Origin of the sequence: Nonomuraea angiospora, from assembly GCF_014873145.1 — a bacterium.
Classification (GTDB): domain Bacteria; phylum Actinomycetota; class Actinomycetes; order Streptosporangiales; family Streptosporangiaceae; genus Nonomuraea; species Nonomuraea angiospora.
Map to the genome: position 1 here is coordinate 6,818,893 of NZ_JADBEK010000001.1, position 55,541 is coordinate 6,874,433.

The 55,541-nt window shown below is 71.5% G+C and carries 55 protein-coding genes (1 of these 55 running past the window's edge); 25 read left to right on the top strand and 30 right to left on the bottom strand.

Going from position 1 to position 55,541, the window contains the following annotated elements:
* The first annotated feature begins 11 nt into the window (after positions 1–11).
* Positions 12–578: a TMEM175 family protein gene (locus H4W80_RS30790; RefSeq protein WP_318787140.1), complete on the top strand. Its 567-nt coding sequence runs from the start codon at positions 12–14 to the stop codon at positions 576–578.
* 132 nt (positions 579–710) lie between these two features.
* Here the strand turns inward: H4W80_RS30790 and H4W80_RS30795 are convergent, their stop codons facing one another.
* The 5 genes from H4W80_RS30795 to H4W80_RS30815 form a co-directional block, all read right to left on the bottom strand.
* On the bottom strand, positions 711–926 hold the full coding sequence (locus H4W80_RS30795) for a hypothetical protein (protein WP_192788282.1): 216 nt from the start codon (positions 924–926) through the stop codon (positions 711–713).
* A gap of 37 nt (positions 927–963) precedes the next feature.
* On the bottom strand, positions 964–1,314 hold the full coding sequence (locus tag H4W80_RS30800) for a nuclear transport factor 2 family protein (RefSeq protein WP_192788283.1): 351 nt from the start codon (positions 1,312–1,314) through the stop codon (positions 964–966).
* Between the two features lie 294 nt (positions 1,315–1,608).
* A complete protein-coding gene (locus H4W80_RS30805) occupies positions 1,609–2,622 on the bottom strand; it encodes a LacI family DNA-binding transcriptional regulator (protein ID WP_192788284.1) in 1,014 nt (337 codons plus the stop codon).
* A gap of 68 nt (positions 2,623–2,690) precedes the next feature.
* Positions 2,691–2,960: a sulfurtransferase TusA family protein gene (locus tag H4W80_RS30810; protein WP_192788285.1), complete on the bottom strand. Its 270-nt coding sequence runs from the start codon at positions 2,958–2,960 to the stop codon at positions 2,691–2,693.
* 35 nt (positions 2,961–2,995) lie between these two features.
* On the bottom strand, positions 2,996–3,589 hold the full coding sequence (locus H4W80_RS30815) for a TetR family transcriptional regulator (RefSeq protein WP_318787141.1): 594 nt from the start codon (positions 3,587–3,589) through the stop codon (positions 2,996–2,998).
* Positions 3,590–3,653: 64 nt separating this feature from the next.
* Here H4W80_RS30815 and H4W80_RS30820 point away from each other — a divergent pair, with 64 nt between their 5' ends.
* The 3 genes from H4W80_RS30820 (at position 3,654) to H4W80_RS30830 (ending at position 8,836) form a co-directional block, all read left to right on the top strand.
* Entirely contained in the window at positions 3,654–4,916 is a 1,263-nt protein-coding gene (locus H4W80_RS30820) for an FAD-dependent oxidoreductase (RefSeq protein WP_225963755.1), read from the top strand.
* A gap of 44 nt (positions 4,917–4,960) precedes the next feature.
* A complete protein-coding gene (locus H4W80_RS30825) occupies positions 4,961–5,686 on the top strand; it encodes a hypothetical protein (protein WP_192788286.1) in 726 nt (241 codons plus the stop codon).
* A gap of 204 nt (positions 5,687–5,890) precedes the next feature.
* A complete protein-coding gene (locus tag H4W80_RS30830; protein ID WP_192788287.1) occupies positions 5,891–8,836 on the top strand; it encodes an AfsR/SARP family transcriptional regulator in 2,946 nt (981 codons plus the stop codon).
* On the opposite strand, the gene H4W80_RS30835 is transcribed toward H4W80_RS30830, so the two are convergent.
* Together H4W80_RS30835 and H4W80_RS30840 are read right to left on the bottom strand one after the other, a co-directional pair.
* Positions 8,758–10,074: an FAD-dependent monooxygenase gene (locus tag H4W80_RS30835; protein ID WP_192788288.1), complete on the bottom strand. Its 1,317-nt coding sequence runs from the start codon at positions 10,072–10,074 to the stop codon at positions 8,758–8,760. The genes H4W80_RS30830 and H4W80_RS30835 overlap by 79 nt on opposite strands.
* 47 nt (positions 10,075–10,121) lie before the next feature.
* Positions 10,122–11,060 carry a phosphotransferase enzyme family protein gene (locus H4W80_RS30840; protein WP_318787142.1) on the bottom strand — a complete coding sequence of 313 codons (939 nt, stop codon included), beginning with the start codon at positions 11,058–11,060 and terminating at the stop codon, positions 10,122–10,124.
* A gap of 145 nt (positions 11,061–11,205) precedes the next feature.
* On the opposite strand from H4W80_RS30840, the gene H4W80_RS30845 reads away from it, so the two are divergent.
* Positions 11,206–12,123, top strand: a complete 918-nt coding sequence (locus H4W80_RS30845) for a fatty acid desaturase family protein (protein ID WP_465263729.1) — start codon at positions 11,206–11,208, stop codon at positions 12,121–12,123.
* Here H4W80_RS30845 and H4W80_RS30850 read toward each other — a convergent pair.
* A complete protein-coding gene (locus H4W80_RS30850; protein WP_192788291.1) occupies positions 12,092–12,313 on the bottom strand; it encodes a hypothetical protein in 222 nt (73 codons plus the stop codon). The two genes, H4W80_RS30845 and H4W80_RS30850, sit on opposite strands and share 32 nt — an antisense overlap.
* A 51-nt stretch (positions 12,314–12,364) precedes the next feature.
* Here H4W80_RS30850 and H4W80_RS30855 point away from each other — a divergent pair, with 51 nt between their 5' ends.
* From H4W80_RS30855 to H4W80_RS30870, 4 genes are all read left to right on the top strand, one after another.
* Positions 12,365–13,492: a sensor histidine kinase gene (locus tag H4W80_RS30855; protein ID WP_225963757.1), complete on the top strand. Its 1,128-nt coding sequence runs from the start codon at positions 12,365–12,367 to the stop codon at positions 13,490–13,492.
* Complete coding sequence (locus H4W80_RS30860) at positions 13,489–14,157, top strand: response regulator (protein ID WP_192788292.1); 669 nt, start codon at positions 13,489–13,491, stop codon at positions 14,155–14,157. The genes H4W80_RS30855 and H4W80_RS30860 overlap by 4 nt, the downstream gene beginning before the upstream one ends.
* Positions 14,158–14,254: 97 nt before the next feature.
* A complete protein-coding gene (locus H4W80_RS30865; RefSeq protein WP_192788293.1) occupies positions 14,255–15,493 on the top strand; it encodes a cytochrome ubiquinol oxidase subunit I in 1,239 nt (412 codons plus the stop codon).
* A 9-nt stretch (positions 15,494–15,502) separates the two neighbouring features.
* Positions 15,503–16,240, top strand: coding sequence for a cytochrome d ubiquinol oxidase subunit II (locus H4W80_RS30870; RefSeq protein WP_192788294.1), 738 nt, complete (start codon positions 15,503–15,505; stop codon positions 16,238–16,240).
* 7 nt (positions 16,241–16,247) lie between these two features.
* On the opposite strand, the gene H4W80_RS30875 is transcribed toward H4W80_RS30870, so the two are convergent.
* Genes H4W80_RS30875 through H4W80_RS30885 form a run of 3 tightly spaced genes read right to left on the bottom strand, consistent with a single transcriptional unit; the run spans position 16,248 to position 19,526 of the window.
* Positions 16,248–17,996, bottom strand: a complete 1,749-nt coding sequence (locus H4W80_RS30875) for a 5'-nucleotidase C-terminal domain-containing protein (protein ID WP_192788295.1) — start codon at positions 17,994–17,996, stop codon at positions 16,248–16,250.
* Between the two features lie 24 nt (positions 17,997–18,020).
* Positions 18,021–18,788: an alpha/beta fold hydrolase gene (locus H4W80_RS30880; RefSeq protein WP_192788296.1), complete on the bottom strand. Its 768-nt coding sequence runs from the start codon at positions 18,786–18,788 to the stop codon at positions 18,021–18,023.
* Positions 18,789–18,797: 9 nt separating this feature from the next.
* On the bottom strand, positions 18,798–19,526 hold the full coding sequence (locus H4W80_RS30885) for an SDR family NAD(P)-dependent oxidoreductase (RefSeq protein ID WP_192788297.1): 729 nt from the start codon (positions 19,524–19,526) through the stop codon (positions 18,798–18,800).
* A gap of 71 nt (positions 19,527–19,597) precedes the next feature.
* Here H4W80_RS30885 and H4W80_RS30890 point away from each other — a divergent pair, with 71 nt between their 5' ends.
* Positions 19,598–20,194, top strand: coding sequence for a TetR/AcrR family transcriptional regulator (locus tag H4W80_RS30890; RefSeq protein WP_192788298.1), 597 nt, complete (start codon positions 19,598–19,600; stop codon positions 20,192–20,194).
* 98 nt (positions 20,195–20,292) lie between these two features.
* Here H4W80_RS30890 and H4W80_RS30895 read toward each other — a convergent pair whose 3' ends face one another.
* The gene (locus H4W80_RS30895) at positions 20,293–20,637 is read right to left on the bottom strand and encodes a hypothetical protein (protein WP_192788299.1); all 345 of its coding nucleotides are present in this window, start codon (positions 20,635–20,637) and stop codon (positions 20,293–20,295) included.
* Positions 20,638–20,643: 6 nt separating this feature from the next.
* Here H4W80_RS30895 and H4W80_RS30900 point away from each other — a divergent pair, with 6 nt between their 5' ends.
* A complete protein-coding gene (locus H4W80_RS30900) occupies positions 20,644–21,048 on the top strand; it encodes a hypothetical protein (RefSeq protein WP_192788300.1) in 405 nt (134 codons plus the stop codon).
* Between the two features lie 75 nt (positions 21,049–21,123).
* On the opposite strand, the gene H4W80_RS30905 is transcribed toward H4W80_RS30900, so the two are convergent.
* The 7 genes from H4W80_RS30905 to H4W80_RS30935 form a co-directional block, all read right to left on the bottom strand.
* Positions 21,124–22,200, bottom strand: a complete 1,077-nt coding sequence (locus H4W80_RS30905; RefSeq protein ID WP_192788301.1) for an SPFH domain-containing protein — start codon at positions 22,198–22,200, stop codon at positions 21,124–21,126.
* A gap of 3 nt (positions 22,201–22,203) precedes the next feature.
* Entirely contained in the window at positions 22,204–22,635 is a 432-nt protein-coding gene (locus H4W80_RS30910; RefSeq protein WP_192788302.1) for an NfeD family protein, read from the bottom strand.
* Between the two features lie 73 nt (positions 22,636–22,708).
* On the bottom strand, positions 22,709–23,881 hold the full coding sequence (locus tag H4W80_RS30915) for a L,D-transpeptidase (protein WP_192788303.1): 1,173 nt from the start codon (positions 23,879–23,881) through the stop codon (positions 22,709–22,711).
* Between the two features lie 74 nt (positions 23,882–23,955).
* Positions 23,956–25,059: a fumarylacetoacetase gene (fahA, locus tag H4W80_RS30920; RefSeq protein ID WP_192788304.1), complete on the bottom strand. Its 1,104-nt coding sequence runs from the start codon at positions 25,057–25,059 to the stop codon at positions 23,956–23,958.
* 14 nt (positions 25,060–25,073) lie between these two features.
* On the bottom strand, positions 25,074–25,847 hold the full coding sequence (locus H4W80_RS30925) for a hypothetical protein (RefSeq protein WP_318787143.1): 774 nt from the start codon (positions 25,845–25,847) through the stop codon (positions 25,074–25,076).
* Entirely contained in the window at positions 25,829–26,998 is a 1,170-nt protein-coding gene (locus H4W80_RS30930) for a homogentisate 1,2-dioxygenase (protein ID WP_192788305.1), read from the bottom strand. Before H4W80_RS30930 ends, H4W80_RS30925 begins: the two co-directional genes overlap by 19 nt.
* Before the next feature lie 79 nt (positions 26,999–27,077).
* A complete protein-coding gene (locus tag H4W80_RS30935) occupies positions 27,078–27,707 on the bottom strand; it encodes a helix-turn-helix domain-containing protein (protein ID WP_192788306.1) in 630 nt (209 codons plus the stop codon).
* 271 nt (positions 27,708–27,978) lie between these two features.
* On the opposite strand from H4W80_RS30935, the gene H4W80_RS30940 reads away from it, so the two are divergent.
* Together H4W80_RS30940 and H4W80_RS30945 are read left to right on the top strand one after the other, a co-directional pair.
* Positions 27,979–28,515 (top strand): hypothetical protein, encoded by a 537-nt coding sequence (locus H4W80_RS30940; RefSeq protein WP_192788307.1) that lies wholly within the window; start codon positions 27,979–27,981, stop codon positions 28,513–28,515.
* Between the two features lie 126 nt (positions 28,516–28,641).
* The gene (locus tag H4W80_RS30945; protein WP_192788308.1) at positions 28,642–29,109 is read left to right on the top strand and encodes a hypothetical protein; all 468 of its coding nucleotides are present in this window, start codon (positions 28,642–28,644) and stop codon (positions 29,107–29,109) included.
* On the opposite strand, the gene H4W80_RS30950 is transcribed toward H4W80_RS30945, so the two are convergent.
* Complete coding sequence (locus tag H4W80_RS30950) at positions 29,101–30,342, bottom strand: MFS transporter (RefSeq protein WP_318787144.1); 1,242 nt, start codon at positions 30,340–30,342, stop codon at positions 29,101–29,103. The genes H4W80_RS30945 and H4W80_RS30950 overlap by 9 nt on opposite strands.
* Positions 30,343–30,519: 177 nt before the next feature.
* Here H4W80_RS30950 and H4W80_RS30955 point away from each other — a divergent pair, with 177 nt between their 5' ends.
* Complete coding sequence (locus H4W80_RS30955) at positions 30,520–32,772, top strand: MMPL family transporter (RefSeq protein WP_192788310.1); 2,253 nt, start codon at positions 30,520–30,522, stop codon at positions 32,770–32,772.
* Between the two features lie 128 nt (positions 32,773–32,900).
* Positions 32,901–34,196, top strand: a complete 1,296-nt coding sequence (locus H4W80_RS30960; protein ID WP_192788311.1) for a hypothetical protein — start codon at positions 32,901–32,903, stop codon at positions 34,194–34,196.
* A 61-nt stretch (positions 34,197–34,257) separates the two neighbouring features.
* Here H4W80_RS30960 and H4W80_RS30965 read toward each other — a convergent pair whose 3' ends face one another.
* The gene (locus tag H4W80_RS30965) at positions 34,258–35,238 is read right to left on the bottom strand and encodes an aldo/keto reductase (protein ID WP_192788312.1); all 981 of its coding nucleotides are present in this window, start codon (positions 35,236–35,238) and stop codon (positions 34,258–34,260) included.
* 62 nt (positions 35,239–35,300) lie between these two features.
* On the opposite strand from H4W80_RS30965, the gene H4W80_RS30970 reads away from it, so the two are divergent.
* From H4W80_RS30970 to H4W80_RS30985, 4 genes are all read left to right on the top strand, one after another.
* The gene (locus H4W80_RS30970; protein WP_192788313.1) at positions 35,301–36,179 is read left to right on the top strand and encodes a LysR family transcriptional regulator; all 879 of its coding nucleotides are present in this window, start codon (positions 35,301–35,303) and stop codon (positions 36,177–36,179) included.
* A 33-nt stretch (positions 36,180–36,212) separates the two neighbouring features.
* Positions 36,213–36,413 carry an EF-hand domain-containing protein gene (locus H4W80_RS30975; RefSeq protein ID WP_192788314.1) on the top strand — a complete coding sequence of 67 codons (201 nt, stop codon included), beginning with the start codon at positions 36,213–36,215 and terminating at the stop codon, positions 36,411–36,413.
* Between the two features lie 63 nt (positions 36,414–36,476).
* Positions 36,477–37,643 (top strand): PucR family transcriptional regulator, encoded by a 1,167-nt coding sequence (locus H4W80_RS30980; protein WP_225963758.1) that lies wholly within the window; start codon positions 36,477–36,479, stop codon positions 37,641–37,643.
* 53 nt (positions 37,644–37,696) lie between these two features.
* Positions 37,697–39,358 carry an alpha-amylase family protein gene (locus H4W80_RS30985; RefSeq protein WP_192788316.1) on the top strand — a complete coding sequence of 554 codons (1,662 nt, stop codon included), beginning with the start codon at positions 37,697–37,699 and terminating at the stop codon, positions 39,356–39,358.
* A 15-nt stretch (positions 39,359–39,373) separates the two neighbouring features.
* Here H4W80_RS30985 and H4W80_RS30990 read toward each other — a convergent pair whose 3' ends face one another.
* Positions 39,374–40,543: a Gfo/Idh/MocA family protein gene (locus H4W80_RS30990; RefSeq protein ID WP_192788317.1), complete on the bottom strand. Its 1,170-nt coding sequence runs from the start codon at positions 40,541–40,543 to the stop codon at positions 39,374–39,376.
* 220 nt (positions 40,544–40,763) lie between these two features.
* On the opposite strand from H4W80_RS30990, the gene tdh reads away from it, so the two are divergent.
* The 5 genes from tdh (at position 40,764) to H4W80_RS31010 (ending at position 45,583) form a co-directional block, all read left to right on the top strand.
* The gene (gene tdh / locus H4W80_RS30995; protein ID WP_225963759.1) at positions 40,764–41,864 is read left to right on the top strand and encodes an L-threonine 3-dehydrogenase; all 1,101 of its coding nucleotides are present in this window, start codon (positions 40,764–40,766) and stop codon (positions 41,862–41,864) included.
* Complete coding sequence (locus H4W80_RS31000) at positions 41,864–43,033, top strand: glycine C-acetyltransferase (RefSeq protein WP_192788318.1); 1,170 nt, start codon at positions 41,864–41,866, stop codon at positions 43,031–43,033. Before tdh ends, H4W80_RS31000 begins: the two co-directional genes overlap by 1 nt.
* Before the next feature lie 192 nt (positions 43,034–43,225).
* A complete protein-coding gene (locus tag H4W80_RS31005) occupies positions 43,226–44,128 on the top strand; it encodes a LysR family transcriptional regulator (RefSeq protein WP_192788319.1) in 903 nt (300 codons plus the stop codon).
* Positions 44,129–44,259: 131 nt separating this feature from the next.
* Positions 44,260–44,394, top strand: coding sequence for a hypothetical protein (locus H4W80_RS62920; RefSeq protein WP_264086014.1), 135 nt, complete (start codon positions 44,260–44,262; stop codon positions 44,392–44,394).
* A 22-nt stretch (positions 44,395–44,416) separates the two neighbouring features.
* On the top strand, positions 44,417–45,583 hold the full coding sequence (locus H4W80_RS31010; RefSeq protein ID WP_192788320.1) for an MFS transporter: 1,167 nt from the start codon (positions 44,417–44,419) through the stop codon (positions 45,581–45,583).
* Between the two features lie 85 nt (positions 45,584–45,668).
* On the opposite strand, the gene H4W80_RS62925 is transcribed toward H4W80_RS31010, so the two are convergent.
* The 6 genes from H4W80_RS62925 to lhgO all read right to left on the bottom strand — a co-directional run bounded on the left by H4W80_RS62925 (position 45,669) and on the right by lhgO (position 53,259).
* Complete coding sequence (locus tag H4W80_RS62925) at positions 45,669–47,375, bottom strand: YfjP family GTPase (protein WP_192788321.1); 1,707 nt, start codon at positions 47,373–47,375, stop codon at positions 45,669–45,671.
* Positions 47,372–49,108, bottom strand: coding sequence for a GTPase family protein (locus tag H4W80_RS31020; RefSeq protein ID WP_225963760.1), 1,737 nt, complete (start codon positions 49,106–49,108; stop codon positions 47,372–47,374). Before H4W80_RS31020 ends, H4W80_RS62925 begins: the two co-directional genes overlap by 4 nt.
* 116 nt (positions 49,109–49,224) lie before the next feature.
* Positions 49,225–49,881, bottom strand: coding sequence for a response regulator transcription factor (locus H4W80_RS31025; RefSeq protein WP_225965453.1), 657 nt, complete (start codon positions 49,879–49,881; stop codon positions 49,225–49,227).
* A gap of 65 nt (positions 49,882–49,946) precedes the next feature.
* Positions 49,947–51,359: a sensor histidine kinase gene (locus H4W80_RS31030; RefSeq protein ID WP_192788323.1), complete on the bottom strand. Its 1,413-nt coding sequence runs from the start codon at positions 51,357–51,359 to the stop codon at positions 49,947–49,949.
* Positions 51,359–52,051: a response regulator transcription factor gene (locus H4W80_RS31035; protein WP_225963761.1), complete on the bottom strand. Its 693-nt coding sequence runs from the start codon at positions 52,049–52,051 to the stop codon at positions 51,359–51,361. Before H4W80_RS31035 ends, H4W80_RS31030 begins: the two co-directional genes overlap by 1 nt.
* A gap of 17 nt (positions 52,052–52,068) precedes the next feature.
* Positions 52,069–53,259 (bottom strand): L-2-hydroxyglutarate oxidase, encoded by a 1,191-nt coding sequence (lhgO, locus tag H4W80_RS31040; protein ID WP_318787145.1) that lies wholly within the window; start codon positions 53,257–53,259, stop codon positions 52,069–52,071.
* A 117-nt stretch (positions 53,260–53,376) separates the two neighbouring features.
* On the opposite strand from lhgO, the gene H4W80_RS31045 reads away from it, so the two are divergent.
* Positions 53,377–53,772: a hypothetical protein gene (locus H4W80_RS31045; protein ID WP_192788324.1), complete on the top strand. Its 396-nt coding sequence runs from the start codon at positions 53,377–53,379 to the stop codon at positions 53,770–53,772.
* 6 nt (positions 53,773–53,778) lie between these two features.
* On the opposite strand, the gene H4W80_RS31050 is transcribed toward H4W80_RS31045, so the two are convergent.
* Complete coding sequence (locus H4W80_RS31050) at positions 53,779–54,711, bottom strand: SMP-30/gluconolactonase/LRE family protein (protein WP_192788325.1); 933 nt, start codon at positions 54,709–54,711, stop codon at positions 53,779–53,781.
* A protein-coding gene (locus tag H4W80_RS31055; RefSeq protein WP_192788326.1) for an SDR family oxidoreductase crosses the window boundary here: on the bottom strand, positions 54,708–55,541 show its 3' portion. 54 nt of this gene lie beyond the right edge of the window; only the last 834 of its 888 coding nucleotides appear in the window; its start codon lies off the right edge, out of view; it ends in the stop codon at positions 54,708–54,710. Before H4W80_RS31055 ends, H4W80_RS31050 begins: the two co-directional genes overlap by 4 nt.

A 55,541-nucleotide genomic window follows, 5' to 3' on the forward strand; every position in this document is an offset into this window, starting at 1 on the left:
TCTCCGACGCGGTGATCGCCATCGCGATGACGTTGCTCGCACTGGAGCTGCCCGTACCGCACGGGCAGACGAACGCCGAGCTCTGGCACGCGTTCGTGCAGTTGCTCCCCGACGAGTACCTGAACTTCGTGATCAGCTTCGGGGTCATCGCCGCGTTCTGGGTCGCCCACCACCAGTACTTCCGCGAGATCCACGTGGTGGACGCCACTCTGCGGCGGTACAACCTCGGCTGGCTGTTCCTCGTCGTGGTGGTGCCGTTCGCCACCCGGGTGAGCAGCGAGGTCGGGGATCTCATCCTGGGCCCGGTCCTCTACGCCGTCGTCATCAGCGCAATCGCGCTGCTCATGGTGCAGATGGTGCGGCACGCGACCCGCGCTCACCTCATGCGTACCGACGCGCCCACGCAACGGATGCGCGGGTTGGTGGTCGGCACGGGGACGGCGGCGGCGGTGTTCCTCCTGTCGATCCCGGTGAGCTTCGCCAGCCCCTCCTGGGGCAAGTATTTCTGGCTGCTCACGGTCGTCGCATCGCGCGTCACGAACCGCGTGTTCGAGCACCGCACCGTGCCCGCCTCCTAGCCCGCCTCTTCGGCCACTCGGGCGGGTCCCTTGGCGCGCTCGCCCGGCCGCCGCCCCGCTCCCTCGTTCCCCGGGCATGCGAAAGCTCGGGCGCGGCGGTGCGGCGCCCGAGCCCCCGGTTTCAGGCGGTGGTCAGTCGGCGGTCGACAGCTGCTCGAAGAGGGCCAGGGCCGCCTCCCGGACCTCTTCCGGGGAGACCCCGTCCAGCGTCTTCCTGGCATCTGTGATGTCGCGAGTGGTGGCGAGCGTGATGGCCACGGACGAGGCTGCGGCGTGGTCGATCGATCCCGTCGGGGCGGCGTCTGCCAGTTCCTGGGCGCTCGCGGCGAGGTCGAGGTTGTCTCTCAACGGATCTCCTCGGATGAAGACGGCTCGGCCCATTGCATCATTTGGCATCATGCCTCATCCACCATTCGGTGAATTCACGACACCGACCATCGGGCACGAACCTGATCACCCATAGATTACTGTACGTTTTGTCAGGATATGTCGTGACCCCTTGGATAACACTGACGTCGTCGGCCACTGTCACCGGATGCCACTCGAACTCGGCCTCACCAGGCTTGTCCTGCCGCCCGAGCCACTGCGAGACGATGTCGACTCGCCCCTGCCACGGAGAGCTGTACGGCTCGGTGTAGTAGACGGCATCCTCGGTGAACAACGCGGCGATGTCGTCGGGATCGTTGGAATTCCAAGCACGTACGTACCCCTCGATCCATGGGCCCGGTTCGACCATTGTTACCCCCTCAGCGGGTCATATCGCCCGCCTACCCGCCCGACCAGCCGTTAAGCCCCGATCATGGGCGATACCCCTGGTCACGGTCTCGTCTCTTTTAGGTATAGGGGTACTCAGGCGCTCTTCCGCGGACTCCGTCAGGGTTGGAGCCGGGGGGAGTCATGACGGCTCCGGGATGTGCCGCGAGGAGGGGACGGCACGTGCCGCGGGTCGGGACACGGCGGTCTGCCAGCCGCCCGCCCCACCCGCGGCACGCGCCGAGACCGCCGCTACACAGAGCGAGCAAGGCCCCCGCTACACCGAGTGAGCGGGGCCGGTGCTGCCGCGCGGCGTGAGCACGGCCGCCTGGTCCTCGTACGGGGGCACGCTCTCGCCCGCGATCAGCGCGAGCAGCCGCTGGGCGGCGTGCGCCCCGTACGCGGGGATGTCGCGGGTGAGCGCGGTCAGCGGCGGCCGGACGACCTGCGACAGCGGCGAGTCGTCCCAGGCCACGATGGACAGGTCGCGTGGCACCTCGACCCGCATCTCCTGGGCCACGGACATGCCCGCCACGGCCATGATGTCGTTGTCGTAGATGATCGCCGTGGGCCGGTTGGGCGAGCTGAGCAGCCGCCTGGTGGCCCTGGCGCCCTCCTCGCCGGTGTAGTCGGTGTGCACGGTCACGTGCTCGGCCACGCCCTCACACGCCTGCTCGAACGCCTGGTCGCGGACCGTCGTGTGGACCAGCTCCGGCAGCCCGGCCACCCGTGCGACGCGGCGGTGGCCCAGCGCCACCAGGTAGCCGACGGTCTCGCGTACGGCCTCGCCGTCGTCGGACCAGACCGCCGACAGCGAGCCCGACTCGGTGGGATGCCCGATGACCACGACCGGCATCCCCAGCCGCTCCAGCTCGACCACTCTGGAGTCCGAATAGTGCAGGTCCACCAGGAACACGCCGTCGATGCGGCTCTCGCCCCACCAGCGCCGGTAGACCTCGCTCTCCTGCTCATGGCTCGTGACGACCTGGAGCAGCAGCGCGTACGAGCGGTCGGCGAGCACGCCCTCGATGCCGCTGATCAGCTCCATGAAGAACGGCTCGACGCCCAGGACGCGGGCGGGACGGCAGAGCGCGAGGCCCACGCAGTTGGCCCTGGCGCCGTTGAGCGCCCGCGCGGCGCTGTTGGGCCGCCAGCCGATCTCCTCGGCGATGGCGACGATCCTGGCCCGCGTCGCGTCGGATACGCCCGGTTGCCCGTTGAGCGCGTAGGAGACCGCCACTTTGGACACTCCCGCCCGGCTGGCGATGTCGGCGATCGTGGGTCGCTTCACGGACTCCCTCTCTGAACCGGATAACCCTCATACTCTAGGCCACCCCATTCGATAAGGGAATTAACCGCTTAAGCCACGTGCCAGGGCTTGGCGTCCTCGGTCTCCTTGGCGGCCCCGGCCACGCGCAGCGCGTACGTCGGCGGCTCCGCCCCCGGCACCGGCCCCAGGTAGGTGTGCCCGGTCAGATGACACCAGGCGGGCAGGTCGACGGGCGCGGCGGGGTCGGTGGCGATGAGGTGGATCACCGCTCCTGGACCGGCCTGGCGCACGTGACCGCGCAGTTCGATGAGCAGTTGCACGCAGAGCTTGCCTCTGCCGTCCACCACGAGATCAGGCATGACTACAAGGAAACCACCGCCCGGGCCCCGGCCCGTCACGAACCCCGCAGGTGGCCCATCAGCTTCTCGACCTCCCGCGCATAGTGCTCGGCGAACTCCGGCGACGCCGGATCCCGCCCCCAGACCGCCTGGACGAGCTGCGGGAACGCGATGCCGGCCGCCGCCATCGAGAACAGGGCCACCAGCACCGCCGCCGGGTCGAGGTCCGCGGGGAACTCCCCGTCCCGCTGGCGCTCGCGCAGGAGCTCCAGATCGCGGCGTACGTCCTCGGCGAAGGCCGGGTCGGGCGGCCCGTCGTCGGTGAGACTGCGCCAGAGCATCAGCCGGCCGTAGTCGCGGCGGGCGGCGTTGGCCCGCACGTATTCGGCGGCGAGCGCGCCGAGCGAGGCCGACCGGTCGGCGAACCGGCTCTCCTCGGCCTGCCAGCGCGCGGTCAGGGCCTGGTAGAGGCCCTCCTTTCCGCCGAAATAGTACGAGATCAGCTGCTTGTTCACCCCGGCCCTGGTGGCGATCTCGCTGACACGCGCCCCCGCGAACCCCTTCGCCGCGAACTCCTCCAGCGCCGCCTGCAGGATGCGGGCCTTCGTGCGCTCGGGGTCGCGCTGCTTCTCCTCGGGTGCTCGTCTCACGATCCGCACCCTATCATCCATCCGGATGGTTGACAGAATCATCCGAACGGATGATAGTCGAGCCATGACACGGAACATCGCGATCATCGGCGGCGGCATCGGCGGGCTCTGCCTGGCCCAGGGGCTGCGCAAGGCAGGGCTCGACGTGACCGTCTACGAGCGGGACAGGACCCCGGCCGACCGGCTGCAGGGCTACCGCGTGCACATCGACCCGAACGGCGCCCGCGCCCTGCACGACTGCCTGCCCGCGCACCTCTGGCAGGCGTTCCTGGACACGGCCGGGCATGGCGGCCAGGACTTCGGCTTCATCACCGAGCGGCTGAAGCGGCTCGCGGTGATCGAGGCGGCCGAGGTGGCCGACCCGGCCGACGGCCACCACTCGGCCAGCCGCATCACGCTCAGGCAGGTGCTGCTGTCGGGGCTGGACGACGTCGTACGGTTCGGGAAGACGTACGAGAGGTACGAGCGGCTCCCCGACGGGCGGGTCGAGCTGTTCTTCGCGGACGGCACGAGCGCGACCGCGGACATCGTGGTCGGTGCCGACGGCGGGAACTCGCGGGTGCGCAGGCAGTACCTGCCGCACGCCGAGCGGGTGGACACGGGGATCACGACGGTGGCCGGCAAGTTCCCGATCACCGCCGAGACCCGGAAGCTCGTGGCGCGGCGGCTGCTCGACGGGCCGAACACCGTCATCCCGCCCAGCGGCACGGGGTTCTTCACGGCGCCGCACGACCTGGGTGACGGGGTGGCGTGCGGCGAGTTCGGGGTGACGGAGCAGGAGGGCGCGCTGATGGACAACTCCAGCAGCTACATCCTGTGGGCGTTCGGCGCGCCCGGCAGCGGCTTCCCCACCAACATCTCCGACATGTCGGGCGAGCAGCTCAAGGCCACCGTGGCCCGGAAGATCGAATCATGGCATCCCGACCTGCGTACGGTGGTCGGCCGGTCCGACCCCGACACGGTCTCCCTGCTGCCGATCCGTACCTCCATCCCCATCGACCCCTGGCCCGCCACGAACATCACCCTGCTCGGCGACGCCATCCACAGCATGACGCCGATGCGCGGCATCGGCGCGAACACCGCCCTGCGCGACGCGCGCCTGCTCTGCGCCGCCCTCACCGGCTCTCTCACCGGCGGGGGCGACCCCGTTGACGCCATAGCGGGCTACGAGGCCCGGATGCGCGAGTACGGCTTCGCCGCCGTCCGCGACTCGCTGCGCGCGGCCGAGCAGTTCGTCGGCGGCAACAGGGTGAGCAGGACGGGGTTCAAGACCTTCCTCCGGCTGGTCGAGCGCTTCCCCTCGCTGAAGGCCAGGGTGTTCTCCTGATCCGGCCTGTTGCGCGGGAGGGGCCGGGCGAAGAGTGTGGAGGCATGCCAGGCGTCGACACGGTGGACGGCCTCCTGCTGGCGGTCGCGGAGTTCGACCCGGACGCGTACGAGCTGCCCGTCGAGGCGGCGGCGCTCGACCGGGCCAGGCGGTCGATCGACGCGTGCGGGCTGCTGCTCCTCGGCGAGGTCCACGGGGTCAGGGAGAACCCGCTCGTCATCCTCGGGCTCATGCGGCTGCTCGGGCTGACCAGCCTGGCCCTGGAATGGCCCGAGGAGCTGAAGCCGCAGCTCGACCGCTACCTCACCGACGGGACCGGGCTGGACCATCCGCTCTGGTGGTCCGGCGACGGCCGCGTCACCGCCGGCCACCTCGCGGTGCTGCGAGCCGTCCCGGGGCTGCGGGTCACGTTGTTCGACGGGTGCGCGCCCGCGGGCGACTGGTCGCAGCGCGACGCCCTGATGGCGCAGCGGCTGCTGGCGGCCCACGCCGAACCCGCCCTGGTCGTGGCCGGCAACCTCCACACCCTGACCTCCCCGACCGACCTGGGCCTGCCGATGGGCGCCTGCCTGGCCGGCTCGCGGCCGTCGCTGGAGAGCGTCCGGATCGACTACGGGAGGGGCAGCTTCTACAACCTCGAGCCCCGGCACATCCGCGGACAGCCGGCCAAGGCGGGGCTGGGGGTCGGGGAGGACGGGCTGGTGGTGGGCCTCCCCGAGTTCACCGAAGCCACCGTCCCCCACCTCCCCCACTCCCGCCTCACTCCCTGACCCCACCTGCCCCGAACCCCGACCGGCGGACGCCCCGTTCCCTCAGGCCCTCCGTTCAGGACGCGGGGGCGCGACTCGGAGCGGGCGGCGACAGCCGGCCACTCCACCTCTTCCCCTTCAAGGACCCCAGCCGAAGTGCGGAGGGGATGGAACTGCGGTGGGAGGGTGTGGGGTGCGTACTGTGGAGTCCGGGCGGGAGGGGCGATGCGGGTCGGGATTCTGGGGCCGCTTCAGGTGGCGGGGTGCGCGGTCGGCGGTGCTCGGGTGCGGGCGCTGTTGGTGCGGCTGGCGCTCGACCCCGGACGCGTCGTGACCACGGACCGGCTGATCGACGACCTGTGGCCGGGTGAGGCGCCGGCGCATCCGATGGCGGCGCTGCAGTCGCTGGTGTCCCGGGCGCGCAGGGAGGCGCCGGGCGTGATCTCGTCCCATCCCGCCGGATATGCGCTGGATGTGCCGCCGGGTGAGGTGGACGCGTGGGCGTTCGAGCGGCTCGTACGGGCCGGCGACGTCCGCCGGGCACTGGCGTTGTGGCGGGGCCCGGCGCTGGCGGACGCGGCCGATCTGCCCTTCGCCACGGCCCCGGCGGCCCGCCTGGAGGAGCTGCGCCTGACCGCCCTGGCCACGAGGATCGCCGCCGACCTGAGCACGACGGTCACCACCGACCCCGACGCCGACCCCGACGCCGACCTGACGGTCACCACCGGCCCCGCCGCCGCCCCGAGCGCCACGACCGCCGACGGCCCCGATGATCCCGCTGCCCGGGGAGCTGGGCTGGTGGCGGAGTTGGAGGGGTTGGTGGCCGCGTACCCCTTACGGGAGCCGTTCCACGCCCTGCTCATGCGCGCCCTCATCACCCAGGCCCGGCGGGCCGAAGCGCTCGCGCTCTTCGAACGGATCAAGGCGGCCCTGGCCGAGGAGCTGGGCGTGGACCCGGTCCCCGAGCTGCGGGAAGCCCATCTGGAGGCGCTGCGGGACGCCGAGCCGAAGAGCAACCTGCCCGCCCGCCTCACGAGCTTCGTGGGCCGCTCGGAGGACATGTCCCGGCTGAAGGGGCAGCTCGGCAGGGCCAGGCTGGTCACCCTCGTCGGGCCGGGCGGCGCGGGGAAGACGCGGCTGGCCGTGGAGGTGGCCGCGGGCCTGCACGTGCCGGACGGCGTGTGGCTGGTCGAGCTCGCCGCCGCCACCGGCGTACGGGCCGCCCTGGAGGGCGCGCTCAGGACGACCGACCCGGTCAGGGCCCTGCGCGGCACCGCGCCGCTGATCGTGCTGGACAACTGCGAGCACGTGATCGAGGAGGCCGCCACGACGGCCCGAACGCTGCTGTCCGAGGTGGCGGGCCTGCGGATCCTCGCCACCAGCAGGGAGCCGCTCGACATCCCCGGCGAGACCCTGCACCACGTGCTGCCGCTGCCCGAGGGGAAGGCGGCCGAGCTGTTCGCGGAGCGGGCCGCCGCCGCCCGGCCCGACCTGCGGGTGGAACCGGAAAGGGCAGCGCGGATCTGCCGCGAGCTGGACGGCATCCCGCTGGCCATCGAGCTGGCCGCCGCGCGCCTGCGTACGATGCCGCTGTCCGTCCTGGTGGAGCAGCTCGGCGACCGGCTGGCCTTCCGCGCCGGCCGTATGGCGGAGCCGCGCCACCGCACCATGCGCGCGGTCATCGACTGGAGCTGGAACCTGCTCTCCGACCGCGAGCGCGAGCTGCTCCGGGGCCTGACGGTGTTCTCGGGCGGCGCCACGTACGAGGCGATCTCCCAGGTCTGCGGCGGCGGCCTCGACCTGCTCTCCTCGCTGGTGGACAAGTCGCTCGTCGCGGTCTCCGGCGACCGCTACACGATGCTGGAGACGATCAGGCAGTACGCCGCCGCCGACCTCCCCGAGCTGCGCCAGGCCCACGCCCGCTACTACACCGGGCTGGCCGAGAGCGCCGACCCGCACCTGCGGACCGGCGAGCAGCTCAAGTGGCTGGCCGTGCTGGACGCCGAGCAGGGCAACCTGGACGCGGCGCTGCGCCACTCCGACGACCCGCTCAGGCTGATCCTGCCGCGGTTCTGGCCGTGGATCATGCGCGGCAGGCATCGCGAGATCAGCGAGCAGGCCGCGTCGGTGCTGCGGAGGGTGGGCGACACGCCGCCGCCGGGGCGGGAGCTGGCGCACGGGATCTGCCGGGTGCTGGCGGGATTCGCGCCGACCGATGCGGTGCTCCAGTCCGACCACCCCGCCGCCCTGAACTCGTGGGCGCTGGCCGGGGTCGGCACGCCCGCCGACGTGGTGCGCCTCACCGAGCGGCAGGCGGCGCGGCTGCGCGACCACCCCGACCTGTGGATCAGGTCGGCGGCGCTGCTGGGCGCGGGCATCGTGCGGTTCGAGTACGGGGCGGTGGCGGGGGCCGAGGATCTGCTGGAGCCGGCGGTCGACGGGTTCAGGGCCCTCGGGGACCGGTGGGGGCAGTGGGCCGGGCTCTTCTGGTTGTCGCTGGTCGCGGAGAACCGCGGGGACTTCGCCACGGCGGTCGCCCTGGCCGAGGAGCCGGAGCGGCTGGCCACCGAGCTGTCCGGGCTCGACGCGCCGCTCGGGCCGATGACGTTCCTGATCCGGGTCGGCCAGCTCAAAGGGCGGGCGGGCGATCACGCCGGAGCGGCACGCGCGCTCGAACGGGCGTGGGAGTCGGCCGTGCGCTCCGAGGACCAGGCGATCGTGGCCAGGGTCATGCACGCCAGGGCCGAGCTGGCCCGGCGCACCGGCCGTGCGGACGAGGCCGCCCGGCTGCTGGAGGCGGCGCTGGCGCTCGATGTCGAGGTGTCAGCCCAGCTCAGGGCGTACATGAACATCGAGCTCGCCCGGGTCCGCGAGCCCCGCGAGCCGCTGCGCCGGGCCCTGGAGCTGATGGCCGCCTGCTCCGACAGGACCGCGCGGGCGACCGTGCTGGAAGGGGTGGCCGAGCACCTGGAGCCGGAGCCGGCCGCCGAGCTGCTCGGCGCGGCGCGGGCGCTGCGCGGGATCGGCGAGTCCGCCGATCCCCACGTCAACGGGCTGGCCGCCAGGTGCCGGGCCGCGCTGGGCGAGCACGGCTACCGCGTGGCGTCGGCGAGGGGCGCGGCGATCCCGAACCCGGAGAGGTACGCGCTGAGGCCGCTCTCGTCCCCGTGATAGCCGATGTAGCCGTCGGGGCGGACGAGGATGACGCCCTCCTGTCCGTCGAGCGGCGGCAGCACCGTGAACGGGTACTCCGCCTCCGTGCCGGCCAGCAGCAGGAAGCCGGTGCCGCGCTGCTCGGCGAAGAGCGCCCCGAGCCGTTCGCCGCCACGTTCGCCGACGGACAGCGGGCTGCCGAGGTAGGCCAGGCCGAGCTGGTTGGTGTCGTCGCCGCGTCTGCTGTCCTGCTCCCGGTACAGGCGGGTGCTGAGGCCCAGCACGTGCTCTGCTACGGCCATCCGCTCGTCCTCGTACGTGTCCAGCAGCGCCTCGGTGCCGACGGCCAGCTTCCAGCCCAGGTTGTAGGCGTCCTGCACGCCGGTGTTGAGCCCCTGGCCGCCCGCCGGCGTGTGCACGTGGGCCGCGTCGCCGGCCAGGAACACCCGGCCGACCCGGAACCGGTCGGCCATGCGGATGTTGACGCGGTACTCGGACCGCCACAGGATCTCCTCGATCCGCACGTGCGGCGCGTGCTCGGCGACGAGCGCGATCAGGTCGTCGTCCCCGGCGTACGGGGCGACGAGCTGGAAGACGTCGGTGTCCGGCAGCGGGCAGATCGTGAAGTGGATCTTCTGCTCGGCCGGAGAGCCCCACACGTGCCAGTGCTCGCGGTCCAGGTCGCCGGTCCTGACGTCGGCCAGCAGCATGCGCTCGCTCTCGAACGTGTCGCCGACGAAGCCGACGCCCAGCCGCTTGCGCACGCCGCTGCGACCGCCGTCCGCGCCCACCAGGTACGCGCAGCGGATCCGCTCGCCGCTGCCCAGGGTGGCGGTCACGCCGTCCCCGTCCTGCTCGAAGCCGGTCACCTCGGCGCCGAACTCGACCTCGTGCCCCAGCTCGGCCAGCCGGTCGCGCAGGATCTGCTCGGTCCGCCACTGCGGCTGCATGATCAGGTTGGGGTACGGCACGCCTTCCGACGGCTCGCGGATCTCGTCCATCCGGCCCTCCCAGACCACCTGGTCGCCCTGGTAGCCGCGCAGGCTCGGGTACTCGCGGCCCGTGGCGAGGATCTCGCCGACCACGCCGAGGTCGTCGAAGACCTCCAGCGTGCGCGGCTGCAGGCCCTTGCCGCGCACGCCCGTGGGCGGCTCAGGCGATTTCTCGACGATGCGGAGGTTGACGCCTCTGCGGGCCAGCTCGATGGCCAGGGTCAGTCCGGTCGGCCCGGAGCCGACGATCAGCACGTGTGTCATGACACGGACGATGCCTCGACTCACTGCCAGATCTCTGTCAGCCTCTTTCAGGGCCGCAGCTTGTGGAACAGCGCCACGCGGTCGCGGTGGTATTGGAGGTCGTCCTCGTCGTGCCGCACCCCCGCGCGCACCGCCTTCTGGAAGTAGGCGTACTCCCTGCGGAGCTTGTGCCTGATGAGCTGGGCCAGCGCCTCCTCGTCCAGCTCCGCGGCGGTGCCCCCGGCCTCGTGGTACGCGGCCACGAACTCCCGGCTCGGCCCCAGCTCGTCGTCCCCCCATTCGAGCGCGGCGGCGGCCAGCTCCACCTCCGGGGCGCCGACGAAGGTCTCGTCCCAGTCGAGCACCGCCACGAGCCGGCCGTCCCTGGCGAGGGTGTTGCCGGTGTAGTAGTCGCCGTGGAGGGGGTGGCGCAGCGGGTGGCGGGCGTGGAAGTCCGCCAGCCAGCGGTCGAGGGCGGGGTCGTCCAGTTCGGGGGCGTCCTGGGGCGGGTCGCCGTACAGGCCGGACTCCTGGAAGGCGGCCACCGGGCGCGGCGGCGGGCGGAAGGTGGCCAGCGACTCGTGCAGCCTGGCCAGCAGGCGGGCGCCCCCCGCGCGCTGGGCCGGCACGTCTGAGTCCGGCCACTCGCCCTCGACGTACGGCCAGCAGGAGATCGGACGGCCCGCCACCATGACGACCGTCGCCCCGTCGGGGGCCGGCACGGGCGCGACGGCCTCCGGGAGCGTGCCGGCGGCGTGGCGGGCGATCGCGTGACACCACTCCGACTCCGCGGCTGTGCGCCGCATCGGGCCGACGCGGATAACATGGCCGTCAAGCCGGTACGCGGCGGATTCCTCGCCACCGTGCAATCGTTCATCATTCCCAGTGACATCCCACGTCAGGGCCACGACTGCACGGATTTCAGGAGTAAGCGGGGTATCGGCGTAGATCACTCCGCAAAGCCTATGCTTCCGGATCCGTCCCTGATGCGCAAAGGTTAGGGTCACCTACCTCGCACTTGTAAGGAGACCCGTGGCCAGTCCCGGCAAGCTCGACACCAGAGGCAGCGATTTCGCCCGACTAGCCCGTCAGATCACGGACGCCGGTCTACTTGACCGGCGCCCCTTTTATTACGCGATCAGGATGACCATCATGGCCGCCGTCTACCTCGGCGGCTGGGGGCTGTTCATCTGGCTCGGCGACTCGTGGCTGCAGCTTCTCGTGGCGGTCGCGCTGGCGGTCGTCTTCGCGCAGCTCGGGTTTCTCGCCCACGATCTCGGTCACCGTCAGGTCTTCAGGAAGCGGCGGCCCAGCGACATCGCCGGCCTGATCATCGGCAACCTCGGCATCGGGCTCGGCTGGGGCTGGTGGACCACCAAGCACAACCGTCACCACGCCAACCCCAACCACGAGGACCACGACCCCGACGTCTCCCCCGCGGTGATCGTCTGGTCGGAGGACCAGGTCGCCAAGAGCCTCGGCCTACCGCGATTTGTCGCGAAATATCAGGCCTATTGGTTCTTCCCGCTGCTGACGCTCGAAGCCTGGCACCTGCACATCGCCAGCGTGAAGGCCCTGTTCAAGCCGGAGGCCAAGCGGCGCGGGCCGGAGCTGACGATGCTCATCACGCACTTCGTGCTCTACTTCGGCCTGGTCTTCACGATCCTGCCGGTCGGCAAGGCGCTGCTGTTCCTGATCGTGCACCAGGGGTTGTTCGGGATCTACCTCGGGAGCACGTTCGCACCCAACCACAAGGGCATGCCCATCCTGACCGCGGAGGACAAGCTGGACTTCCTCCGCAAGCAGGTGCTGACCTCCCGCAACGTACGGGGCGGCCTGTTCACCGACGTGGCGCTCGGCCAGCTCAACTACCAGATCGAGCATCATCTCTTCCCCAACATGCCGGCCCCCAACCTGCGCAGGGCGCAGCCGATCGTCGAGCGCTACTGCGCGGAGATCGGCGTCGACTACCTCCAGACCGGGCTGATCGAGTCGTACGGGCAGGCCCTACGCCACCTGCACGAGGTCGGCGCCGCGCTCAGGCGCCCCCTTCCGATTCAAGGCGCCTGAGCAGCGAGTCGCGGCGGCCCTCGAGCTGAGCGATCAGCTCCTCCTGCTCGTCCGCCTGGCTGATCATGGCCGAGATCTCCACCTGGTCGGTCGCGCCCATGTCGCGGGTCTGGTTGCGGAGGTCCTGGTTCTCGGCTTTCAACCGGGCCAGGTCCTCTTCGACCTGCCGAAGGTCGTCCTTTGTGCTCATTTACGTGCTCTACCCAGATGCGCCCCGGCGATTACCCCCCAGAATGGAAGCATGCGCAAGCCGTCGACCAGCATGATCGTGTCACTCGTCGTGATCGCGGGCCTGCTGGTCGGCATGGCCATCACCTACGCGACCAAGGGCCAGGTGCAGCTCAACGCCCTCGACGTGGTGCTGCCGGTCGTCGCCTGCGTCGGGCTGCTGCTGCGGGAGCGCTATCCCGTCGGGGCGCTGATCCTGGTGATGCTCTCCGTCGCCGCCTACTACCGGTACGCGGGTCTCGACGGGCCGATCGTCATCCTGCCGTTCGTCAACCTCTACACCGCGGCCGAGAAGGGCCACCTCACCGCGGCCATCGCCGTCGGGATGACCGCGCTGCTGGGCATGGGTATCGGCGAGACCGGCGGCGTCCGGCATGTCGAGAACAGCCTGTTCATCATGATCGCCGGCTGGGACGTGGCGGCGATCGCGTTCGGCAGCGTCACCCGCAGCCGCCGCCTCTACCTCCAGGCGGTCGAGCAGCGCGCGCTCGAAGCCGAGCACAGCAAGGAGGAGGAGGCCCGGCGGCGGGCGAGCGAGGAGCGGCTGCGCATCGCGCGCGAGCTGCACGACGTGCTCGGGCACAACGTCTCCATGATCAACGTGCAGGCCGCGGCAGCGCTGCACGGGCTCAGGAAGCGGCCGGAGGACGCCGAGACGGCGCTGCGGACGATCAAGGACACCAGCAAGGAGACGCTGCGCGAGCTGCGGACCACGCTGGGCGTGCTGCGCCAGGTGGACGAGGACGCGCCGACCGCGCCGGCCGACAGCCTCGCCCGGGTGGACGCGCTGGTCGCGGCGTCGGGGCTGGAGGTGCGCACGGAGGTGTCGGGGCCGCTCGACGCCGTGCCGACCGAGGTGGACCTGGCCGCCGCCCGCATCGTGAGAGAGGCGCTGACCAATGTCTCCCGCCATTCCGGTGCGAAGCAGGCCACCCTCACCATCAACAACACATCCGGAAATATCATGATTCGCGTGGAAGATGATGGGCCGGGCGCCGCGTACGACGGGGGCAGCGGCTTCGGCCTGCAGGGCATGCGCGAGCGCACCATCGCGCTCGGCGGCACCCTGGAGGCGGGCCCGCGCCCCGAGGGCGGCTTCCGCGTCGTAGCCCGGCTGCCGCTCGGGAACGGGGCTCGGTGATCCGCCTACTGCTCGCCGACGACCAGACCCTGGTACGCGCCGGCTTCCGGTCCATACTCAGCGACGAGGACGACTTCGAGGTCGTCGCCGAGGCCGCCAACGGCGCGGCGGCCGTGGCCGGAGCGCGCGAGCACCGCCCCGACGTGGTGCTCATGGACATCCGCATGCCGGAGCTCGACGGCCTGGAGGCCACCCGCCAGATCTCCGGCGACCCGCGGCTCCAGAACGTCAAGGTGATCATTCTGACCACGTTCGACCTGGACGACTACGTCTACGGCGCGCTGCGCGCCGGCGCGAGCGGCTTCCTGGTCAAGGACACCGAGCCGGCCGAGCTGATCCACGCCGTCAGGGTCGTGGCCCGGGGCGACGCGTTGATCGCGCCGTCGATCACGCGGCGGCTGATCGCCGAGTTCGCCGGCCGGGTCAAGCGCCCCGATCCCGGCCCCGAGCTCAACGCGCTCACCGAACGCGAGCGCGAGGTCATGGCGCTGGTCGCCGCCGGCCTGTCGAACGACGAGATCGCGGCCCGGCTCGTACTCAGCCCCGCCACGGCGAAGACGCACGTCAGCCGCATCATGACCAAGCTGTCGGTACGCGACAGGGCGCAGCTCGTGATCATCGCGTACGAGGCCGGCATGATCGTCCCGGGCTGGGTTACTCCCTGAGTCGTAGCCCGGGAGCCTTCGTGCGACCCGGGATGTACGCCAGGTTGCCGCCCGGGCATGACGCGGCGGGCGCAGCCGTACCGGGACGCTCTGGGGCATGGACACCGTGGACCTGGCCCGCCTGCAGTTCGCCCTCACGGCGGGGGCGCACTTCCTGTTCGTGGCGCTGACGCTCGGCCTGGCGACGCTGGTCGCCGTCATCCAGACCAGGGCCACCTTCAGCGGCGACCCCGTACACCTGCGGATGACGCGGTTCTGGGGCCAGCTCTACATCATCAACTACGCGATGGGCATCGTCACGGGGCTGGTCATGGAGTTCCAGCTCGGGCTGTCGTGGAGCGGGCTCACGGAGTACGCGGGCAACGTCTTCGGGTCGGCGCTGGCCATCGAGACGCTGGTGGCGTTCTTCATCGAGTCCACGTTCCTGGGCCTGTGGATCTTCGGCTGGGACAAGCTGAACCGGTGGGCCCACCTGACGCTGATCTGGGTCGTGACGCTGACCGCGTACGCGTCGGCGTTCTGGATCATGGTCGCGAACGGCTTCCTGCAGCACCCGGCCGGCCACGTGCTGGACGGCGGCGTGCTGCGGCTGGTGGACCTGGGGGCCATGGTGGGCAACCCGGCCGCGCTGATCGCGTTCGGGCACGTGATGGGCGGGGCGATGATCACCGGCGGGTTCTTCCTGGCCGGGGTGAGCGCCTACCACCTGCGTAGGCGCACCGCCGAGCAGGACTTCTTCCGCAAGTCGCTGCGCATCGGGATCGGCGTGGCGCTGCCCGCGCTGTTCTTCACCGTGACCTTCGGCGGGATCTCGTTCCAGACCCTGCAGCCGACCAAGACGGCGGCGTGGACGGGCGATCCGGGCCGGCTGGCCGAGGCGCAGGCCCAGATGGTGGCGGCGCACGGCCCCGGCGACTACCTGCCGCCCGCAGGCCCCGTGCTGGTGGCGGGCATCACGATGATGACGCTCTGGCTGGTGATGACCGTGGTCGCGGCGCTGAGCTTCCTGCTGATGCTCATCCGGCCCGCCGTACGCGGGTTCAGGCTGTGGCACTGGCTGCTGACCCTGATGATCCCGGTCCCGTTCGTGACCATGCTGGCCGGCTGGGTCTTCCGGGAGCTGGGGCGCCAGCCGTGGGCCGTGTTCGGGCTGCTGAGGACGGCCGACGCGATGTCACCGGTGACCGCGGCCCAGATGCGCTTCTCGATCATCGCCTTCGCCTCGGTGTTCGCGGTGCTGATCGCGATCAACTACTGGCTGCTGGCCAGGCAGGCCCGCCGCGGGCCCGGCGCGGAGTCGCTCGGCGCCCCCGCCACCCCCGCACTGACCTTCTGAGGAGCCGTCATGGAGATCTTCGTCTTGGCCTTCTTCGCGCTCGGCTACCTCGTGCTGGCCGGGGCCGACATCGGGGTCGGCATGGTGCTGCCGTACCTGGGCAGGACGGCGGCCGAGCGCCGCGAGGTGATCGCCGCCATCGCGCCGTTCTTCCTGGGGAACGAGGTGTGGCTGGTCGCCACGGCGGGGGTGCTGGCCGGGCTGTTCCCCGAGCTGGAGGGTGAGTTGCTGAGCGGCAACTACACGGTCGTCGTGACGCTGGTCCTGTCGTGGGTCGTGCGTGACATGGGGCTGTGGCTGCGGGGGCGGCTGCCGGGGCCGGGTTGGCAGACGTTCTGGGACGGGGCGATCGTGGCCGGGAGCTGGGGGCTGGCGCTGAGCTGGGGGGCGCTGCTGTGCCACGTGCTGGTCGGCCTGCCGCCCGCCCTAGTGGTGGGGGCACTGGTGGTGGCCGCGGTGTTCGCCACGCACGGGCTGGCGTTCGCGGCCCTGCGGCTGCGCGGGACGCTGCGGGAGCGGGCGGCCGTGCTGTCGGGCGGGTCGGGCGAGGGCCGCACCTACCTGCTGACGGCCGCCGCGCTGACGGCGGTGGGGGTGCTGGCCGGGCTCCGGCTGCCGCTGGAGCCCGGCACCTCCGGCCCCGTGCTGGTGCCGGTGATCCTGACACTCATCCCGCTGCTGGTGGCCGCCCAGGGCTGGGTGTGGTGGACGTTCAGGCATCGGGTCACGGGGCCGTCCTACCTGTGACGGCCGGTCAGAAGACGGGAACGCCGTCCCTGGTCAGCTTCCAGTTCTGGACGGCGAACCCGCTCGGGTCGATGGTGCCCTTCGCGGTGGCGTACTCGATCAGCGCCTGCCGGATCTCCACCTGGGCGTTGTAGAGCACCGGCGCGCCGGTGACGTGCGGGAAGCCGCCGCCGCCCGACTGACGGTAGTTGTTGATCGCGACCACGAACTCCTTGCCGGCCGGGACCGGGGCGCCGTCGTAGGACAGGTTGGCGATCCGCTGGCCCACCGGCTTGGAGATGTCGATGTCGTACGACACCCCGGAGAGCTGGTCGTAGTTGTAGTCGGGGGTGTTGCCGGCGTTCGTCAGCTTGGTCACGTCCACCGGGTCGCCGGGAGCGAGCTGGTTGAAGTACTTGGCGGAGTACTCCAGGTAGTCCTTGATCTGCGCGCCGGTCAGCTTGACCGCGAGCAGCGTGTTGTCGTAGACGTACAGGCCGGCCACGTCCCTGACCCGGATGTCGCCGGCGGGGAAGACGGCGGTGCGGCTGAACGGCGCCGCGATCGACAGCACCGGCAGCGTGTTGCCCGGCAGGGCCCGCTTGACCGTCTCCACCTGCACGTGCTGGATGTAGTCGAGGATCGGCGAGTCCTTGTACGGCGACTCCGCGGCCGACAGCGCCTGCGCCGACTTGGCCACGACCTTGTTCACGTAGCCCACGGTCGTGTCGTGCTGCGGCTTGAGCAACTCGACGATCTTGGGGTCCTCCTGAACCGTGTTGGTGTTGATCGTGGTGGCGGACTTGCCGGTGACCACCCACCGGCCGTGCTGCTTGGCGAGCTGGAAGTCCAGCCTCGACAGGCGCTGGCCCCACCTGCCCGGCTCGGTCAGCAGCACCTGCCGGCCGGTGACCTTGTTCGTCACGAACCGCTGCGGCACGTCGTTGTGCGCGTGCCCGAACAGCACCGCGTCGATGCCCGGCACCTGCTCGGCCACCATCGCGGAGGCGTTCTCGACCGGCAGGTCACCGCCGTAGGACGACAGGCCGTTGTCGCCCGCGTGCGCGGTCACCACGACCACGTCCGCGCCCAGCCCGCGGATGACCGGCACCCACTTCCTGGCCGACTCGACCAGGTCGGTGAAGCGGAGCTTGCCCTCGACGTTCGCCTTGTCCCAGATGGCCACGCCGGGGTTGGTCAGCCCGAGCACGCCGACCTTGACCGGCTTGTCGCCCTTGACCTTCATGGTCTTGATCACGAACGGCTTGTACGCGGGCAACCCTGACTTGTCGTAGACCGCGTTCGCGCCGAGCACCGGTGCCCGCATCTGCTTGATCCAGGTGGCCAGCAGCGGCAGACCGTAGTTGAACTCGTGGTTGCCCAGCGTCACGGCGTCGTACCCGATGGCGTTCATGGCCTTGGCCATCGGGTGGATCTGGCCGGTCTGGGTGATCGGCTCGACCTTGGCGTAGTAGTACGCCAGAGGGGTGCCCTGGATGGTGTCACCCGAGTCGAACAGCAGCGTGCGGTCCGCCCCGCGCTCGGCCCTGATCTGGTTGACCAGCGAGGAGACCTTGGCCAGGCCGACGCTGTTGCCCGCGCTGTCGGCGTACGTGGCGTCCTTGAAGTAGTCCCAGTTGACGGCGTTGCTGTGGAGGTCGGACGTGCCCATGACCGTGACGGTCACCGAGGCGGCGCCGGCTTGCGCGGGGGGCGCCACCAGGACCAGCGCGCACAACGCGGCGGCCCCGGTGAGGGCGAGATTCTTGGTCTGCATGAGCCTGGAGCGTAACCAGGACCGTCAATCGGCGGACAGGCGGGTGATGAACTCCCGGACAAGGGTCGCCACTTCGGCCGGTCGCTCGTGCAGGACGACGTGGCCGCTGTCCAGCTCGGCGTACTCGCTGCCGGGCAGGGCGGCGTGCAGCGCGCGGGCGTGCTCGACCGGGACCAGGTAGTCCCGGGTGTTGCCGATGACCAGCGTGGGCGCGGTGATCTTCGGCAGCAGGTCCCTGATGTCGAGGCGCAGGTCCAGCTCGATCTGGCGGCGGACGCCGTGCGGCGGCTCTCCGGCGGTGAGGGCCTGCGCGCCGACCGCGCTCACGTACTCCGGCCCGAACGCCACCAGCGGCCCGAACGCGGCGAAGCTCTCCGGGTCCGTCTCCGCCAGCCTGGCCCACGTGCGCAGGCCCAGGCTCAGCCGGGAGTCCTCCGCGTGCGTCCAGCCGGCGATCAGCACCAGCCGCCTGACCAGCTCCGGGTGCTCGGCGGCGACCGCCACCGCCACGGCCGCGCCCAGCGAGAATCCGACGAGGTCGGACGGGCCCTCGAACGTGGCCGCGACCTGGCCGGCGAGCAGGTCGAGCGTGAGGTCGCCGCCCGGGTCGGCGGTCTGGCCGCTGCCCGCGTAGTCAGGGGTGATGACGGTGCGCAGGTCGGTGAACTCCGGCACGAGGTGGGCGTAGTTGCTGACGGCGTCGCCGCCGGTGCCGTGCACCATGACGAGGCCGGGCCCGCTGCCCGCCCGCTGGTAGTGGACGGCGCCCGAGCTGTGGGTGACTGTGGGCATGCGAGGCTCCTAGAGGTTTCCGCCGCCGGTGGCGTCGATGGTGCTGCCGGTGATGAAGCTCGCCTCCGGCGAGGCGACGAAGGCCACGGCGTTCGCGATCTCGTCCACGTGGCCGATCCGGTTGAGGGCGTGCCTGCTCGCCGCGTACGCCTGCGCCCGCGGGTCGCCGCGCAGCCAGGCCGCGTTGGTGTCGGTGTCGATGATGCCGGGGGCGACGTTGTTGACCGTGATGCCGCGCGGCCCCAGCTCCTTGGCCAGGGCCAGCGTGAACACCTGCACCGCGCCCTTCGTCATCGCGTACGCGATCCCCTCCGGGAAGGCGATGCGGGCCACGCCCGAGGTGATGTTGACGATCCGCCCGCCGTCGGGGATCAGCGGCAGCAGCTGCTGGGTGAGGAAGAACAGCCCCTTGACGTTGACGTCGAACAACCGGTCGTACGCCTCGGGGGTCTCCTCGCCGATGGGCCGGGACATCCCGATGCCGGCGTTGTTGACCAGCACGTCGAGAACGTCCGTCTCATCCTTCATCCGCTCCGCCAACGCCTGGCCACCCTCTCCGAGATCGGCTTTCACGACGAACGCGCTGCCGCCACCCTCCTCGATCAGACGGACCACCTCCTTCGCCGCCACCTCATCCCTGGCGTAGTTGACGGCCACGCGAAAGCCGTCCCTGGCCAGGCGCAGCGCGATGGCCCGGCCGATGCCCCTGCTTGCTCCCGTCACGAGCGCGGTCTTCATCCCGGCACCCACCTTTCTTTAGCGATCGATACAGAAAAACCATAACATAGCGATCGCTATAGAATGGGCGCATGGCCAGACAACGGGCGTTCGACAGGGAGGCGGCGCTGGAGACCGCGCTGCTCACGTTCTGGCGGCACGGCTACGAGGCGACCTCGATCGCCGAGCTGACCGCCGCCATGGGGATCCGCCCACCCAGCCTGTACGCGGCCTTCGGCGACAAGCGGCGGCTGTTCGAGGAGGCGGTGCGGCGCTACCAGGAGACGTACGGCGCCTTCACGACCCGGGCCCTCGCCGAGGAACCGACCGGCCGCCAGGCCATCGAGCGCGTGCTGCGCGAGGCCGCCGAGGAGTATGCGAGCCGCTCCCATCCGACGGGGTGCCTGATCATCACGGCGGCGGTGAACTGCGGGCCGGAGTCCGCGGAGGTCGAGGAGCTGCTACGCGGCTTCAGGGAGGGGAGCAAGGCGGCGCTCAAGGCCCGCATCGACGACGACCTGACGGCCGGCCGCCTGCCCGCCGGCACGGACACGGCGGGACTGGCCACCTTCTACGCCGCCGTCATCCAGGGCATGTCCACCCAGTCCCGCGACGGCGCCACCCACGCCGACCTCCTCCACATCGCCACCCTCGCCATGTCCGCCTGGCCCAAAAGCGACAATCTGTAGTCATTCGACTACAGAAAGTAGGAGTCCCAGGACTGGAAACGCCGTTACAGCCATGCAACACTGTTGCAAGGTTGCTACATGGTTGGTCGAGGAAGACATCAGCACAACGAAATCAACGCGGCCTTCAAGGCAGCACGCAAGATCGAATCATTGACCGTGGTGGAGAACCACAACGGACATCGTTGGGGGTGGGTCGAATGCACCTGCGGCGGCGATCGGTTCAAGGTCTGGTGCACACCGCGCAACCCAGGCACCCACGCGAGATCCATATTCCAATGGATCGACCAGCACGCCGAATGCGCCAAAAGCGAGGAGAAGTCATGACCACGTGGAATTTCCGCGTCTCTCTGAACCGAGCGCCCACCGACGAAGAGGCGGATGCGCTCTACGAGGCCGGTCTTGATGATTGCTCGATCGGGGGAGGACCAGGCGGCATCGATCATTACCTCATGTGTGACCGCGAGGCCGACAGCATGCTCGACGCCATCGCCTCCGTGATCGCCCAGATCAAGACGATCCCCGGTCTCTGGCCCATCGCCGTCGGAGAGGACGACGGCGTGACGCTGGGAGACGCCGCCCGCCGGCACGGCGGGCGCACGCAGGCCAGCCTGCGCCAGCTTGCCGCCGGACAGCGGGGTCCAGGCGGTTTCCCCGCTCCCCTCATCGAGGCCGACAACATCCGCCTCTACTCGTGGGCCGAGATCTCCGAGTGGTTGCGCACCCGGATGGGGGATGACATCCCGCCGGAAAGCCCGGATGTCGCTCTGGCGGATGCGCTCGTCAGGCTCAACTGCCGGGCCCGAGCCGCACATCGGGAGGACGGGCTTCGCCACCTGTTCGAGGTCATCGCCTGAACCCGTCAGCCTGAGACCTCACTCCTCGACAACCACAAGCGCCCGCCGGCTCACAGCGGGCGCCTGCCCGGGGTGTCAGCGCTCGGCCTCGGTGTGCTTGCGGTCCAGGTCCGGGAACGGGGACGGCTCCTCGACGCCCTGGGTGAGCTGGCGCGGCCCCTTGGGGCTCTCGGCGTCCTGGGCGTCCGCCACCGCCTCGGCCGCCGCCTCCGAAGCCTTGGCCACCTCCTCGTCGAACTCCGACGTCTCCGGCGCCTCCTCCCGCGTCGCCGCCGACCGGGGCAGGGCCTCGGTGAACGCCCGTGAGACCCCCTGCAGCGCCGAGGTGACCTCGCTCGGGATCACCCAGAACGTGTTGCCGTCGCCCTGCGCGAGCTGCGGCAGCACCTGGAGGTACTGGTAGGCCAGCAGCTTCGGGTCGGGGTCGTTGCGGTGCACGGCCTGGAAGACCTGGTCGATGGCGCGCGACTGGCCCTCGGCCTCCAGGATGGCGGCGGTGCGCTGGCCCTCGGCACGCAGGATGCGGCTCTGCTTGTCGCCCTCCGCCGTGAGGATCTGCGACTGCCGCTGGCCCTCGGCGTTGAGGATCGCGGCGCGCTTGTCGCGTTCGGCCCGCATCTGCTTCTCCATCGCGTCCTTGATGGTCTTGGGCGGGTCGATGGCCTTGATCTCGACGCGGTTGACGCGGATGCCCCACTTGCCGGTGGCCTCGTCGAGAACGCCGCGCAGCTGGCTGTTGATGGTGTCGCGGGAGGTGAGGGTCTTCTCCAGGTCCATGGAGCCGACGACGTTACGCAAGGTGGTGACGGTGAGCTGCTCGACGGCCTGGATGTAGTTGGCGATCTCGTACGCCGCCGCCCGCGGGTCGGTGACCTGGAAGTAGAGGACGGTGTCGATCTCGACGACCAGGTTGTCCTCGGTGATGACGGGCTGCGGGCGGAAGGAGACGACCTGTTCGCGCAGGTCGATCATGGGGTAGACGCGGTCGACGTAAGGGATGACGAAGTTGAGACCCGGCTTGAGCGTGCGGTGGTAGCGACCGAGGCGCTCGACGTTGCGGGCCCGCGCCTGCGGGATGATCCGCACTGCCTTGAGCACGGTGAACACCGCGAAGAGTATGACGAGCAGTCCGACCAGCAACAGCGGATCCATGAGTCACTCCCGGGGATATACGAGGGCTGTCGCCCCTTCGATCTCGATGATGTCGACGGTCGCCCCTGTGGGGATCACCAGCGTCTCGTCGTAGGCGCGCGCCGACCACTCCTCTCCCCCGATGCGCACGCGACCGTCGCGGCCCGTCACCTCCGAGACCACGTAGGCGGGCTTGCCGACGAGTGCCTCCACGCCGAACCGCTGCAGCGCGGGCTGCTTGACGTGGCGCATCGCGATCGGCCTGAGCACCATCAGGCCGGCCGCGGACGACAGGGCGAAGCACAGCAACTGCAGGGGGACGGGCAGCCCGATGACGGCGGTGACGGCGGTGAGCAGAGCCGCCGCGCCCAACAGCCCGAGCGAGGCCGTGAGGGTGAAGATTTCGGCCACGCCGAGGACTACCGCGAGGATTACCCAGATGATCCATTCATCCATGTCCGGCCCTCCTGATGGGACAACGGGCCTGAGTTCGCGACTGGTTCCCCCCCTCTCTACCGTAGTCCCGGAATCAGCCCGGTGGCACCCGTGCGGCCGCCGGACCGGCTTGGACCAGGGCGCTTCCCTCGCGCCACTTCTCCCACGGGAGCTGCCAGAAGCCCCATCCGTTGTCCCAGCCGAGCTCCCGGTCGGTGCCGACGATCGTGACCGGATCGCCGCGCAGAGAGGTGTCGTAGAACCAGGCCGCCTGGTCGGGCCTGGCGTTGATGCAGCCGTGGCTGACATTGGCCCGGCCCTGCGCCCACACGTTGTCCTTGGCGTGCACGTATTCGCCGCTGTTGGAGATGCGCACGGCGTGGTCGATCAGCATGTCGTAGTAGCCGGGGTCGCCCTTGACGCGCCCCGGGGAGATCATCCGGACCGGGTTGCCCTTGTCCATGGTCAGGTGGATGCCGCTGGTCGTGGTGTATTCGGGGGTGGTGGCCATGCCCGCGCTGATGGCCATCCGCTGCGCGATCTCGCCGTCGCGGCGGACGACCATCTGGTGGGTGCGGGTGTCGATCGTGCTGGTCTGCCTGCGCCCGACGGTGAAGGCGAAGGTGGAGTCGGTGGCGCCGTAGACGCCGCCGCCCGCGCGTACGCCGGCCAGGTGGGCGGTGACCGTGACCTGCTGGTGGGGCGGCCAGAACCGGCGGGTGCGGTAGATCACCTGGGTGTCGCTGGTCCACCGCCACGCGCCCTCGACCGGGGTCTCCGCCTGGACCTCCAGCGCCCGCTCGACGGCCGCCTTGTCCTCCACGGGAGCGTCGAAGTCGATGATGACCGGCATGCCGGCGCCGACCGTCTCGCCCGGCAGCGGCGCCGTCGCGGCCACCTGGAACGTCCGGACCGCGGGCCGGGTGTGGAAGCGCCCGACGGCGACCGTGGCCGGGCCGAGGGCGCCCGTGGCCGTGACGGCCACCGAGTATTCGGCCGCCGGCTTGAGCGTCCAGGCCGAGCGCCACGTCGTGTGGGAGCCGTCGAGCCGGCCGGGCACCTGCTCCCCGCCCTCCGAGACCAGCACCTGGCTGAGCGTGCCGCCGCGGGCCCTGACCACCAGGCCGCGGTCGGTGCGGGCCCGCTTGGTGTCGAACGCGGGCCAGACCCGCACCACCGGGGGCGCGGACGGGGCCCTGGCCGGCGCCGAGGAGCAGCCGCAGGCCAGGAGGAGGAAGGCGACACAAGTCAGCACGGCACGCCGCATGTCACTCCTGCCGTCCGAGGGAAGGGGTTGACATCAGGGTAGCGGCGAGTCAGCGGTCAAGCACGTTGAGTCACCTATACGACAGTTCCGGAAACCTCCCCCAATGCCAGGGCGCCGGCGGTGGCCCGGATCGTCACCGTGTCCCCGTCCTCCAGGAACGAACGCGTCTCACCGCTCGCGAGCTTGAGCGGGTCGGTCCCGTTCCAGGTCAGCTCGATGAGGGAGCCGCGCTCGCCGCGCCCGGGCCCCGAGATTGTGCCGCTGGCGAACAGGTCTCCGGTCCGCAGGGAGGCCCCGTTCACCGTCATGTGCGCGAGCATCTGGTCGGGCGTCCAGTACATGCTCGCGTACGGGGGCCGCGACACGACCTCCCCGTTGAGCAGGACCTCGAGGGAGATGTCCAGCCCCCAGTCGGCCCGCCTGCGCAGGTAGTCGGCCGGCGCCGGGTCCTGGGCGCGGCCGGGGAGGCGGGGCAGCGCCTCCAGCGGCGTGATCCACGGCGAGATCGACGTGGCGAACGACTTGGCCAGGAACGGCCCGAGCGGCACGTACTCCCACGACTGGATGTCACGCGCGCTCCAGTCGTTGACCAGCGTCACCCCGAACACGTGGTCCTCGAAGGCCCCGGACGGCGAGCCGAGCTCGGTCGGCACGCCGACCACGAACCCCAGCTCCGCCTCGATGTCCAGCTTCGCGCACGGCCCGAACGCCCCGCGCCCGAGCTGCCCGTGCGGGCGCCTGACCGGCGTGCCCGACACCACGACCGTCCCGGCCCTGCCGTGGTAGCCGACGGGCAGGTGCCGCCAGTTGGGCTGCAGCGGCTCGGTGCCGGGCCGGAAGATCTGGCCGATGTTGCTCGCGTGGTCGATCGAGCAGTAGAAGTCGACGTAGTCGGCCACCTCGAACGGCATGTGCAGCCGCACCTGCTCCAGCGGGACCAGGTGCCGCTCGGTCACGGCGAGGTCACCGGTGAGCTTGTTGCGGATCAGCGTCCTGGTGTCGTGCCAGGCCGTCCGGCCCCGGGCCATGAACGGGTTGAGCGAGGGCGCGTCGAAGACCTCGTCGTGCAGGGCGGCCGCCAGGTCGAGCACCTTGTCGCCGTACCGGACGCCCACGCGGGGCGCCTGGCCGGGACGCGAGAACACGCCGTAGGGCAGGTTGTCCACTCCCCAGCTCACGAAATTTCCCTCCGTCACGCGATCAATCCCAGTGTGCGCAGGTCCTCGACGGGAATGCTGGTGCTGCACGAGCCGTAGCTCACCAGCAGCCGCCGCGCCCGCTTCGCGGTCTCCTCCGGTACGGCCTGCGCGAGCCGTACGAGATGCCCGACGTCGGTGGCCCGCAGCACGGGCACCGGGTCGCGCCCGTCCACGGCCTCGCAGACGGCGAGCAGCAGGTTGAGGAAGCCGTGCCGGTCGACGCCCAGCGCGGGGTCGAAGTGGCGTACGGCGTGGTGCAGCCCGGCCGTGGCCTTGAACGGGATGTCATGCTCGACGCAGAACTGGATGAACGTCGCGAGATGCTCCGCCGGCGGGAACGCGTCGGCCGTCAGCCCGCCGCAGCGCACCTTCAGCCCCACCCCGTCGGGCACCTGGACGCTCACCTTCCCCGCCGCCACCTCCACGAAGAGCCGCACGCCCGCCGGCAGCTTGAGCCGCCCGGCCAGCGCCTCGATCGTCGAGCCCGGCGGCAGCAGGGCCTCGACGAAGTCCACGGGCAGGTCGTCGAAGGCCGGCACCTCCTCCTGATCGATGATCAGCCCGATCCGCCGCGGCAGGTACTCCATGTCGCGCAGCCGGTGCAGCCGGCTGGCGGGGCACAGGAACCGGTTCGTGAGCACGGAGCAGCCGTGCTCGAGGTCGCGCCGGTTGCGGGCCAGCGCCTCGTCCATGTGCAGGGACGTCGGCGGGAACAGACCCGCGTCGTCCACGAGTTCGGTGTAGACGTTCATCGTGACCAGGTCCACGCGTAGCCGGTGTCCTCGCAGGACAGTGCGCCCTGCCCGAGGTCGAGCGGGCGGAAGGTGTCCACCATGACGGCCTTCTCGCTCGTCGTCGTGATGCCGCGGGAGACCGCGTCGATCACCGCCTCGACCGCGCCGGGCTGCGGCCCGTGCGTGAACCCGGCGGGATGCAGCGAGATCGAGCCGATGTCGATGCCCGAGCCCTTGCGCGCGGAGTAGTCGCCGCCCACGTAGAACATGAACTCGTCGGAGTCCACATTGTGGTGGTTGTACGGGATCGGCACGGACTCCGGATGGAAGTCGAGCGGCCGCGGGCAGAACGAGCAGACCACGAACCCCGGCCCCTCGAACGTCTGGTGGACGGGCGGCGGCGCGTGCGTCTTCTTCACGATCGGCTCGAAGTCGTCGATGTTGAACGCGAACGGGTAGAGGTAGCCGTCCCAACCGACCACGTCGAACGGGTGGTTGCGGTAGACCAGCCGGCTCAGCCCGCCCCGCGTGCGCACCAGCACCGGCACCTCCTCGCCCTCGACCGTGAACGGCTCGGCGGGGCTGCGCAGGTCGCGCTCGCAGTAGGGGGCGTGCTCCAGGAACTGCCCGTACTGCGACAGGTAGCGCTTGGGCGGCCTGATGTGCCCGGCCGCCTCGATGGCCAGCACGCTGACCTGGCCGTCCGGGACCCAGCGGTGGATCGTTCCGGTCGGGATGACGATGTAGTCGCCCTCGCCGGCCTCGATCACGCCGTACGTGGACTCGAAGCGGACCCGGCCGCCCTGCACGTAGACGCACTCGTCGCCCATCGAGTTGCGGTAGAGCTCGCTCGGCCGGTCGCTGGTGGCGTACGACAATCGGACGTCGCCGTTGCCCGCCAGCAGCATGCGCCCCGTGACCAGGTCGCCCGCGCTGGACAGCTCCTGCGTGCGGAAATGGCGCGGCGAGAGCGGCAGGTTGGGCTCCAGCCGGGTCTCCACCGTCGGCGTGACCGCCTCCGCCTTGACGATCGCGGTCGGCAGGTAGCGGTGGTAGAGCAGCGAGGAGTCGGACGAGAAGCCTTCCTCGCCCATCAGCTCCTCGGCGTAGAGACCGCCGTCCGGCCGCCTGAACTGCACGTGCCGTTTGCGCGGCACCTCCCCAACGACGCGGTAGTACGGCATCCGCTGCCTCCATGATGTCCGTTTATCGGACGAATATGTCCTTTATATGTGACAACCGTCCGCCATCGACCTGGAGATGTCAACCCAGCGCGGCGGCCAGCTCGGCGGCGGCGGCGACCACCCGAGGGCCCGTGGGCTCCTCGAGCGGCCCGAACGTCACCACCCCCACCGACGCCTCCAACCAGGGCAGCCCGGTGACGGGCGCGGCGACGCCCCGCGCCCCTTCCTGCAACTGCCCCTCCGTCGCGAAGTAGTCGTCACGCCCCTCGCGCAGCGCCAGGATCGCCTGCCCCGCCGCGCCTTTCGTCAGCGGATGGCGCGAGCCCTCGCGGTAGGCCACGTGCATGTCGGTCCAGGACGGCTCCACCACCGCCACGGCCAGCCCGTCGTCGCCCTCGGCCACGGTCAGGTGCGCGGTCGCGCCCACGTCCTCGGCCAGCCGCCGCAGCGTCGGCACCGCCGCGGCCCGCAGCAGCGGCTGCACGGCCTGCGCCAGCACCAGCACCCCGAACCCGAGATGCACCCGCCCCTCGGCGTCCCGCCGCACGAACCCCTCGTTCATCAGCGTCGTCAGCAGCCGGTACACCACGGGACGGCTCAGCGACAGCTCGGCGCTCAGCTCGGTGGGCGTCCGGCCACCCCTCCCGTCGGCGAGCAGTCTCAGCAGGCGAAGCCCGCGTTCCAGGGTCTGAGCGGATTCAGCGGCCATGCGACCGATTATCCAGTGACTGTTCGCGCTGGCGAGGGAGCGCCGTTGCCTGGACTGAGGAGCGTCGGGAGCGTAGCGACCAGAGCGACGAGGGAAGGCAACGGCGCTCCCTCGCGACCGAGCCGCCTCCACGGAGTGGAGGCCATAAGCACGGGTACTTACCCGGGGGGAAAGGTCGGGGGTGGCCATGCGGCAGTGGTGGATGTTCCTGCTTGCGGGTTTTGCCGTGTGCGCGTTGTCCGCCGCCGTGCCCTCCCTCACCATGACGCCGATGTCCCGGCAGCTCCCCCTCGACCCCGTACACGAGAGCCTGGTCGAGGACACCTTCTACCTCACCGAGGGCATCGAGGTGCACCAGCGGCTCCTGCCCGCCGCGAAGGGCGTCACGTTCCGCCCCGGCTACCTCACGGTCGGGATCAGGGTCGATCAGGGCGGCCGGCTGTACGGCACGCCGCAGCGCTCCGGCACCTACCTCGCCGCCGTCCGGATGTGCGCGGGACAGTCGTGCCAGAACCAGCGGCTCACCTTCGTGGTGCTCGGCAACGTGCCGTGGGAGCCGCGCGAGCTGACCTTCCCCGGCCGGGCCGGCACCCCGCTGAACGGGGAGATCGGCATCAACGGCGGCCCGTCCGGCGTGATACCGACCTTCACCGTGACCGACCGCGCCAAGCTGCCCCGCGACGTGGTCATCGGGCCCGACGGCCACGTGAGCGGCGTGCCCGTGGCCGCGGGCATCTCCGAGGTGCCGGTGCGGATCTGCGTGGCGGGAAACTGCGCGGGCGTCGTGGTACGGCTCATCATCGCCTGAGCCCGCCCTTCCGGCGCACCCGTGGTAGGGCTCGCCTCACCGGAACTCGGCGGCCAGCGGGCATGCCCCCACCCCGCCCGAAAGCGGACACTTCAGGCGTAGTCATTCACCTTTGGAGGCCACGCCATGACCACCGTCCTCGACACCCCCCGCGGGACCGACCCGCCGCCCGTCATCCAGACCGCCGCCATGCTCTGGCTGGTCGCCGTCGCCTTCGGGGCGCTGGAGACCGTGCTGGTGGTCTCCGAGCAGCTGTACACGGGCGCCTCCACGCTCGCCGAACTGCTGCCGCAGGTCGCGATCCGGCTGGCGGTGTTCGCGGGGGCCGCCTTCCTGGCGCTGCGGCTCAAGGCCGGGGCGAACTGGGCGCGCCTGACCCTCGCCGTGACCCTCGGCGTCTTCGGCACGCTCTCGCTCGTGATCGGCCCCGTCCAGTGGCTGCTGGCCGGCGGCTCGATCGCCGAGGCCGTCGCCGGGGCGGACGCGATGGGGCTGATCTTCGCGGCCAGCCGGATCCTGCACGTGGTGGCCGTGCTGGGGGCGGTGACGCTGATGTTCCAGCCCAGGGCCAACGCCTACTTCAGGTCAGCTTGAGATCGGCTCCCGCTCGGGGGCGCGCAGGTTGCGCACCCCGGGAGCCAGCAGGGCGGCGAGGGTGGACAGCACGATGATGACGGCACAGGCGAGCAGCGTCTCCTCCGTGCCGAACAGGTCGGCCGCCTGCCCCGCCAGCAGCAGCCCGATCGGCCCGAACATCATCGACCCGAGCATGTCGTACGAGCTCACCCGCGACAGCGACTCGGCCGGGACCTCGCGCTGCATCGTGGTCTGCCACAGGACGCCGAACACGTCGAAGCACACCCCCAGCACGAACGCCCCGGCCACGATCGCCCAGAGCGGCGCGTCCAGCCCGAGCAGCACGTACGGCAGCGCGGGCGGCAGGCAGAGCAGCACGGCCACCAGGATCGGCCGGCGCGGCCGCAGCCGCATCGCGACCAGCACGCCGACGATCGTCCCGACCGCCTCGCCCGCCAGGAACGCCGACCAGGCCGCGGGCCCGCCCAGCGTCTCCTTCGCGATCAGCGGGCCGAGCACCCCGTGACCGGCCTGGATGGCCATGACCATCAGCGAGAACTGCGCGACCACCACCCAGATCCACTGCCGCGAGCTGAACTCCCGCCAGCCGTCCCGCAGGTCGGCCAGCACCGAGTGCCGCTCCCGCGAGCCGGCGACCGGCTCCATCCGCAGCAGCGCCAGCAGCGCGCCCGCCACCGCGAACATCGCGCCGCTCACCACCAGCGCCCAGCCCCCGCCCCACAGCACCACCGTGCCGCCGCCCAGCACCGCGCCCGCCACCCGCGCGGCGTTCTGGCCCAGGCCGAGCAGGGCGTTGCCGGCCTGCAGCCGGTCGGGCGGCACGACCTCGGGGATGATCCCGGTCAGCGCCGGGAACATGACCGCGATGCCCACCCCGGTCACCCCCGCCGCCGCGGACAGCGCGGGCAGCGGGGTCCAGCCGATGAGCAGCATCGCGCCCAGTGCGAGGAACCCCACCGCCATCAGGGACTCACCGGCCATCATCACCCACTTGCGCGGCAACCGGTCCGCCAGCACCCCGCCGAACAGGATGAACACGATCATGGGCACCGTCTCGGCGGTGAGCACGACGGACAGGGTCGCGGCGGTGGCGCCGGGCAGGCCGAGCACGCCGAACGCCAGGGCCACCGGTGCGAACGCGCTGCCCAGGACCGAGAGGGTGCGCGCCGACAGCAGCAGCGCGAAACGGCGATCCCGGAGCAGCCCGAGATCGCTGAGATAACTGTGCACCGGCACGCCCCCCTGAAAACAGTCAAACCCCGCCATTCTGCCGAGTTCTCTCACTGATGTCGCCTGAATATTGGTCCCGCTGACAAGAGCGGAAGCCGAATATGTGCGCGTTTGGCAAGAATCCGGCCTCGATCTCCCGTAATTTGCTAGGACCCTGCTGTCGGCGAGGGGACTCCATTGGGGCGGCTGGTCTATCGCGGTAGATGGACGCTGCTGGCGCTGAGCCTGGTGGCGGCCCTGCTCGTCGCGCCGCTGGCGCTGTCCGGGCGGGCGGCGGGCGGCGGCTTCGAGGACCCGCGCGCCGGCTCGGCGACCGCCGCGCGCATGAGCGCGGAGTGGTACGCCGGCCAGAGCCCCGACGTGGTCGTCCTCTACCGGCACCCGGCGGTCAAGGTGCGCGACCCGCGCTACAAGAAGGCGGTGCACGACTCGCTGCGCGGGCTGCCGGCCCAGTACGTGCGCGGGATGGCCACGTACTGGACGACCGGGTCGAAGGCGATGGTGTCCAGGGACGGGCATTCGACGTACGCGATCGTCACGCTGAAGGGCGCCAAGCGGGCGAGCTACGCGGCCGTCGCGGCGCGGCTCAGGACCGTCCAGAACCTGCGCGTCGCGGTCGGCGGGCCGGTGCCGGTGCGGGCCGAGCTCGACGGCGAGGCCGCCGCCGACCTGGCCCGCGCGGCGGCCGTCGCGGCGCCGGTGCTGCTGGTGCTGCTCGTGGTGGTGTTCGGGAGCCTGGTGGCGGCCCTGTTGCCGCTGGTCGTGGGGGTGCTCGCGGTGCTCGGCGCGCTGGCGCTGCTGCCCGGGGTGTCCGTCTACTCCTTCTACGCCGTCGTGCTCCTCGGGCTCGGGCTGGCGGCCGAGTTCTCGCTGCTCCTGCTCAGGGCGTTCAGGCAGGAGATCGGCGGCGGGGCGTCGAACGAGCAGGCCGTGGCGGGCACGGTGGCCACGGCCGGGCGGACCGTGGCGGTGGCCGGGGTGAGCGTGGCCGCGTCGCTGCTGGGGCTGGTGCTGTTCCCGCAGCCGTTCCTGGGCTCGCTCGGGTGGGCGGCGGCGGCCGTGGCGCTGGTCACCTCGGCGGTCGCGCTGCTCGTGGCGCCCGCCCTGCTGGGGGTGCTCGGGCGGCGCGTGGACGCGCTGCGCGTCAGGCCCATGCCCGTACGGCGGGACGGCGGGCCGCGGGACGGCGTGGCGCGCCGGCCGGTCGTGTCCCTGGTGGCGGTGACGATCGTGCTGGTCGCGCTGGCGGGACCGCTCCTGGGCGTCGAGTTCGGGAACGCGGACCACCGGGCGCTGCCCGCCGCCTCCGAGGGCCGCAGGGTGGCCGAGACGATCGAGCGCGACTTCGCCAGGAACGCCCTGTCGCCGATCGACGTGCACGTCGTGGTCGAGCCGCTGGACGGCACCGCCGTCACCGCGCTCGACGTCCGCCCCATCACGGAGCGGCTGGAGCGGCTGCCGCACGTCACCGGCGTCGAGACGGCGGGCCTGTCGCGGCCGAACCGCGCCGTGCGGCTGGCCGTCCGCCACGACCTCGATCCCCTGTCGGCGCAGGCCGGGGAGCTGGTCGCCGCGATCAGGTCCGCGGCCGCGGGGCCGGACGTCCGGCAGGTCGTGGTCGGCGGGCCCGTCGCGGCGCGGCTGGACCTCCTGGCCGGCCTCTCCGGCACGCTGCCGTGGCTGGCGGTGGTGGTGTGCTCGGCGATGGCGGCGGTGCTGTCGCTCGCCTTCGGGTCGCTGGTGCTGCCCGTTCCGGCGGTGGTGGCGAGCCTGCTGTCGGCCGGCGCGTCGTTCGGGGTGATCGGCTGGGTGTTCCGGAGCGGCTTCCTGGGGTTCGCCGGCCCCCTGGACGTCTCCGTCGCGCTGCTGATCGGGGTCGTGGCGTTCGGGCTGTCGGTCGTCCACCAGGTGTTCCTGGTCTCGGAGGCGCGTACGGGGGGCTCCACGGCGGCGGAGCCGCGGGAGGTGATCATCGGTGCGGCGCTGCTGATGGTGGCGGTCGGCGGGGCGTTCGCGACGGCCGGGATCGCGGTGGTGCGGCTGCTCGGAGTGGGCCTGGGCGTGGCGGTCGCGGTGGACGCCGTGCTGGTGCGGCTGCTGCTGGTGCCCGCCGCCATGCGGCTGCTGGGCCCGGCGAACTGGTGGCCGCTGCGTGCCCCCGGGGCAGCTGCCGCGGCCCCGGGTGTCCACGAGATCGAGCCGCCCCGCGAGACGCCCGGTCCCCCGCGCGATCGGCGTCCGTTGACGGCCGGGCGGCCCGCGATCACCGTCAAGGGGCGGCCCGCCGTCTTCGGCGCGGACACCGATCCGGTGCCGATGCCCGCCGAGCCCCCGCGACCGGAATGGGTGAAGGTGGCGGCGGGGCGCACCAGGGCGGTACGCGCCGACCCCGGCGGGGCCGGCTGGACGTGGGTCGAGGTGGACGACTGAAAGTCGTAACTGGCGCAGCTACTTCCCGTCGAATAGTGCGTGAAGAAGCCATAGATCTCATTGAACGTTATTGATCGTCCGGATAGTGTGCGGTATGCCCACGATCATCCCCTGGAAGTAAAGGTGCCATGCGAAAGCGGCTACGGCAGATCTTCGTCATCGGATTAGCCCTCTCGCTCCTGGGCGTCGGCGTCCCGGCATGGTCGCAGGACGACCCCCGAGGCTGTAATGACCTGATGTCCGCCGACACCCCGGCGTACGTCGTCTGCCGGTGGCTGGCCACCCCCGAGGAGGCCGCGGACATCGCGAAGTTCTGGCTGGACAACGACGGCGAGCACATGAAGGAAGCCGGTCCCCCGAACCCGATCACGGTGGACTGCACCGAAGAGGGCAACTTCTGCCCGACCGACTCCGAGGGCGACGGCCAGCTGCACGACGGCGACTCCCCGGACGTCCCCGGCGCCGAGGACGGCGGCACGCCTGAATGCCAGAACGGCGACCAGTGCGGCTACGTCGACCCCACCGGCGTCAGCGCCGCCGACAAGGAGTCCGCGCAGGAGACCCCGGCCGGCAAGGCCGCCCAGGCCGCCGTCCAGACGACCATGCGCCTGTGGATCGAGACCGAGCTGGCCGACGACTACAAGGCCGGCAAGCTGGCCGAGGGCGTCAAGAAGATCGCCGCGCTCGTCGCCGCGCAGCCCGGGGTGGTCGGCGTCCGCTTCACCTCGCAGCTCGGCTACAACAAGACGTTCGCCACGGCGGACGAGCTGGACAAGTTCGTCAACGAGGCCACGGTCGCGCTGCGTACCGCGGTGCCGGGCAAGAAGCTGGCCGCGCACACGGTGGTGCCGCTGTTCGGCTGCGGCGCGAACGACGCCTGCAAGGCCGAGATGACCAAGAAGTACCCGCTGCTCGACCCCGACCGCATCGGCGCCTGGCTCTCCAAGGGCCTGATCGACCAGCTCTCCCTGGACGACGGCCACCTGGGCACCGAGTACGCCACCTGGAAGATCGACGCCACCGAGGCCCAGCGCAACCAGTGGATCCAGGTCCGCGCCCGCGCCTGGGACGCCTACGCCCAGATCGCCAGCGAGGACGCCTCCTTCGCCGCCGCCGGCGCCTCCAACCTCACCGAGGAGCAGGCCACCAAGGCGATCACCGAGCGCATCGCGTCCCCGCTCCAGGACGACGCCGCCGAGACGGTCACCCTGTGGACGCGCTGGCAGAACGACCAGGGCCAGGTCAGCCGGATGTACGGCGAGAAGTGGGCCGCCAACGTCACCTGGGACCAGCTCAAGAAGCTCGACGCGGTCCGCCCCCGCCTGGCCACCATCTACGACCCGGCCAACCCCGAGGTCGACGTGGCCACCGACCTGAAGAACCTGGCGGAGGTCTTCGGCCAGGTCTACCTGCACGCCGCCTGAGACTTACCCGCAGAAGCACGAGACCGGCCAGGAGCGCGATTGCGCCCTGGCCGGCCGCATTTCACAGGAGCGTCCCGCCCGTCACCTCGAACTTCGCGAGGGCCGCGTCGATCCTGGCCAGCGTGTCGGGGTGGAGGGTGATGTCGGCCGCCGCCAGGTTCTCCTCGATGTGGGCGGGGGTGCGGCTGCCGGGGATGGTCACCACGTGCTCGTCCTGGTGCAGCAGCCAGGCCAGGGCGAGCTGGGCGGGCGTGATGCCGAGCTGCGCGGCCAGGGCCCTGATCGGGGCGTAGCGGTCGTTGTTGCCGGCCAGGTTCTCCGCCGAGAAGCGGGGCGCGTTGTGCCGGAAGTCGCCCTCGGCGAGCGACTCCACGGTGCCCGTCAGGAAGCCGGTGCCGAGCGGGCTCCACGCCACGATCCCCACGCCGAGCTCCCGCGCGGCGGCCAGCAGGCCGGGGTCGACGGGACGCCACATCGACCACTCGTTCTGCACCGCCGTCACGGGGTGGACCGCGTGCGCGGCCCTGAGCTGGGCGGCCGTCACGTTGGACAGGCCGATGTGCTTGACCAGGCCGTCCCGCACCAGCTCCGCCAGCGCGCCGGTCATGTCCTCGATCGGCACGCCGGGGTCGGGATAGTGCGAGTAATAGAGATCGATCACGTCGGTGTCCAGGTTGCGCAGGCTGCGCTCCGCGTAGCGCCGGACCAGGCGGGGGTCGGCGTTCACCCGCAGCTCGTTGAACGCGTAACCGACCGGGTGCGACCTGCTCGGCTCCCCCTCGGGGATCGCCAGCCCGAACTTGGTCGCGACCACCACCTCGTCCCTGCGGCCCTTGATCGCCCGGCCCACGAGGCGCTCGTTGTGGCCGTCCACGCCGTACGCGTCGCTGGTGTCCACGTGGGTCGCGCCCGCGTCGAGCGCGGCCTTGAGCGCCGCCTCGGCGCGGACGTCGTCGACGTCCCCGTAGACGCCCGGCGAAAGGACCATGGCGCCGAAGCCGATGGCGGGGACCCGCAAGCTGCCAAGAGCACGTGTCTTCATGGCGTCGATCCTGCTGCGCGCGCCTCTGCCGCGTCCAAGACCCCTTGGTATAACCATTGGTTATGGATGTGCACCTGCGTGAGTTGCGCTACTTCGTGGCGGTGGCCGAGGAGCTGAACGTGACGCGGGCCTCGGAGCGGCTCTTCGTGTCCCAACCGGCCCTGTCCAAGCAGCTCAGGGTGCTGGAGCGGCAGCTCGGGTTCCGGTTGTTCGAGCGGGTGCACAGCGGCGTGGTGCTCACCCGGCAGGGCGAGGCGCTCCTGCCGATCGTCCGCGACCTGCTCGAACGGTGGACGGGCGGGGTCGAGTCCGCGCGGGCCGCCGCGCCCGCCGGGACGCTGGTGATCGGGATGCAGACGGCCGTGGGCAGGGGGTTGCAGCAGGAGGCGCTGCGGCGCTTCCGTACGGCGATGCCGGGGTGGGAGGTGTCGCTCAGGCTGGTGGGCTGGGACGACCCCAGCGGCGGGCTGGCCGACGGGTCCTCCGACGTGGCGTTCATCTGGCTGCCGGTGCCGCCGGGGCTGCGGACGTACGTGCTGGCCACCGAGGGCAGAGGGGTGGCCATGCCGGACGGCCACCCGCTCGCGGAGCTGGCGGAGATCCCGTTCGAGGTGCTGCGCGGCGAGCCGTTCATCGCCCTGCCGCCGGAGGCCGGGCCGCTGCGGGACTTCTGGCTCGCGCGGGACGCCCGCGACGACGAGCCGGTCATCGGGTTCACCGCGAACACGCCGGAGGAGGTGTTCGAGGCCGTGACCAGCGGGCTCGGGGTGGTGCTGGTCGCCGAGGGGAACGCCGCGCTCTACAACCGTCCCGGGATGGCCTACCGCCCGGTTAGCGGGCTTCCTCCGGGGCAGCTCGCCATCGCGTGGCGGGAAGGTGATGTCAGCCCACAAGTCATGGCATTCATCGACGCGCTGCGACAGGTCGCGGCTAAGGTCTGACGCGACATCCATTCACATGGAAGGGTGACCCCCATGAGCGATTACGCCATCACCTTCGACCTCATCGACGCCGACAAGGACGGCCGCATCTCCGCCGTCGAGCTCGTGAAGCTGATGGAGGTGCTCGGCCAGCCGGTGACCCTGGAGGCCGCGCAGGAAGGCGTGCTGAAGCTCGACAAGGACGGCGACGGCCTGATCGACCTGGAGGAGTTCGCCGCCTTCCTCCAGAAGTGACAAAAACAAGCTCTTGCTACACATTCTCCTGTTGCCTGGGTCACAATGGCGACGGGAGGGACGATGGTCATCACGAGTGAAATCCCCGTGCAGGCGCTCAGGGCGGGCATCGGCAGGGTCTCGGCAGAGGTGATCGAGGAGATCCAGACCCGGATCCCCGAATACGCCAGGCCATCGGACGAGATCTACATCAAGGTCGTCAGGATGGCGGTCGAGCAGGCCATCGAGGGCTTTCTCGACCGCGTCGAGAACCCGGGCGCCCCCTGGGACCCCGAGCCGTTCCGGCTGATCGGCAGGGGCGAGGCGGCCGAGGGCCGCAACCTCGAGCCGCTGCAGACCGCGATGCGGCTCGGCGCCCGGGTCTGCTGGCGGCGGCTGACCGAGCTCGCCGAGCCGCTGCGCCTGTCCCCGCAGACCCTGTACGACCTGGGCGAGGCCATCTTCGTCTATCTCGACCAGCTCGCCGACGCGGCGGCCGAGGGCTTCGAGGAGGCCAGGGCGCACACCGCGGGCGAGACCGAACGCCGCCGCGGCCACCTGCTCGACCTGCTGCTCAGCCGCCCGCCCGCCAGCGCGGAGGCCATCGCCGAGCTGGCCAAGGCCGCCGGGTGGCGCCGGCCGAGGACCGTCGCCTGCGTGGCCTTCGACGACCGGCACGCCGCCTACCGCGCCCCCGCGCTGCCGCCCGACGTGCTCACCGGGCTGGACAGGCCCGTGCCCTGCCTGCTCGCGCCCGACCCCACCGGCCCCGGCCAGGCCCAGCTGCTCGACCAGGCGTTGCGCGGGCGCCAGGCCGCGATCGGCCCCGCCGTGCCCCTCTCGGCCGCCGCGACCTCGCTGCGCTGGGCCAGGGAGGCCCTGGAGCTGTCGCGGCGCGGCATCCTGCCCCGGGGGCCGCTGCGGTGCGCGGACCACATGGCGACGCTGGTGGTGTTCAAGGACGAGGAGCTGGTCGGCACGCTGGCGCAGGCGCGGCTGGCGCCCCTGGCCGACCTGCGGCCCGCCCAGCAGGACCGGCTCGCGGAGACGCTGCTGGCCTGGCTGCGGCACGGCCGGGGCGCGGGCGAGGTGGCCGCCAGGCTGCACGTGCACCCGCAGACCGTGCGCTACCGGCTGCGGCAGCTGGAGGAGCTGTTCGGTGACCAGCTCGCCGATCCGGACATCCGCTTCGAGCTGGAGATCGCGCTGCGGGCCAGGCAGGCCGTCCAGGCGAGCACCACCCGTCCCTGAAATCCCGGCGGATCCGGCGGCCTGAGCGTGCCCGTGGCGGGTAGCGGCCACCCATGCGACTGACGTACACCTCCGACGTGTGGTGGAAGAACGCCGTCATCTACTGCCTCGACGTGGAGACGTTCAAGGACGGGAACGACGACGGCGTGGGCGACTTCCGCGGGCTGACGCAGCAGGTCGACTACCTCGCGGGACTCGGCGTGACGTGTCTCTGGCTCATGCCGTTCTTCCCCACCCCCAACCGGGACGACGGATACGACATCACCGACTTCTACCGCATCGACCCGCGGCTGGGCACGCTGGGCGACTTCGTGGAGTTCATGCGCACCGCCAACGACAGGGGGCTGCGGGTGATCGCGGACCTCGTCGTCAACCACACCTCGGACCAGCACCCCTGGTTCGTGGAGGCCCGGTCGAGCCGGGAATCTCCCATGCGCGACTGGTACGTCTGGTCCGACACCCCGGAGCCCGACGACCCCTCGCAGATCGTCTTCCCCGACAAGGAGAACAGCGTCTGGCAGTACGACGAGGGCTCCGAACAGTACTACCTGCACAGCTTCTACCGGCACCAGCCGGATCTGAACGTCGGCAACCCCGAGGTCAGGGACGAGATCACGCGCATCCTCGGCTTCTGGATGGAGCTCGGGCTGTCCGGGTTCAGGGTGGACGCGGTGCCCTTCCTCATCGAGAACGTCGATCCGAAGCTGGCGAACCCGCACGAGTTCCTCGCGGACCTGCGGGCGTTCATGACGCGGCGCAAGGGCGGGTCGATCCTGCTGGGCGAGGTCAACGTCCCGTACAAGGACCTGACCCGGTTCTTCGGAGAGGGCCTGGGCGACCAGCTCACCATGTGCTTCGACTTCATCGGCATGCAGAACGCCTGGCTGTCACTGGCGCGCCACGACGCCACGCCCCTCGCCGACGCCCTGCGCGAGCGCCCCGAACCGCCGAAGGACGGCCAGTGGGCCATGTTCCTGCGCAACCACGACGAGCTCACCTTAGACAAGCTCACGGACGAGGAGCGGCAGGAGATCTTCGAGGCGTTCGGCCCCCGCGAGGACATGCAGATCTTCGGCCGCGGCCTGCGCCGCCGGCTGCCGACGATGCTCGGCGGGGACCTGCGGCGCATGAAGATGGCCTACAGCCTGCTGTTCTCGCTGCCGGGCACGCCGGTGATCTTCTACGGCGAGGAGATCGGGCTGGGCGAGAACCTCGACGCGGAGGGCCGCATGGCGGTCCGCGTCCCGATGCAGTGGTCCCCGGACGGCGGCTTCACCCAGGCCGAGCCGGTACGCGAGACCCCGGAGGGCTCCTTCGCGCCCGACCGCGTCAACGTGGCCGACCAGAAGCGGGACGTGAACTCGCTGCTGCGCTGGTTCCAGCTCCTCATCGAGCGCTACCGGGAGTGCCCCGAGCTGGCGTGGGGCGACTACACCGTGCTGGAGACCGGCGACCGGGCGGTCTTCGCCCACCGCTGCGACGCCGACGGGGCCGCGGTGGTGGTCGTGCACAACCTGTGCGACACGGTCAGGGACGTGGAGCTGACCCTGGAGGGGCTCGAGAACCACCAGCTCACGGACCTCCTGGTGGACGGCACGCTGGAGGTCTCGGCCGAGGGTTCCGTACGGCTCCCGCTGGACCCGTACGGCACCCGTTGGCTGCGCGCCTCCCCCCGGGAGCTCCCCCCGGAGGACGCCTCGGTCAAGTCCCACTGACCTGGGTTCGCGGGATCAGCGCTGGCCGTTGTCGAAGTACGCGGCCAGCTCCGCGTCCAGGGGCGGCACGTCGTACGGCATGCCGCCGTCGCGCAGCGACATCGTGGCCATATAGCCCGCCGCCACGCTCATCCTGGCCGCCACCGGCGAGGTGTCCGTCGCGCCGCCGTCCCGTACGAACCGGCAGAACTCCGTCACGATCTGCGCGTCCGCTCCCCCGTGCGAGCCGTCCGCCGGAGGCACCGTGTACGCGATGTCGCAGTCGTCCCGGTAGGCCGTGGGACCCCGGTTCCAGACCTTGACCGTGTCCCCTGGCCCGTCGCCGAAGTTCTCCAGGCGGCCCTCCGTGCCGATGACCGTGTAGTTGCGCACGTAGTCGGGCGTGAAGTGGCACTGCTGGTAGGCGGCGATGACGCCGTTGTCGAGGCGCATGTTCATCACCGACACGTCCTCGACGTCCACGACGTGGTGCAGGCCGGTGCGCGAGGCCGGCGGCCACTCGTACTCCTGGAGCCACCCGTCGGGCCGCGGCGTGCCGGGCTCGCGGCGCGGCAGGTCGCCGTAGACCATGAGGTCGCCGAACGCGTTGACCCTGGTCGTGTAGCCGCCGGCGAGCCAGTGGATGACGTCCAGGTCGTGGGCCGCCTTCTGCAGCAGCAGGCCCGTGGTGCGGGTGCGGTCGGCGTGCCAGTCCTTGAAGTAGTAGTCGCCGCCGTAGGAGACGAAGTGGCGCACCCAGACGGTCTTCGGCTCGCCGATGACGCCCTGGCGGATGATGTCGCGCATGAGCCGGACCACGCCCATGTGCCGCATGTTGTGCCCCACGTACAGGCGGGTGCCGGTGTCGCGGGCGGCGCGCAGGACGTTGTCGCAGCCCTCGACCGTGATCGCCATCGGCTTCTCCAGGTAGACGGCCTTGCCGGCCCGGAGGCAGTCGATGGCGATGCGCTCGTGGGTGTCGTCGGGGGTGTTGACGATGATCGCGTCGAGGTCGGGCCGGTCGAGCAGCTCGCGGTGGTCCCCGGTCAGGAACTCCGCCTCGAACCGCCCCGCCTGGCTCTTGAGCACCGCCGGGTCGGAGTCGCACAACGCGGTCACGACCGCGCCCCTGCCCGGCCGGTGCGCGTGCAGGGAGAGGCTCGTCCGCAGCCCGAGGCCGATGACTCCGATACGCAGGTCTTCCACTGGTGTCCCTTCCCGAATCAGCCGCAGCAGACGTCAGGCTAGTACTCATTTCTGCAGATAAATAGCTTGAATCATGCAGATCTAAGCAACAAGGAGTCCGCAGACCTGCCTTTGCTGGGGCGTGAAGCGGAGCTGTGGGGGCACTTAAGAAAGCCTCGATGGACATCCCCGAAGGCGAGAGGGCACAGTGCGTTAGGTTCGGACTGGGGGGAATGAAGCCATGAAAGCGCTGGTCAAAGAGAAGGCCGAGGCCGGCCTCTGGCTGGTGGACGTGCCCGAGCCCGAGGTGGGTCCCGGTGAGGTGAAGATCCGGGTCCTGCGGACCGGCATCTGCGGCACCGACCTGCATATCCGGAAATTTGATGACTGGGCGCGGCATACCCTGAAGCTCCCGCTGATCGTCGGGCACGAGTTCTCCGGCCACGTGGTCGAGGTGGCGCCGGGCGTCGAGGACGTCGCCGTCGGCGACCTCGTCAGCGGCGAGGGCCACCTCGTGTGCGGCAAGTGCCGCAACTGCATGGCGGGCCGCAGGCACCTGTGCCGCAACACGGTGGGCCTCGGCGTCAACAGGGACGGCGCCTTCGCCGAATACGTCACGCTGCCGGCCTCCAACGTCTGGGTCCACCGGGTCCCCGTCCACCCCGACGTGGCGGCCATCTTCGACCCGTTCGGCAACGCCGTACACACCGCACTGTCCTTCCCCCTGGTCGGCGAGGACGTGCTGATCACCGGGGCGGGCCCGATCGGGCTCATGGCCGCGGCCGTGGCCACGCACGTCGGCGCGCGCAACGTGATGATCACCGACGTCAGCGACGAGCGGCTCGCCCTGGCCGGCAAGCTCGGCGTCTCCCTCGCCCTGAACGTCTCCAGGACCTCGATCGCCGAGGGCATGCGCCAGCTCCACATGCGCGAGGGCTTCGACGTGGGGCTGGAGATGTCCGGCAACCCGCAGGCCATGCGCGACATGATCGCGAACATGACCCACGGCGGGAAGATCGCCATGCTCGGGCTGCCCGCCGAGGAGTTCGCCGTCGACTGGGCGACCGTCGTGACCTCCATGATCACGATCAAGGGCGTGTACGGGCGGGAGATGTTCGAGACCTGGTACAACATGTCGGTCCTGCTGGAGAAGGGCCTCGACCTCACCCCCGTCATCACCGACCGGTTCCCGTACCAAGACTTCGACGCCGCCTTCGACACGGCCGCCAGCGGGCGGACCGGCAAGGTCATTCTCGATTGGAGCGGAGGAGCTCGGCCGGAGAGAGCGAGGGACGAGCCAACGGAGGCCGAAGCGGCCGCGACCATGAACAGGAGCGCCTGATGTTCACGAACGTGCGCCAGCAGCTGCGTACGACGCTCGACGAGATCACCGAGGCCGGGCTGCTCAAGCCCGAGCGCGTGATCGGCTCCCCGCAGAGCTCGTCGGTGAGCGTCGCCGGGCGCGAGGTCCTGAACTTCTGCGCCAACAACTACCTCGGCCTGGCCGACAACCCCACCGTGATCGAGGCGGCCAAGGAGGCGCTGGACCGGTGGGGGTTCGGCATGGCGTCCGTACGGTTCATCTGCGGCACCCAGGAGGTGCACAAGGAGCTCGAAGCCCGCCTGTCGGACTTCCTCGGCATGGAGGACACCGTCCTCTACAGCTCGTGCTTCGACGCGAACGGCGGCGTGTTCGAGACCCTGCTCGACGCCCAGGACGCGGTGATCTCCGACGCGCTCAACCACGCCAGCATCATCGACGGCATCAGGCTCTCCAAGGCCCAGCGCTTCCGCTACGCCAACCGCGACATGGCCGAGCTGGAGGCCCGGCTGAAGGAGGCGTCGGAGGCCCGGCGGCGGCTGATCGTGACCGACGGCGTGTTCTCCATGGACGGATATCTCGCGCCGTTGCGGGAGATCTGCGACCTGGCCGAGCGCTACGACGCCATGGTGATGGTCGACGACTCCCACGCCGTCGGCTTCGTCGGGCCGACCGGCCGCGGCACGCCGGAGCTGCACGGCGTCACCGACCGGATCGACATCATCACCGGCACCCTGGGCAAGGCCCTCGGCGGCGCCAGCGGCGGCTACGTCTCGGCCCGCAAGGAGATCTGCGAGCTGCTGCGCCAGCGCTCGCGCCCGTACCTGTTCTCCAACTCGCTCGCCCCCGTCATCGCCTCGGCGTCGCTGCGCATCCTCGACCTGCTGGAGACCTCGAACGAGGCCCGCGAGCAGCTCCGCTCCAACACGGCGCGCTTCCGGGGGGAGATGGCCAAGGCCGGGTTCGACATCCTGCCCGGCGACCACCCGATCGTGCCCGTGATGATCGGCGACGCCGCCGAGGCCGCGGCGATGGCCGACCGCCTGCTCGACCTCGGCATCTATGTCATCGGCTTCTCGTACCCGGTCGTGCCGCACGGCCGGGCCAGGATCCGGGTCCAGCTCTCCGCCGCCCACTCCACGGAGGACGTCGACCGCGCCGTCCAGGCGTTCATCCAGGCGCGCGGCTGACACCCCGCCCGGGACGACGTCCGGCCGCCGGGGCCCTGAACACGCAGAGCCCCGGCCGCCCCTGACTCGCCGCCCTCGCCCGGCCCTTCGGACCTGGCCGTGCGTGGTCATGACCGGTGGGTGAGTATTCTCGCTGCGACGGATCCCACCGATCGGGCGCGCCTCACGGAGTGAGGCCAAGGAGCAGCACGGGTGATAGACACGCGGCGGTTGCGCACGCTGCGGGCGGTGGCCGACCACGGCACGGTGACCGCCGCGGCGGCCGCGCTGCACCTCACCCCCTCCGCTGTGTCCCAGCAACTCGTCGCGCTGGAGCACGAGGTGGGCCACCGGCTGTTCACCCGCGACGGCCGCGGCGTCCACCTCACCGCCGTCGGCAAGATCATGCTGGGCCACGCCAACGAGGTGCTCGCCCAGCTCGAACGCGCCAAGGCCGAGGTGGCCGCGTACGCCACGGGCGAGGCCGGCGAGGTCACCGTGGCCTGCTTCGCCACCGCGATCGGCGCCGTGCTCTCCCCTGCCATCGCCGCCCTGCGCGCCACCTCCCCCGGGCTGCACGTACGCGTGCTGGACGCCGAGGGCGACCACAGCCTGGCCATGCTGCTGGACGGCGAGGCCGACCTGGCCGTCACGGTCGAGTACCGGGGCGCCCCCGACGCGGCCGACCGGCGCCTGTCCCGGCTGCCCCTCTACGCCGAGCCGTTCGACCTGGTGCTCCCCCACGACCACCCCTTGGCCTCGGAGGCGACCTTGACCTCGCTCGCCTCCGAGACCTGGATCGGCCCCTACCCGGGCAACCCGGTGCACGACGTGATCACGTTCGCCTGCCAGCAGGCGGGTTTCACGCCGAACCTCGCCCACTGCTCCGACGACTTCCGCGCCGTGGTCGCCCTGGTCGGGGCCGGGGCGGGGGTGGCCCTGGTGCCACGGCTGGCCCTGCGCGACATGGCGCTGACCGGGGTGGCGGTCCGCCGCACGCCGGGGCCCGAGCGCCGCGTCTTCGCCGCCGTACGCCGCGGCTCCGACGCCCATCCCCTCCTGCGCCCGCTCCTGTCGGCGCTGCGCACGATCGGCCGCTCTCTCGACGCGGGGTGAAACATCCGGACTTAGCCGGACATCTCCTGAGGTGTGTTCGCCGAGTGGAAGGACCACCGCATGGGGCCACCCGAGCCCGAGCAGCGCTTCGAGGAGATCTATATGGCGCATTATCCGGCCATAGCCACACCGTGCCGGACACCTGGCTGGTGCGCGGCGGGTTCTTCACCGAACCCGGAGTGGCCGTGGTGGTGGCGCACACGACCCCGCTGCCGCAGCGGGCCGTCGACGCCCGTAACAAGGCCAAGGGCTGCGCGGCGTCCTGATCTCCGGGATAGCGTGCGGGCCATGGGAGGCCCGCGCCATCGAACCCCGCTCGGCCTGCCCGGCGTGCCCGCTCAGGCAGTGCTGGGGTTCCTGGCGCAGCTCACGCAGCAGGTGGCGCCCGTCGGGACGGTGCTGGTGGTGCAGGGCGCGAGCGGCTCGCTGACGCTGGCGGGGGTGACCGCGGCGGCGTTCGCCATGGGGGCGGGCATGGGGCGGCCGGTGCAGGGGCGGCTCATGGACCGGCGCGGGTCCAGGCCGGTGCTCCTCGTCACCGCGCTGCTGCACGTGTCCGCGCTCGTCGCGCTGGTCGTGGCCGCCGGGGACCGGCTCTGGTGGGCCGTGGTGGCGCTGGCCTGGGTGGCCGGGGCGGGGCTGCCGCCGGTCTCGGTGAGCATGCGGCTCGAATGGGGGCGCCGCGTGCCTGACGAGGGGCGTACCGCCGCCTACAGCCTGGTCTACCTGGTGCAGGAGCTGGCCATGCTGGTGGGGCCGCTGGCGTTCGGGGTGGTGATCGCGCTGACCACGACCTCGCTGGGGCTGGCCCTGGTGGCCGTCGCCGCCGGGGCCGGGACGCTGGGCTTCACCCGGGCACTGCGGGCGGAGGCCCGCGGGTCCGAACGGGGGCGCGGGCGGGTGTTCGCGGACCGGAGGATGCCGGTGCTGCTGGCCGTGGTGCTGCTGCTCGGCGGGACGCTGGGGGCACTCCAGGTGGGCGTGCCCGCGCTGGCCGCCGCCCGCCACGTGCCCGCGGCCACCGGGGTGCTGGTGGCGGCGCTGTCGGTGGGCGGCATCGTGGGAGCCGCCGCTTACGGCGCCCGGTCCTGGCAGTCCCGGGCCGGGGTACGGCTGGTGGCGCTGATGGCGGCGCTCGGGGCGGTGCTGGCGCCGCTGGCGCTGGTGGAGTCGTGGCCGGTGTTCTGGATGGTGCTGTTCGGCGGGGGGCTGGCGCTCAATCCGGCGCTGACGACGTCGTCGCTGCTGGTGGACGAGTTCGCGCCGGGGGCGCAGGCGGAGGCGTTCGGGTGGATCTCCACGGCCATCGGTGTGGGAGGTGCGCTGGGTTCGGGGGTCGCGGGGGTGACCGGGGAACGATTAGGGGCCTCGGCGCCCTTCCTCGCGGCCTCCGGCCTCGCGCTGGCGGGCGCGGCCCTGGCGACCGTACTCCTCCGGCGGGACGGCACGGCTTGAACGGTACTGCTCGGGCGCAACGACACGGGCTGAACGGTATTGCTCCGGCGCGACGGCACCGGGCGTTCCGGGTGAGCCGGGCGGGTCACGCGCGGGCTCGGGTGAGTGCCTCGGTGAAGCGGGCGTACCGGTCGAGCTCCGCCCGCACGGGGGCCAGCACGAGATCGTCGCCGACCTGGCCCACGGCCGTACGCAGGGCTCTGGCCGTACGCCGGGCCCGCCGCCTGCCACCCGCCCAGGCGGCCAGCCGTGACAGCAGCGCGATCAGCACGCCCGCCAGCACCCCGCCCACCAGCAGCACCGTCGGCCACGGCACCACGCCCACGGTCGGGAGCGGCGGCTGGGGCAGGCGCAGGTAGTCCATCCCGAACAGGACGCCCAGCCACAGAGCGCCGGCCAGCATGGCCGCGAACACCAGCCACTGCAGGACGTTCACGGCCCGCCACCACCTGGGCCGCCGAGTCGCGCGGGCGGACGTCGTGGCCACCACCCGGTCCACCGCGTCGGCCAGCTCCTGGGAACGGGACCGCGCCGCCTGCCGCACCGCCGCCGCCCACGGGCCGGGCAGGTCCGACGCGGCCGCCTCGCCGACGTCCCTGATCGCCGTCTCGACCCTGGCCCTCTGTACGGCCGAGGCCGCCGGGACGGAGGTACGGCCGACGACTTCGGCCCCGATTCCCTGCCCTGAGGCTGACTGCCCCGAAGACCCGGCCGCCTGCCCCGAAGGCGCGGCCGGCGACCGACCCGGGGGCAGCTCGCCCGCCGGCCCGCCCATCGGCCCGCCCGTCGGGGCCATGGGGCCGATGCGGAGCCTGCGGAGCGGGTCGGGCCTGAGCTTGCGGATCCAGCGGGTGACGGGCCAGCCGGTGGCGACGACGGCGCGGTGCCGGTGCCCCTTGGCCACCGCCTCCACCACCAGCGGCACCCCGGCCGCCTCGCAGAGCGCCGCCGTGAGCGCCCGGTCCATCGCCTGACCCGCCGGGGTCTCCTCCGGCGCGCCGAGGCGGGCGGCGGCGGTGGTGATGTCGGCCGCCAGGCGGGTGGACCAGGACTTGCGCTCCGCGACGCGGTCGTTCAGGAGCGCGCGGAGCTCCGCGAGGCCGGCGCCGGTGCGGGCGGAGACGGCCAGGACCGGCACGCCCGCCAGGCCGTCCTCGTCCAGGAGGCGGCGCAGGTCCCGGAGGCAGCGGTCGACGGCGCTGTCCGGCAGGCGGTCGACCTGGTTGAGCACCACCAGCATGACGCCCCGGTGGGCGGCCAGCGGGCGCAGGTAGCGGTCGTGGAGGGCGGCGTCGGCGTACTTCTGCGGGTCCACCACCCAGACCAGGAGGTCCACCAGCTCCACCAGCCGGTCCACCTCCAGGCGGTGGGACACCTGGATGGAGTCGTGGTCGGGCAGGTCGAGGAGGACGAGTCCGGACAGGCCGGAGGCGGAGGCGGCGGGGTGGCGCTGCGGGATGTCCAGCCAGTCCAGCAGCGGGCCCGCGCCCTCCCCGTCCCACAGCGCCGCCTGGGCGGCCGAGGTGGTGGGCCGTACGACGCCCACCGCGGCCAGGTCCGCGCCGGCGAGGGCGTTGTAGAGCGACGACTTGCCGCTGCCCGTCGCGCCCGCCAGCGCGGCCACGGTGTGGTCGATCGAGAGGGTACGGCGCACGCCGGCCCGTTCGGCGACCGCCCGCGCGCCGGACACCGCCTCCTCCGGCAGCCGCCCCTCGGCCAGCTCGGTGGCCTCCAGCAGGGCGGCCAGGCGGGAGTCGAGGGACGGGCCCTCCTTACGGCGCAGCAGCTTCACGACGTGTCCCCCGCGTCCTGTCCACCCGCGACCGTCGCCGGGAGCTCCGCGCGGTGGGCCTGGATGCGTTCGGCTGCGGCGCGCAGCGCGTTCGCCGTCCCCCGGGGCGGCTCCATCGCCTCCAGCTGGGCCGTGAACCGGTACGACTCCTCCTCCAGCAGCAGCCGCACCCGATCCCGCAGGTCGTCGCGCGCCCGCACGGTCAGCGTCCGCACGGCCTGGTCGCCGAAGACGGCCTCCAGCAGCTTCTGCGACAGCAGGCTCGTGCCGCCCGCGATCCCCACCTCGATCCCGGTCAGCCCGCCCGTGGAGGCGAACACGCCCAGCATGAGCAGCAGCCCCGCCCCGTTCACCCCGAAGGAGGCCACGCGGGCGGCCGTCCGCCGTTCGCGCCCTTCCTCGCGTACGAGGTCCAGAACGAACTCCTGCCACCCCCGGACCGTCGCCTCCGCGCGCTTGCCCACGTCGGGGGCGGCGCGGCCGAGGCGGGCGGACTCCATGGGGCCCAGCCGCTCCAGCAGGCCGGACCCGCCGGGCGCGGCCGACCAGCCTTCCAGGGCGCGTTCGGCGGACCCGTCGGCGGCGCCCCTGATGAGCGCCCCCACCCCGCTCTCCAGGGCGTCCCTGAGCTGGCCCTCCGGCATCTGCCCGGTGAAGAAGCCGACGATCCTGTCGCGCAGCCACCCCACCCGGCTCTCCAGGGAGCGCATGAGGTCGCCGGTGCCGATGAAGTCCTGCCAGCGGGCCAGCACCTCGCCCCGCAGCAGCGACCCGTCACGCATGCCCGCGTCGAAGTCGGCGATGCCGCCCGCGTAGGCACCCGCCACGACGGAGCGCAGGGTGTCGAAGGCGGCCTGCTGGCGTTCGACGGCCACGGCCAGCGCGGGCACCCGGGTGGCCAGGCTGTCGAGCGCCCCCGACAGCGTCTGGCGTACGACGCGGGACCGCTCCGCCGCGTCGGTGGCCAGCCCCGTGAGCCAGGAGGAGATGGGCCGCACGCTCTCCTCCGGCAGCCTGGCCTTCTCCGAGGGCAGCGGCGCCTCGGGGACGGTGAACAGCAGCGTGCCGTCGAGGCCGTTCTCGGCGAGGAGGCGGGTCAGGTCGCGCGAGACGGGCTCGATCGCGTCCTGGGGCACCCGGTCGAGGACGAGGGCCAGGGCGGTGCTGCGTTCGCGGGCGGAGCGCAGGAAGCTCCACGGCACCTCGTCCGCGTAACGGGCGGCGGTCGTGACGAACAGCCACAGATCGGCGGCGGCCAGCAGCTGGGCGGCGAGCTCCCGGTTCGCCACCACCACCGAGTCGATGTCGGGCGCGTCGAGCAGCGCGAGGCCGGCGCCCAGCGCGTCGGAGGTGACCACCCGCAGCGCCCCCGGACCGGTGCCGGTGGCGCGGGACAGGCCGGGCAGCACGTTCTGGCCCATGAACCAGGAGTGGTCGGCCGGGCTGACCACGAGCGTGGGGACGAGCGTGGTGGGCCGCAGCACGCCCGGCTCGGTCACGTCGGCCCCGACCAGCGAGTTGACCAGCGTGGACTTGCCCGCCCCCGTGGACCCGCCGACGACGGCCAGCAGCGGCGCGTCGAGCGCGCGCAGCCGGGGCAGCAGGTAGTCGTCGAGCTGCCCGGCCAGCTCGCGCAGCGCACGCCGGTCTCGTGCCGCCTCGCCGACCGCCAGCGGGAACAGCTCGCGATCCAGCGGCCGGCGCAGCGCCTCCAGCGCGGCCAGCAGATCCATACCGCCCACGCTAGTCTCCGGCGCGGCCAGCGGCTCCATAAGACCCACGCTACGGTGAGCCGCGTCCGGCGGTCCACCGCAGGTGGCCAGGCGCCGGGCCCAGCCAGGCGGCGTGCCTAGCCGGGCGGCGGCTCGCGCAGCACGTAGCCGACGCTGCGGAGGGTGTGGATGAGCCGCGGCTCGACGTCGTCCACCTTGCGCCTGAGGTAGGACACGTACGACTCGACGACGCCCGCGTCACCGCCGAAGTCGTAGTTCCAGACGTGGTCGAGGATCTGGGCCTTCGACAGCACCCGCCCCGCGTTGACCATGAAGTAGTGCAGCAGCTTGAACTCCGTCGGCGACAACCGCACCTGCCGGCCGCCCCGCCACACCTCGCGGGCGTCCTCGTCCAGCTCCAGGTCGGCCACCTTGAGCCTGCTCGCCGGCGCGCCCTCCCCGCGCGTGCGCCGCAGCACCGCCCGGATCCGGGCCTGCACCTCTTCGAGGCTGAACGGCTTGGTCACGTAGTCGTCGCCCACCCGCAGGCCCGCGATCTTGTCCTCGGTGTCGCCGCGGGCGGTCAGGAACAGCACGGGCGCGTCGATCCGCTTGGCCACCTCGAACCCGTCGAGATCCGGCAACATCACGTCGAGCACCACGAGGTCGGGCGAGGCCCGGTCGGCCACCTCCACGGCTTCCTGCCCGTCGGCGGCGGTCAGCACCTCGAACCCGGAGAAGCGCAGGCTGGCGGACAGGAGGTCCCTGATGCTGGGCTCGTCGTCCACCACCATGATCAGCGCCTCGGGTTTCGTCACCTACTTAGAGTGACCCAGCCACCTGAGGGTTAGCTGAAGGCTCACTCCAAGGCGAGTGGGAGTTCCACCCGGAAGGTGGAGCCGGCCTCCGGGGAGCTGTCCAGCGTGACCGTGCCGCCGTGGGCCTGGACGAGCGCCTGCACGATGGCCAGGCCGAGCCCGCTGCCCCGGTCCTCGCCGGAACGGCGGCGCGATCGTGCGGAGTCGGCCCGGTAGAAGCGTTCGAAGACGTGCTCGACCTGCTCGGGCGTGAGTCCGGGGCCGTTGTCGACGACCTCGAGGAACAGCGTCTCCGAGCCCGCCCCGATGCGCACGATGATCGGCGAGCCGGGCTCGGTGTGGATGATCGCGTTGGTGACGAGGTTGCTGATGACCTGGCGCAGGCGTACCTCGTCGCCGGAGACGATCAGGGCCGCGCCGCCGACCACGTCCAGCTTGATGATCCGGTCGGGCGCGAGGATCCTGGCGTCCTGCACGGCGTCGGCGGCCAGCGCCAGCATGTCCACCGGGCGCATCTTCAGCGGCCGCTGCTGGTCCACTCTGGCCAGTAAAAGGAGGTCGTCCACCAGCAGGCTCATCCGGCCCGCGGCCTTCTCCACCCGCTGCATCAGCTCGGCGGGGTCGGCGCCGGGGTTCTGCCTGGCGTACTCGGCGAAGCCGCGGATGGAGGTCAGCGGGGTGCGCAGCTCGTGGGAGGCGTCGCCGACGAACTGCCGCATGCGGTCCTCGGAGCGGCGGGCCGCCGCCTCCGACGCCGACCGCGCCGCGAAGGCGGCCTCGATCTGGGCGAGCATCCCGTTCAGCGAGTTGGCCAGGCTCCCGACCTCGGTACGCGGGTCGGCGTCCGGCACCCGGCGGCCCAGCTCACCGCCCGCGATGGCCTCGGCCGTGCGCTCGATCTGGCCGAGCGGTCGCATGCTCCGCCGTACGATCGTGATGCCGGCAACGGTGAGGAGGAGCAGTATGCCGCCGCCGCCGAGCAGCTCGATGAGCACGAGCCGCCTGGTGATCGCGTCGACCTCCTCCAGGTCCACCGCGACCACGAGCGTCTGCCGCTGGACCACGCGCTCCAGCACCCGCCACTCGCCGTCCCCCTTGATCGCCGGCGTCGTGTACGCCTCCGTGCCCGGCGAGGGCGACAGCACCGGCTTGGGCTTCAGGTCCACGTCGCGGTCGGTGAGCATCGGCACGAAATCGCCGCCCGGCTCCTTGACCAGGACGATCGCGTCGGACTCGATGATGATCGGCCGCTCGGAGGTCTCCCTGTCCTTGCGCCAGTCGCTCACGACCTTCTTGTGCATGCGGGCGTTCAGCAGGCCGAGCTGGCTGTCCACCCGGTCGATGAGGTAGCCGTGCAGCACCGAGACGCTCACCAGGCCGATGAAGGTCATGCCGAACCCCAGCAGGGCCAGCATCGACGCGATGAGCTTGATTCGGAGCGGCAGGCCGCGCATCAGGGGCTCGGTGGCAGGCGTAGGACGTATCCGACACCGCGCAGGGTGTGGATGAGCCGGGGGCTGCGGTTGTCGATCTTCCGGCGGAGCACGGACACGTACGACTCGACGATGCCCACCTCGCCCCTGAAGTCGTAGTCCCACACGTGGTCGAGGATCTGCGGCTTGGACAGGACGCGGCCGGCGTTCGTCATGAAGTAGCGCAGCAGCTTGAACTCGGTCGGCGACAGCGCCACCGCGTTGCCGCCGCGCCACACCTCGTGGCTCTCCTCGTCCAGCTCGATGTCGGCGAACGTCAGCCGCGGCGGGGCGGCCGGGAGGTCGCCGTTCGTACGGCGCAGGACCGCGTGGATCCTGGCGACCACCTCCTCCAGGCTGAACGGCTTGGTCACGTAGTCGTCGCCGCCGATCGTGAGCCCGCGGATCTTGTCCTCGGTCTCGTCACGGGCGGTCAGGAACACCACGGGCGTGTGCAGCCCGCCGCCGCGCAGCCGCCGGACGATCTCGAATCCGTCCAGGTCGGGCAGCATGACGTCGAGCACGACGAGGTCGGGCCGGTGCCGTTGCACGGCGGCGACGGCGTCGTGGCCGCTCTTCGCGGTGGTCACGTCGAAACCCGCGAACCTCAGGCTCGCGGCCAGGAGCTCGAGGATGTTGGGATCGTCCTCGACGATCAGCAGGCGTGATTCCATCACATCCAAGGATGCCCTCATCGGACGAGTGCTGGGACAATTCCGGCAATGTGCCGGGCAATCGCCAGGCTGGAGGTGGCGGCGGGCGAGGGCGCGTTGCGCACCAGGACGATGTTGCCGTGCACGTCCACCACGAAGTCGTCGACCAGGCGGCCGTCCCTGGCGACGGCCTGGGCGCGGACGCCGCCGGGGGCCCGTACGAGGTCGGCGGCGGTGAGCTCGGGGACGTAGCGGCGGGCGCCCCTGACGAACGCGCCTTTGACGAGGGACCCGTAGACCTCCTTGATCCCCGTACGCCAGTGGCTCCTGGCCATGCGCAACGTCCCCGGCCAGCCAAGGATTTGACCGAAATTTCGGATATTTCGCCAGGTGTAGCCTTCGTAGGCCAGGGCGAGCACCGCGTTCGGCCCCACCAGCACCCCGCCGTCGATCTGGCGCGTCAGATGCACCCCCAGGAACGGGTAGCGCGGATCCGGCACCGGATAGATCAGCCCGCGGACGAGATCCTTGGCCGCGCCCTGGAGAGCGTAGAACTCCCCTCGGAACGGGACGATCCGCACATCCCCCGGATGCCCCGCCATCCCGGCCACCGTGTCGGTGCCCAGGCCGCCGCAGACCACCAGCCGGTCGAAGGTGAACTTCCGCCTGGCCGCGAGCACGTCCACGCCCCCGGAGCGCTCCCTGATCGCCCTGACAGGGTGCGAGAGCCGTACGGACCCGCCCATCCCCTCCACGTCGAGCGCGAGCCGGCGCGCGACGGCGGGGAAGTCGCAGATCGCGGTGTGCGGCGAGTGGATCGCGCCGACGCCGACGGCGTGCGGCTCGATCTCGCGCAGCGCCAGCCCGTCGAGCTCGGCGATGCCGGGCACGCCGTTGGCGCGCGCCCGCTCGGCCAGCGCGCTCAGCAGCGGCCGCTCGGCCCGGGTGCTCGCGACGACCAGCTTGCCGACCTCGTCGTACGGCAGCGCGTTGGCGGCGCAGTACTCCTTGAGCAGCGCCACGCCCTCGCGGCACAGCCTGGCCTTGAGCGAGCCCGGCTGGTAGTAGATGCCCGCGTGGACGACGCCGCTGTTGTGGCCGGTCTGGTGGCCGCCGACGTGCGGCTCCTTCTCCAGCACGGTCACCTCGGCGCCCCGGGTCCTGGCCAGCTCGCGCGCCACGGCCAGGCCGACTATGCCCGCCCCCACGACTCCGATCTTCTCCGTCACACGACGATTTTCCGGCTAACCGGCCGTCCCCGCTATATCAGGGCGATCCAGCGCTTGAGCCGATGCGCACAGCGGGCCTTTCCCGGACATCCAGTCGAACATGAGTACGATGGCGGCATGTATCTTCCGCCGGAGTGGCCGCCCGAGGTCCGGCCACCCAGCGTCCCTGACTGGGAGCTGTCCGCCACGACCTGGCTCCTGGACGCGCTCCCGCCGGACTACCGGCAGCACGAGGTCCTCCGGCGCCATCCGATCGCGCTGGTCAGCATGGCGAGCTATCACGTCAACGCCGCCGTCGAGGCGGCCAGGACCGGCTACCGGAAGGCCGCCGTCGACCTGAAGGGGCACCTCCCGCCGCACGCGGTCGAGGCCGTGCTCGACGTCTATCGGCACGAGGGCCCGCGCCTGGTCCGGCTGGCCCGCTCGATCGAGGTGGTCGGGCAGGCCCTGCGCGGGGACATGTTCACCGCGACCCTGCGCGGGCGGGGGCGCAGGGATCCCTCGCCGTCCTGAAGCAGGTCAGGGCCGGGGGATGGCGACGGCGTCGTACGGCGTGTCCGGGGCCGGCGTCGTGTCGAAGCGGGCGTTGGGGAGGTACAACCGGGACCCGAAGGCGGCCACGGTCGCCGGCACGTCGAACCTGGGATCGCTCACCCGCCGCACGACGCGGCCCTCGGTCCCCGTCGCGTTCAACCGCAGGACGGCCACGGCGTTGAGCCGGTTCTGCACCGCGAACAGCGTCCGGCCGCGCAGCAACAGGCCGTCGCCTTCCCGCAGCGACTCGCCGTGCAGGTCCACCCGGCGGGTCGCGCCGGACGGGTCGACGTGGAACAGCCCGCCGGTGTTCGACTGCACGACGATCAGGCCCCGGCCGTCCGGAGTGGGCGTGATGCCGTTGGCGTTGAAGCCGTCGCCGTACTGCAGGTCCCCGGTGAGCGGGATCCGCACCGCGCCGGCGGGCAGCCGTCCGCCGCGCAGCGGCAGCTTGTAGAGCACCGGGTTGGTGGAGTCGGTGAACCAGGCGGCGTTCTGGGTGAGGATGACGTCGTTGACGAACGCCGGGCCGGTGACCAGCCGGTAGGAGGCCAGCACCCGGCCGGTGCGGGAGTCGACGACCCGCGCGTCACCGCCCGTGCCGCCCGCCACGAACAGCCGCCCCCGCGAGTCGAGCTTCATGCCGAGCGACGGCGTGCCGGGTCCGCGGCTGATGATCGCGCCGCGCCCGGTGCGCAGGTCGGCGCGGTAGATGGAGCCGTCGGCCATGGAGCTGATGAAGGCGAAGGGTCCGGCGCCGGTGGCGATGCCCTCGGGCCGGAAGCCGTCGGGCAGCGAGATCGAGGCCGGAAGTTCCCCTGCCCACCGGTCGGAGTCCGCTCCGGCGGAGCCGCCCAGGGTGACGGCCAGCGCGAGCGCGGCGAGGATCGCGCCGAGGGCCCTGATCGAGCGCGTCACCTGCCGCCTCCGGTCGAGGTGAACGCCGCGGCGTGGTCGCGGGCGAAGTCGGCGATGTCGCGCGGAGGGCGGCCGAGCAGGGCGGCGACCGTGCCGGTGGTGAAGTCGCCCCAGCCGCGGGCGTACGCCTGCGCGTACTCCTCCAGCATGTCGACGATCCAGGCCGGGACGCCGTAGCCGAGCAGCGTCTTGCGCTTGGCGTCGTCGCCGACCGGCAGGTAGGTGACGGGCCTGCCGAGAGCGAGCCCCAGGTGCCCGGCGACCTCGTCGAACGTCAGCGAGCGCGGGCCGGTGAGCGTGTACGTCTCGCCGTGGTGGCGATCCGGGTCGTCGAGGAGCACGCGGGCGGCGCACTCGGCGATGTCGCGTACGTCGATCATGCCGATCCGCGCCGAGGCCAGGTTCAGCGAGAACGTGCCGGTGGCGGCGATGTCGCCCGCCTCGTTCAGCAGGTTCTGCATGAACCAGTGCGGGCGCAGGATCGTCCAGCGCATGCCCTGCCGTTCGAGCTCCCGGTCGGCCAGCGCGTGCAGCCTGCCGCTGCGGTTCGGCGCGTCGTGCGCCGCGCCGACGACGGACAGGCGGACGACGCGCTCCACACCCGCCTGGCGGGCGGCCCACACGGCGTTCATGCTGTTCTCCGGGGCGCGCGGGCCGTTCGGGGTGAGCAGCCACACGTCCCGCACGCCCTCGAAGGCGGGCGGCAGCGACCGCGCGTCGTCGAGATCGCCGACGAAGACCTCGGCTCCCCGCTCGGACAGGCCGTCCGCGCGGGACTTGTCGCGGACGAGGGCGCGCAGGTCGACGTCGGCTCCTTTCAGCGCGTCGAT

What these genes read in the sequence shown, in the direction of transcription:
- H4W80_RS30800 (WP_192788283.1), bottom strand. Translation starts at nt 1,314, where the DNA reads ATGGTCGAACCGGGCCCATGGATCGAGGGGTACGTACGTGCTTGGAAT.
- H4W80_RS30810 (WP_192788285.1), bottom strand. Translation starts at nt 2,960, where the DNA reads ATGCCTGATCTCGTGGTGGACGGCAGAGGCAAGCTCTGCGTGCAACTG.
- H4W80_RS30820 (WP_225963755.1), top strand. Translation starts at nt 3,654, where the DNA reads ATGACACGGAACATCGCGATCATCGGCGGCGGCATCGGCGGGCTCTGC.
- H4W80_RS30825 (WP_192788286.1), top strand. Translation starts at nt 4,961, where the DNA reads ATGCCAGGCGTCGACACGGTGGACGGCCTCCTGCTGGCGGTCGCGGAG.
- H4W80_RS30830 (WP_192788287.1), top strand. Translation starts at nt 5,891, where the DNA reads ATGCGGGTCGGGATTCTGGGGCCGCTTCAGGTGGCGGGGTGCGCGGTC.
- H4W80_RS30835 (WP_192788288.1), bottom strand. Translation starts at nt 10,074, where the DNA reads ATGACACACGTGCTGATCGTCGGCTCCGGGCCGACCGGACTGACCCTG.
- H4W80_RS30845 (WP_465263729.1), top strand. Translation starts at nt 11,206, where the DNA reads ATGGCCGCCGTCTACCTCGGCGGCTGGGGGCTGTTCATCTGGCTCGGC.
- H4W80_RS30850 (WP_192788291.1), bottom strand. Translation starts at nt 12,313, where the DNA reads ATGAGCACAAAGGACGACCTTCGGCAGGTCGAAGAGGACCTGGCCCGG.
- H4W80_RS30855 (WP_225963757.1), top strand. Translation starts at nt 12,365, where the DNA reads ATGCGCAAGCCGTCGACCAGCATGATCGTGTCACTCGTCGTGATCGCG.
- H4W80_RS30865 (WP_192788293.1), top strand. Translation starts at nt 14,255, where the DNA reads ATGGACACCGTGGACCTGGCCCGCCTGCAGTTCGCCCTCACGGCGGGG.
- H4W80_RS30870 (WP_192788294.1), top strand. Translation starts at nt 15,503, where the DNA reads ATGGAGATCTTCGTCTTGGCCTTCTTCGCGCTCGGCTACCTCGTGCTG.
- H4W80_RS30875 (WP_192788295.1), bottom strand. Translation starts at nt 17,996, where the DNA reads ATGCAGACCAAGAATCTCGCCCTCACCGGGGCCGCCGCGTTGTGCGCG.
- H4W80_RS30880 (WP_192788296.1), bottom strand. Translation starts at nt 18,788, where the DNA reads ATGCCCACAGTCACCCACAGCTCGGGCGCCGTCCACTACCAGCGGGCG.
- H4W80_RS30885 (WP_192788297.1), bottom strand. Translation starts at nt 19,526, where the DNA reads ATGAAGACCGCGCTCGTGACGGGAGCAAGCAGGGGCATCGGCCGGGCC.
- H4W80_RS30890 (WP_192788298.1), top strand. Translation starts at nt 19,598, where the DNA reads ATGGCCAGACAACGGGCGTTCGACAGGGAGGCGGCGCTGGAGACCGCG.
- H4W80_RS30895 (WP_192788299.1), bottom strand. Translation starts at nt 20,637, where the DNA reads ATGATCGATGCCGCCTGGTCCTCCCCCGATCGAGCAATCATCAAGACC.
- H4W80_RS30900 (WP_192788300.1), top strand. Translation starts at nt 20,644, where the DNA reads ATGTGTGACCGCGAGGCCGACAGCATGCTCGACGCCATCGCCTCCGTG.
- H4W80_RS30905 (WP_192788301.1), bottom strand. Translation starts at nt 22,200, where the DNA reads ATGGATCCGCTGTTGCTGGTCGGACTGCTCGTCATACTCTTCGCGGTG.
- H4W80_RS30910 (WP_192788302.1), bottom strand. Translation starts at nt 22,635, where the DNA reads ATGGATGAATGGATCATCTGGGTAATCCTCGCGGTAGTCCTCGGCGTG.
- H4W80_RS30915 (WP_192788303.1), bottom strand. Translation starts at nt 23,881, where the DNA reads ATGCGGCGTGCCGTGCTGACTTGTGTCGCCTTCCTCCTCCTGGCCTGC.
- H4W80_RS30930 (WP_192788305.1), bottom strand. Translation starts at nt 26,998, where the DNA reads ATGCCGTACTACCGCGTCGTTGGGGAGGTGCCGCGCAAACGGCACGTG.
- H4W80_RS30935 (WP_192788306.1), bottom strand. Translation starts at nt 27,707, where the DNA reads ATGGCCGCTGAATCCGCTCAGACCCTGGAACGCGGGCTTCGCCTGCTG.
- H4W80_RS30940 (WP_192788307.1), top strand. Translation starts at nt 27,979, where the DNA reads ATGTCCCGGCAGCTCCCCCTCGACCCCGTACACGAGAGCCTGGTCGAG.
- H4W80_RS30945 (WP_192788308.1), top strand. Translation starts at nt 28,642, where the DNA reads ATGACCACCGTCCTCGACACCCCCCGCGGGACCGACCCGCCGCCCGTC.
- H4W80_RS30960 (WP_192788311.1), top strand. Translation starts at nt 32,901, where the DNA reads ATGCGAAAGCGGCTACGGCAGATCTTCGTCATCGGATTAGCCCTCTCG.
- H4W80_RS30965 (WP_192788312.1), bottom strand. Translation starts at nt 35,238, where the DNA reads ATGAAGACACGTGCTCTTGGCAGCTTGCGGGTCCCCGCCATCGGCTTC.
- H4W80_RS30970 (WP_192788313.1), top strand. Translation starts at nt 35,301, where the DNA reads ATGGATGTGCACCTGCGTGAGTTGCGCTACTTCGTGGCGGTGGCCGAG.
- H4W80_RS30975 (WP_192788314.1), top strand. Translation starts at nt 36,213, where the DNA reads ATGAGCGATTACGCCATCACCTTCGACCTCATCGACGCCGACAAGGAC.
- H4W80_RS30980 (WP_225963758.1), top strand. Translation starts at nt 36,477, where the DNA reads ATGGTCATCACGAGTGAAATCCCCGTGCAGGCGCTCAGGGCGGGCATC.
- H4W80_RS30985 (WP_192788316.1), top strand. Translation starts at nt 37,697, where the DNA reads ATGCGACTGACGTACACCTCCGACGTGTGGTGGAAGAACGCCGTCATC.
- tdh (WP_225963759.1), top strand. Translation starts at nt 40,764, where the DNA reads ATGAAAGCGCTGGTCAAAGAGAAGGCCGAGGCCGGCCTCTGGCTGGTG.
- H4W80_RS31000 (WP_192788318.1), top strand. Translation starts at nt 41,864, where the DNA reads ATGTTCACGAACGTGCGCCAGCAGCTGCGTACGACGCTCGACGAGATC.
- H4W80_RS31010 (WP_192788320.1), top strand. Translation starts at nt 44,417, where the DNA reads ATGGGAGGCCCGCGCCATCGAACCCCGCTCGGCCTGCCCGGCGTGCCC.
- H4W80_RS31020 (WP_225963760.1), bottom strand. Translation starts at nt 49,108, where the DNA reads ATGGATCTGCTGGCCGCGCTGGAGGCGCTGCGCCGGCCGCTGGATCGC.
- H4W80_RS31025 (WP_225965453.1), bottom strand. Translation starts at nt 49,881, where the DNA reads ATGGTGGTGGACGACGAGCCCAGCATCAGGGACCTCCTGTCCGCCAGC.
- H4W80_RS31030 (WP_192788323.1), bottom strand. Translation starts at nt 51,359, where the DNA reads ATGCGCGGCCTGCCGCTCCGAATCAAGCTCATCGCGTCGATGCTGGCC.
- H4W80_RS31035 (WP_225963761.1), bottom strand. Translation starts at nt 52,051, where the DNA reads ATGGAATCACGCCTGCTGATCGTCGAGGACGATCCCAACATCCTCGAG.
- H4W80_RS31045 (WP_192788324.1), top strand. Translation starts at nt 53,377, where the DNA reads ATGTATCTTCCGCCGGAGTGGCCGCCCGAGGTCCGGCCACCCAGCGTC.